55 protein-coding genes (2 of these 55 running past the window's edge) are annotated in these 57,671 nt (G+C 49.6%); 29 read left to right on the top strand and 26 right to left on the bottom strand.

The annotated features are described in order from the left end of the window. The 5 genes from ACFQRK_RS16080 to ACFQRK_RS16060 all read left to right on the top strand — a co-directional run. On the top strand, positions 1-2,342 hold the 3' portion of the coding sequence (locus ACFQRK_RS16080; protein ID WP_379008546.1) for a SusC/RagA family TonB-linked outer membrane protein. The gene continues 769 nt to the left of window position 1, outside the view; 2,342 of the gene's 3,111 nt are visible here — the last part of the coding sequence; the start codon falls outside the window, past its left edge; the stop codon is at positions 2,340-2,342. 12 nt (positions 2,343-2,354) lie between these two features. After that, positions 2,355-4,577: a RagB/SusD family nutrient uptake outer membrane protein gene (locus ACFQRK_RS16075; protein WP_379008544.1), complete on the top strand. Its 2,223-nt coding sequence runs from the start codon at positions 2,355-2,357 to the stop codon at positions 4,575-4,577. Between the two features lie 138 nt (positions 4,578-4,715). Further along, entirely contained in the window at positions 4,716-6,104 is a 1,389-nt protein-coding gene (locus tag ACFQRK_RS16070) for a discoidin domain-containing protein (protein WP_379008542.1), read from the top strand. A 126-nt stretch (positions 6,105-6,230) separates the two neighbouring features. Further along, positions 6,231-7,700, top strand: coding sequence for a CotH kinase family protein (locus tag ACFQRK_RS16065; protein WP_379008540.1), 1,470 nt, complete (start codon positions 6,231-6,233; stop codon positions 7,698-7,700). A 58-nt stretch (positions 7,701-7,758) separates the two neighbouring features. Beyond that, positions 7,759-9,288, top strand: coding sequence for a beta-galactosidase (locus tag ACFQRK_RS16060; protein ID WP_379008538.1), 1,530 nt, complete (start codon positions 7,759-7,761; stop codon positions 9,286-9,288). 7 nt (positions 9,289-9,295) lie between these two features. On the opposite strand, the gene ACFQRK_RS16055 is transcribed toward ACFQRK_RS16060, so the two are convergent. From ACFQRK_RS16055 to ACFQRK_RS16025, 7 genes are all read right to left on the bottom strand, one after another. Then, entirely contained in the window at positions 9,296-10,546 is a 1,251-nt protein-coding gene (locus tag ACFQRK_RS16055) for a metallophosphoesterase (RefSeq protein ID WP_379008537.1), read from the bottom strand. Positions 10,547-10,598: 52 nt separating this feature from the next. Then, entirely contained in the window at positions 10,599-11,627 is a 1,029-nt protein-coding gene (gene hemH, locus ACFQRK_RS16050) for a ferrochelatase (protein ID WP_379008536.1), read from the bottom strand. A gap of 89 nt (positions 11,628-11,716) precedes the next feature. Then, positions 11,717-12,565 carry a 4-hydroxy-3-methylbut-2-enyl diphosphate reductase gene (locus tag ACFQRK_RS16045; protein WP_379008640.1) on the bottom strand — a complete coding sequence of 283 codons (849 nt, stop codon included), beginning with the start codon at positions 12,563-12,565 and terminating at the stop codon, positions 11,717-11,719. Between the two features lie 140 nt (positions 12,566-12,705). Then, the gene (locus ACFQRK_RS16040; protein WP_379008534.1) at positions 12,706-14,616 is read right to left on the bottom strand and encodes a RagB/SusD family nutrient uptake outer membrane protein; all 1,911 of its coding nucleotides are present in this window, start codon (positions 14,614-14,616) and stop codon (positions 12,706-12,708) included. Between the two features lie 18 nt (positions 14,617-14,634). Beyond that, positions 14,635-17,805 carry a SusC/RagA family TonB-linked outer membrane protein gene (locus tag ACFQRK_RS16035; protein ID WP_379008532.1) on the bottom strand — a complete coding sequence of 1,057 codons (3,171 nt, stop codon included), beginning with the start codon at positions 17,803-17,805 and terminating at the stop codon, positions 14,635-14,637. Between the two features lie 376 nt (positions 17,806-18,181). Then, entirely contained in the window at positions 18,182-19,603 is a 1,422-nt protein-coding gene (locus ACFQRK_RS16030; protein ID WP_379008530.1) for a Gfo/Idh/MocA family protein, read from the bottom strand. A gap of 19 nt (positions 19,604-19,622) precedes the next feature. Next, positions 19,623-20,474, bottom strand: coding sequence for a ThuA domain-containing protein (locus ACFQRK_RS16025; protein ID WP_379008528.1), 852 nt, complete (start codon positions 20,472-20,474; stop codon positions 19,623-19,625). 78 nt (positions 20,475-20,552) lie between these two features. On the opposite strand from ACFQRK_RS16025, the gene ACFQRK_RS16020 reads away from it, so the two are divergent. Next, the gene (locus ACFQRK_RS16020; RefSeq protein WP_379008526.1) at positions 20,553-21,560 is read left to right on the top strand and encodes a LacI family DNA-binding transcriptional regulator; all 1,008 of its coding nucleotides are present in this window, start codon (positions 20,553-20,555) and stop codon (positions 21,558-21,560) included. Positions 21,561-21,572: 12 nt separating this feature from the next. Here ACFQRK_RS16020 and ACFQRK_RS16015 read toward each other — a convergent pair whose 3' ends face one another. Together ACFQRK_RS16015 and ACFQRK_RS16010 are read right to left on the bottom strand one after the other, a co-directional pair. Beyond that, positions 21,573-22,814, bottom strand: a complete 1,242-nt coding sequence (locus tag ACFQRK_RS16015) for a PmoA family protein (RefSeq protein ID WP_379008525.1) — start codon at positions 22,812-22,814, stop codon at positions 21,573-21,575. A 179-nt stretch (positions 22,815-22,993) separates the two neighbouring features. Continuing rightward, on the bottom strand, positions 22,994-24,139 hold the full coding sequence (locus tag ACFQRK_RS16010; protein ID WP_379008523.1) for a serine hydrolase domain-containing protein: 1,146 nt from the start codon (positions 24,137-24,139) through the stop codon (positions 22,994-22,996). A 225-nt stretch (positions 24,140-24,364) separates the two neighbouring features. On the opposite strand from ACFQRK_RS16010, the gene ACFQRK_RS16005 reads away from it, so the two are divergent. Then, positions 24,365-24,787 (top strand): nucleoside-diphosphate kinase, encoded by a 423-nt coding sequence (locus tag ACFQRK_RS16005; RefSeq protein WP_379008522.1) that lies wholly within the window; start codon positions 24,365-24,367, stop codon positions 24,785-24,787. 48 nt (positions 24,788-24,835) lie between these two features. Here the strand turns inward: ACFQRK_RS16005 and ybeY are convergent, their stop codons facing one another. The 7 genes from ybeY to ACFQRK_RS15970 form a co-directional block, all read right to left on the bottom strand. Further along, positions 24,836-25,270, bottom strand: coding sequence for an rRNA maturation RNase YbeY (ybeY, locus tag ACFQRK_RS16000; protein ID WP_379008520.1), 435 nt, complete (start codon positions 25,268-25,270; stop codon positions 24,836-24,838). A gap of 33 nt (positions 25,271-25,303) precedes the next feature. Beyond that, on the bottom strand, positions 25,304-25,723 hold the full coding sequence (gene ruvX / locus ACFQRK_RS15995) for a Holliday junction resolvase RuvX (RefSeq protein ID WP_379008519.1): 420 nt from the start codon (positions 25,721-25,723) through the stop codon (positions 25,304-25,306). Between the two features lie 18 nt (positions 25,724-25,741). Then, positions 25,742-28,726, bottom strand: coding sequence for a collagen-like protein (locus tag ACFQRK_RS15990; RefSeq protein ID WP_379008517.1), 2,985 nt, complete (start codon positions 28,724-28,726; stop codon positions 25,742-25,744). Between the two features lie 23 nt (positions 28,727-28,749). Then, the gene (locus ACFQRK_RS15985; protein WP_379008515.1) at positions 28,750-29,193 is read right to left on the bottom strand and encodes a hypothetical protein; all 444 of its coding nucleotides are present in this window, start codon (positions 29,191-29,193) and stop codon (positions 28,750-28,752) included. Positions 29,194-29,222: 29 nt separating this feature from the next. Continuing rightward, positions 29,223-30,389 (bottom strand): type IX secretion system outer membrane channel protein PorV, encoded by a 1,167-nt coding sequence (porV, locus tag ACFQRK_RS15980; protein WP_379008514.1) that lies wholly within the window; start codon positions 30,387-30,389, stop codon positions 29,223-29,225. Between the two features lie 17 nt (positions 30,390-30,406). Continuing rightward, positions 30,407-30,901: a T9SS type A sorting domain-containing protein gene (locus ACFQRK_RS15975; RefSeq protein ID WP_379008512.1), complete on the bottom strand. Its 495-nt coding sequence runs from the start codon at positions 30,899-30,901 to the stop codon at positions 30,407-30,409. A gap of 287 nt (positions 30,902-31,188) precedes the next feature. Beyond that, complete coding sequence (locus ACFQRK_RS15970) at positions 31,189-31,389, bottom strand: hypothetical protein (protein WP_379008510.1); 201 nt, start codon at positions 31,387-31,389, stop codon at positions 31,189-31,191. Positions 31,390-31,514: 125 nt separating this feature from the next. On the opposite strand from ACFQRK_RS15970, the gene dnaN reads away from it, so the two are divergent. The 6 genes from dnaN (at position 31,515) to nadD (ending at position 36,030) form a co-directional block, all read left to right on the top strand. Then, positions 31,515-32,639: a DNA polymerase III subunit beta gene (gene dnaN, locus ACFQRK_RS15965; protein WP_379008507.1), complete on the top strand. Its 1,125-nt coding sequence runs from the start codon at positions 31,515-31,517 to the stop codon at positions 32,637-32,639. 4 nt (positions 32,640-32,643) lie between these two features. Further along, the gene (locus tag ACFQRK_RS15960; protein WP_379008504.1) at positions 32,644-33,297 is read left to right on the top strand and encodes a DedA family protein; all 654 of its coding nucleotides are present in this window, start codon (positions 32,644-32,646) and stop codon (positions 33,295-33,297) included. Positions 33,298-33,318: 21 nt separating this feature from the next. Beyond that, positions 33,319-33,897 (top strand): CAP domain-containing protein, encoded by a 579-nt coding sequence (locus ACFQRK_RS15955; protein WP_379008501.1) that lies wholly within the window; start codon positions 33,319-33,321, stop codon positions 33,895-33,897. Positions 33,898-33,984: 87 nt separating this feature from the next. Beyond that, positions 33,985-34,860 carry a YicC/YloC family endoribonuclease gene (locus ACFQRK_RS15950; RefSeq protein WP_379008499.1) on the top strand — a complete coding sequence of 292 codons (876 nt, stop codon included), beginning with the start codon at positions 33,985-33,987 and terminating at the stop codon, positions 34,858-34,860. A 3-nt stretch (positions 34,861-34,863) separates the two neighbouring features. Continuing rightward, positions 34,864-35,436, top strand: coding sequence for a guanylate kinase (gmk, locus tag ACFQRK_RS15945; protein WP_379008496.1), 573 nt, complete (start codon positions 34,864-34,866; stop codon positions 35,434-35,436). A 12-nt stretch (positions 35,437-35,448) separates the two neighbouring features. Continuing rightward, positions 35,449-36,030: a nicotinate (nicotinamide) nucleotide adenylyltransferase gene (gene nadD / locus ACFQRK_RS15940; protein WP_379008493.1), complete on the top strand. Its 582-nt coding sequence runs from the start codon at positions 35,449-35,451 to the stop codon at positions 36,028-36,030. A 40-nt stretch (positions 36,031-36,070) separates the two neighbouring features. Here nadD and ACFQRK_RS15935 read toward each other — a convergent pair whose 3' ends face one another. From ACFQRK_RS15935 to kduI, 3 genes are read right to left on the bottom strand one after another with little or no spacing between them, the layout of a single operon-like run. Then, positions 36,071-36,841 (bottom strand): SDR family oxidoreductase, encoded by a 771-nt coding sequence (locus ACFQRK_RS15935; RefSeq protein ID WP_379008491.1) that lies wholly within the window; start codon positions 36,839-36,841, stop codon positions 36,071-36,073. Positions 36,842-36,850: 9 nt separating this feature from the next. Then, positions 36,851-37,984, bottom strand: a complete 1,134-nt coding sequence (locus ACFQRK_RS15930; RefSeq protein ID WP_379008488.1) for a DUF4861 family protein — start codon at positions 37,982-37,984, stop codon at positions 36,851-36,853. A gap of 3 nt (positions 37,985-37,987) precedes the next feature. Next, a complete protein-coding gene (gene kduI / locus ACFQRK_RS15925; RefSeq protein ID WP_379008486.1) occupies positions 37,988-38,830 on the bottom strand; it encodes a 5-dehydro-4-deoxy-D-glucuronate isomerase in 843 nt (280 codons plus the stop codon). A gap of 128 nt (positions 38,831-38,958) precedes the next feature. Between kduI and ACFQRK_RS15920 the strand changes: the two genes are divergently transcribed. Continuing rightward, positions 38,959-39,753 carry a hypothetical protein gene (locus ACFQRK_RS15920; RefSeq protein WP_379008483.1) on the top strand — a complete coding sequence of 265 codons (795 nt, stop codon included), beginning with the start codon at positions 38,959-38,961 and terminating at the stop codon, positions 39,751-39,753. A 49-nt stretch (positions 39,754-39,802) separates the two neighbouring features. Here the strand turns inward: ACFQRK_RS15920 and ACFQRK_RS15915 are convergent, their stop codons facing one another. After that, positions 39,803-41,350: an aldehyde dehydrogenase family protein gene (locus ACFQRK_RS15915; protein WP_379008481.1), complete on the bottom strand. Its 1,548-nt coding sequence runs from the start codon at positions 41,348-41,350 to the stop codon at positions 39,803-39,805. A 382-nt stretch (positions 41,351-41,732) separates the two neighbouring features. Here ACFQRK_RS15915 and ACFQRK_RS15910 point away from each other — a divergent pair, with 382 nt between their 5' ends. From ACFQRK_RS15910 to gldD, 4 genes are all read left to right on the top strand, one after another. Next, positions 41,733-43,136, top strand: coding sequence for a tetratricopeptide repeat protein (locus ACFQRK_RS15910; protein WP_379008478.1), 1,404 nt, complete (start codon positions 41,733-41,735; stop codon positions 43,134-43,136). A gap of 91 nt (positions 43,137-43,227) precedes the next feature. Then, complete coding sequence (locus ACFQRK_RS15905) at positions 43,228-43,983, top strand: phosphosulfolactate synthase (RefSeq protein WP_379008475.1); 756 nt, start codon at positions 43,228-43,230, stop codon at positions 43,981-43,983. Positions 43,984-43,985: 2 nt separating this feature from the next. Further along, on the top strand, positions 43,986-44,738 hold the full coding sequence (locus tag ACFQRK_RS15900; protein WP_379008472.1) for a shikimate dehydrogenase family protein: 753 nt from the start codon (positions 43,986-43,988) through the stop codon (positions 44,736-44,738). Further along, positions 44,735-45,322, top strand: a complete 588-nt coding sequence (gene gldD, locus ACFQRK_RS15895; protein WP_379008470.1) for a gliding motility lipoprotein GldD — start codon at positions 44,735-44,737, stop codon at positions 45,320-45,322. The genes ACFQRK_RS15900 and gldD overlap by 4 nt, the downstream gene beginning before the upstream one ends. A 4-nt stretch (positions 45,323-45,326) precedes the next feature. On the opposite strand, the gene ACFQRK_RS15890 is transcribed toward gldD, so the two are convergent. Both ACFQRK_RS15890 and ACFQRK_RS15885 read right to left on the bottom strand, forming a co-directional pair. Next, positions 45,327-46,187 (bottom strand): phosphoenolpyruvate hydrolase family protein, encoded by an 861-nt coding sequence (locus tag ACFQRK_RS15890; protein ID WP_379008469.1) that lies wholly within the window; start codon positions 46,185-46,187, stop codon positions 45,327-45,329. Between the two features lie 36 nt (positions 46,188-46,223). Continuing rightward, on the bottom strand, positions 46,224-47,498 hold the full coding sequence (locus tag ACFQRK_RS15885) for a Tm-1-like ATP-binding domain-containing protein (protein WP_379008468.1): 1,275 nt from the start codon (positions 47,496-47,498) through the stop codon (positions 46,224-46,226). A gap of 149 nt (positions 47,499-47,647) precedes the next feature. Here ACFQRK_RS15885 and ACFQRK_RS15880 point away from each other — a divergent pair, with 149 nt between their 5' ends. Both ACFQRK_RS15880 and ACFQRK_RS15875 read left to right on the top strand, forming a co-directional pair. Then, positions 47,648-48,289: an MBL fold metallo-hydrolase gene (locus ACFQRK_RS15880; RefSeq protein WP_379008467.1), complete on the top strand. Its 642-nt coding sequence runs from the start codon at positions 47,648-47,650 to the stop codon at positions 48,287-48,289. A gap of 3 nt (positions 48,290-48,292) precedes the next feature. Then, a complete protein-coding gene (locus tag ACFQRK_RS15875) occupies positions 48,293-49,513 on the top strand; it encodes an FtsX-like permease family protein (RefSeq protein WP_379008465.1) in 1,221 nt (406 codons plus the stop codon). Here ACFQRK_RS15875 and ACFQRK_RS15870 read toward each other — a convergent pair. Together ACFQRK_RS15870 and ACFQRK_RS15865 are read right to left on the bottom strand one after the other, a co-directional pair. Then, positions 49,510-50,157 (bottom strand): hypothetical protein, encoded by a 648-nt coding sequence (locus ACFQRK_RS15870; protein ID WP_379008462.1) that lies wholly within the window; start codon positions 50,155-50,157, stop codon positions 49,510-49,512. The genes ACFQRK_RS15875 and ACFQRK_RS15870 overlap by 4 nt on opposite strands. Positions 50,158-50,211: 54 nt before the next feature. Next, the gene (locus ACFQRK_RS15865) at positions 50,212-50,490 is read right to left on the bottom strand and encodes a NifU family protein (RefSeq protein WP_379008460.1); all 279 of its coding nucleotides are present in this window, start codon (positions 50,488-50,490) and stop codon (positions 50,212-50,214) included. Positions 50,491-50,699: 209 nt separating this feature from the next. Here ACFQRK_RS15865 and ACFQRK_RS15860 point away from each other — a divergent pair, with 209 nt between their 5' ends. From ACFQRK_RS15860 to coaBC, 3 genes are read left to right on the top strand one after another with little or no spacing between them, the layout of a single operon-like run. Further along, positions 50,700-51,590, top strand: coding sequence for an outer membrane protein assembly factor BamD (locus ACFQRK_RS15860; protein ID WP_379008459.1), 891 nt, complete (start codon positions 50,700-50,702; stop codon positions 51,588-51,590). A gap of 15 nt (positions 51,591-51,605) precedes the next feature. Further along, positions 51,606-51,941 carry a DNA-directed RNA polymerase subunit omega gene (locus ACFQRK_RS15855; protein WP_379008457.1) on the top strand — a complete coding sequence of 112 codons (336 nt, stop codon included), beginning with the start codon at positions 51,606-51,608 and terminating at the stop codon, positions 51,939-51,941. Further along, positions 51,941-53,143 (top strand): bifunctional phosphopantothenoylcysteine decarboxylase/phosphopantothenate--cysteine ligase CoaBC, encoded by a 1,203-nt coding sequence (gene coaBC / locus ACFQRK_RS15850; protein WP_379008454.1) that lies wholly within the window; start codon positions 51,941-51,943, stop codon positions 53,141-53,143. The genes ACFQRK_RS15855 and coaBC overlap by 1 nt, the downstream gene beginning before the upstream one ends. Here coaBC and ACFQRK_RS15845 read toward each other — a convergent pair. Beyond that, positions 53,133-54,173: a LacI family DNA-binding transcriptional regulator gene (locus tag ACFQRK_RS15845; RefSeq protein ID WP_379008452.1), complete on the bottom strand. Its 1,041-nt coding sequence runs from the start codon at positions 54,171-54,173 to the stop codon at positions 53,133-53,135. The two genes, coaBC and ACFQRK_RS15845, sit on opposite strands and share 11 nt — an antisense overlap. Positions 54,174-54,270: 97 nt before the next feature. Between ACFQRK_RS15845 and ACFQRK_RS15840 the strand changes: the two genes are divergently transcribed. The 5 genes from ACFQRK_RS15840 (at position 54,271) to ACFQRK_RS15820 (ending at position 56,973) form a co-directional block, all read left to right on the top strand. Continuing rightward, positions 54,271-54,501, top strand: a complete 231-nt coding sequence (locus tag ACFQRK_RS15840) for a signal peptidase (protein WP_379008449.1) — start codon at positions 54,271-54,273, stop codon at positions 54,499-54,501. Further along, positions 54,491-54,859 carry a diacylglycerol kinase family protein gene (locus ACFQRK_RS15835; RefSeq protein WP_379008448.1) on the top strand — a complete coding sequence of 123 codons (369 nt, stop codon included), beginning with the start codon at positions 54,491-54,493 and terminating at the stop codon, positions 54,857-54,859. The genes ACFQRK_RS15840 and ACFQRK_RS15835 overlap by 11 nt, the downstream gene beginning before the upstream one ends. Position 54,860: 1 nt before the next feature. Beyond that, on the top strand, positions 54,861-55,586 hold the full coding sequence (recO, locus tag ACFQRK_RS15830; protein ID WP_379008446.1) for a DNA repair protein RecO: 726 nt from the start codon (positions 54,861-54,863) through the stop codon (positions 55,584-55,586). A 68-nt stretch (positions 55,587-55,654) separates the two neighbouring features. Continuing rightward, positions 55,655-55,906: a 4a-hydroxytetrahydrobiopterin dehydratase gene (locus tag ACFQRK_RS15825; RefSeq protein ID WP_379008444.1), complete on the top strand. Its 252-nt coding sequence runs from the start codon at positions 55,655-55,657 to the stop codon at positions 55,904-55,906. Then, positions 55,906-56,973, top strand: coding sequence for an AI-2E family transporter (locus tag ACFQRK_RS15820; RefSeq protein WP_379008442.1), 1,068 nt, complete (start codon positions 55,906-55,908; stop codon positions 56,971-56,973). The genes ACFQRK_RS15825 and ACFQRK_RS15820 overlap by 1 nt, the downstream gene beginning before the upstream one ends. Positions 56,974-57,120: 147 nt before the next feature. Here the strand turns inward: ACFQRK_RS15820 and ACFQRK_RS15815 are convergent, their stop codons facing one another. Further along, the gene (locus ACFQRK_RS15815; protein WP_379008441.1) at positions 57,121-57,312 is read right to left on the bottom strand and encodes a cold-shock protein; all 192 of its coding nucleotides are present in this window, start codon (positions 57,310-57,312) and stop codon (positions 57,121-57,123) included. Positions 57,313-57,554: 242 nt separating this feature from the next. Here ACFQRK_RS15815 and acnA point away from each other — a divergent pair, with 242 nt between their 5' ends. Continuing rightward, positions 57,555-57,671, top strand: the 5' portion of a protein-coding gene (gene acnA / locus ACFQRK_RS15810) for an aconitate hydratase AcnA (RefSeq protein WP_379008439.1). 2,607 nt of this gene lie beyond the right edge of the window; only the first 117 of its 2,724 coding nucleotides appear in the window; the start codon lies at positions 57,555-57,557; its stop codon lies beyond the right edge, outside the window.

Here is a 57,671-nt window from a genome sequence, read left to right as displayed (position 1 = left end):
CACATATCAGTTCGGCCGATTTCGTGCGGCTGCGTAATCAGGCAGGTTTTAACGACGGCAACGGGATGTATTCCTATTTCAGCAAAGTTGCTGAAGATGGATTCGTCGCCGATGAAGACCGGGCATACTTTCCCAACAATAACTGGCGGGCAATGAATGCCAGAGACATCACGCATATGAACCGGGTGAACCTGAATCTTACCGGCGGCGGGGACCATGCCGTTTTCTACACCAACGTGAATGTATTGCATCAGGATGGCATGTGGAAGGTAGACCCGACAACCACCGATTATAACCCCAACAACAGTTTTGTATGGGCGAACATCCGCTCAAACGTGGATGTCAACTTAACGAAATACTTCTCGATCGGGGTGAATCTCAGTGGAAATGTCAAGCGGGAAAGAACGCCGGGGGGGCACGCGGTGGAATTGACCTATGGGGGCAGCTGGGACGGGTTTGCGAAGCGCATATGGTATCGGTTTTTCACCTTACCGCCCTATAATTACGGGCCGACCACCCCGTTGGTACAGGATCCCGAAACCGGTGAGGTCACAGGCGGAGAGGTGGTCGTTACGGAAACCGAACCGATTACTTCATGGGCCGTCATCAACCGGCTCGGTTACGATCAGTACACCGTCACCAATATTTACGCACAGTTTGCGCCCAAACTCGACCTGAGCTTCGTGACGCCGGGATTGAGCCTGAGCGGTAACTATGGCTACCAGACCAACGCGGTCAAAGGTCTGTTCGTAAACCGTACCTATGAAGAATGGGTGCGTACCAAAGATTATTCGGAGTTGGAATTTGAAAAGATACGGACACAGGTCAATACCCCTTTGCAGTACCGAAGCAGCACCCAGTTCTATTACAACCTGAACTATAAAGGTGTCTTGAATTATCACCGGCGGTTCAACAATATACACGACGTAAGCGCGCTGGCCTACGGTTTTTACCAACACCTCAATAAAGCCGGCGGCGGATTGCCTTACAAGCGGGTAAACTCCGGCGTAGGTGTGACTTATGGGTTTGACGACCGGTATTTGGTCAAATTGGACCTGGGCTATTCAGGTTCGGAACAATACTCCAGCCAAAACCGCTTCACCGCCTTTCCTGCAATCTCCGCTGGGTGGGTGGCTTCCAACGAGTCGTTTTTAAAAGAAAACCCCATCCTAACCTACTTGAAATTCCGCGGTTCGTGGGGCAAAGCAGGCAACGACCGGGGAATAGGCAGGTACGTATACCTGGACAACGTAACGTTAACCGGTGGCGGGCTTGGATTCCTGGGCGGCCATAACGTGAACGAAGGCCAGGTTGCCAATCCCCTGCTCGATCCCGAAATCATTACCAAAAAGAACCTGGGCATCGATCTCTCCCTGCTGAACAATTTGACGGTATCGGTCGATGTGTATAACGAACGGACGGAAAACGGGGTCACCAGCGCCACATCAAGAACACCGGAATATCAGGGCGTTAATCTGGAAAACTATCCTAGGACAAACATTGGGGTCTTTGAAAACAAAGGGTATGAGATGACGCTCGATTTCACGAGAGATATCAATCGTAACCTGACGCTGTCCTTTGGCGGATGGTTCGCTTACAACAAAAATCGAGTCATTTTCTGGGACGAAAGCGAGCGGGCTGAAGACTTCGCCTACCGCCTCCGTCAAGAAGGATATCCAATCGGGCAGCAATGGGGCTACCGGGTCGATGACCATAACGGCAATGGATATTTCAATAGCCAGGAGGAGATTGACAACAGCGGCCTGATCTATGAAATCGGTACCCCCAGGCCGGGTTACCTGAAATACTATGACCTCAACGCCGACGGTAAGATCAATGACAAAGACAAAGTACCCATGGGACACGGAGCCTTACCTAACTTCTTCTACGCTTTCCACGGCGGATTTAAATACAAAAACTTTGATCTGAATTTTCTTTTCCAGGGAATAGCCGATTATTGGACAATCGACATGTCCAATAGCCGGGTAGAATACAACTTTGAAGGCATGTATTCCGAATGGCATAAAACCGCCTGGACGGCCGAACGCTTTGCCAATGGCGAGGACATCACGTATCCTGCATTGTCCGCTAAGAAGAATTCCAACCATGAAGCCAGCAACTTCTTTCTCGAAGACAAGTCCTATCTCCGGTTAAAAAACCTGGAATTGGGATATACCTTTAAGGCATACAACGGTATAAGACTTTACCTCAGCGGGCAAAACCTGCTGACTTGGGATAAACTGGATCATGACATTTATGGGCCGGAGGGACACTACGATGGGGGTATCGAAGGGATTCCCGTATATCGTTTGTACAACGTGGGATTAAGTATTAAATTCTAAAATTTGATGATCATGAAAAGATACAGTATCTTCTTGATAATTGCATTCGTGGCATGTTTTACTCCTTCCTGCAATAATTTGCTGGAACTCGAATATGACGGGCGTTCCTCGCTCGACGAACTATTCAAAACCAAAAACGGAGTAAGGGGATACCTGAATTCCTGCTACAATTCACGGATCTTTCCCGATATCAACCGTTCGGCACTTACCGACGAAGCACAAAGTTCAGAAAGGGTTTTCCAGGGATCCCTCCCGTCCTTATGGTATGCGGATGCGTTTTCTGCGGCCAATTACGGCAACGTGGACGGTCAGCCATGGAGTGCCATCTACCAATCCATCCGCAAGTGCAATATCTTTCTGAAAAGGATCGAAGGTGTTTCGGCCGAAGAGCTGGCCTCGCTCGAGGACGAGATTTCTTCCTGGAAAGCGCAGGCGCATACGCTCCGGGCGCTTTATTACCTGCAGTTGATCAAACGTTATGGTGCGGTTCCGTTGCTTACCGAATCGTACGAGATTGACCACGATTTCAGCCTAGATGGCCGCTCACCGGTTTCAACCATTGTTTCGCAAATACTGGCGGACTGTGATGCCGCGATGAGCGCACCGGAATCGTCGCTAGGTTTCTCTTGGACGGTGCGTGTCGGAGAAAACTGGATTATGAACCGGGCCGTGGTGCAGGCCATCCGTTCCGAAGCCATACTTTACGCCGCCAGCCCGCTGTTTGCCGATGGCACCTATTCTTGGAATAATGCCGCTGAAATTACCGGCAATGCACTGTCGAATCTTTTGGCAAATGGCTATCAACTCTGGACCGAGGTTCCTGGCGAGGGGGTTGCGCAAAACACCTATGAACTCTATTTCATTACGCAACACGACGAGCAACGCGCCCGCGATAAGGAAACCATTTACGGTGGACCGAAAGTGAATATCTGGGGAAATCACGGTATGCCTTCCACGCCCGGGCAAAGTTCGGCAGGAGCCAGCCCGACACAGGAGCTGGTCGATTGCTATGAAATGCAGGCTACCGGACTGCCCCCCATCACCGGTTATTCCGACCCCCAGCATCTGCAACCTATCATCAACACGGCATCGGGCTATGATCCGGAAAACCCCTATGCGGGAAGGGATCCCCGTTTCTACGCAACCGTTTATTTCAATGGAGCAATACGGGATTTGGGCGCTGCGGGCGGACCCGCGCGGGATGACCACTATCCGCTGGAAATGACCACCTCCGGAAACAATATCTCCGTCACGGAAGAAGACGGTGGTTTTCGCATCGAAACCCTCGGCGGCGATCCGTATGCACCCACCACTACCCTGGGTACCGACATTGACGCTGCTTCGGGCTCGATATTGCTTAAATTCAAGTACAAAAGCAACAAAGAGATCACCAATGCCCAGTTCTTTTTTCAGTCTCCCGGCGCCGCCGGAGGACAGTCAACCCCGGAAAATGTGGTCCTTCACCAATCGGACGAATGGATAGACTTCGAATTGGACCTTACCTCCTACAGAAGCGAGAGCTGGTGGAAATGGGGCGCTGCCGACCACTCTTTGCGGTTCGACGTCGGCGCGGATGCAGGAAGTATCGTTTACGTGAAAGATATGGAAATTAACGTACGGGTCGAAACGACTCCCGCCGACCCCGTTCAAAGCTATGTAGGTGGGAAAGACGCCATCTCTTCTACCGATCGGCGGGCTACCCATACCGGTTACTACCTGAGAAAGTACAACAACTGGAAATCGGGACGTGACAATGACGCCGACGGGGAAATCCGCATGTTCCGTCTGGCCGAAATGTACCTTAACTTCGCGGAAGCCGCTTATCAGTCGACCGGTAACCCGGATGCCGTCATCGACATTGGCAACGGAATGTCCATGAGCGCACGTGACGCGGTCAACGCCATCCGACGGAGGGTGGATATGCCCGACTTACCCGCTGGGCTATCGAAAGAAGAATTCGAGAAACGCTACCGCAACGAACGCCGGGTTGAACTTGCATATGAGGGCCATCGTTATTTTGATGTACGCCGCTGGAAAATTATGGAGAATGTGGAGCGTTACGTCTCGGGAATGCGAATTACGAGCGCGGGCGGTGATTCCTTTACCTACGAACGGATCGGATTCGAGCGCGAATCGTTTAAGGAAAAGCTCTATCTCTACCCCATCCCGCAGGGAGAAATCGATAAAATGCAAAGCCACACCGGTACCAACTGGCAAAATCCGGGTTGGAATTAATCGCATCAAAGGAAATGAGTGTACGAACCCGACATGATTAAAATAATGGTATTCACGCTCGCGCTTACTTTAAGAAGCGCTCCTATTTAATCATCAAAGGTTCGTAGTACTGACAACTGGAAAATAAAAAATAAACAGATGAAACGTATTGTAAAATTAGTGTTCAGCCTACTGTGCGGGATCCTCATACTTAATTCCTGTAGTGAACCTTACGCGGAATCAATCGAGCTGGAAAAGTTCATGTTCCTATCCTTGTCGGGAGCCGCAGACAGCCCAATCGAACAGACCATCAGCCTCGATGATCCGTTTACCTATCCGCTGTCGGTCTCTTACGGTGGCACGACCAATTACAACCAGGGTGAAATCACCGTGAATCTTGTGGTAGACAACACGTTGATAGATCGTTATAATACAGAGAACAATACCAGTTATTTGCCGCTACCCGATGGATCTTGGTCGCTCGACAAAAATTCGATTGCTATTCCAGATGGTAACCGGGTATCCGATGTCGCAACGGTAACCGTTCAGCCATCATTAGTGGACTTTGCACACGATTATCTCCTTCCAGTGACCATTCAATCCGCTACGGGAGAAAAAATTCCGGTCAACGAAGCGTTTAAAACCGTCTACCTCGTCATTAAAGGGGATGTGGAACTGCTTCCACTCGAAAACTTATGGACGGTCCATGGCTCGTCGTCCGTATGGCAGGAAGAGTTCAAGGTGGAAAGCGTGTACGACGGAAACCGGAGTTCCTATTGGCATAGCGCATTAACCGGAATGCCCCAATGGTTCGCGATTAACATGAACGGATACAAGCTCATCGAAGGATTCTCATGGATTAACCGGCAGGATCCCGATCAACAGGCGCTTCCGAAGCACGTAAAATTCGAAACCAGTATGGACGGTACCAACTGGACGGAAGTGCTTGATGTGCCGGAATTACCGGCTTCACGCACCCTGCAGGTGTTGGAATTGCCCCAAAAGGTCGTCGCCAAATACTTTCGGGTAAACGTACTGTCGAATTGGGCAGAAGCGCCGTATACATATGTGGCCGACGTATCCACTTGGGCCGGAGCGAAACCAACCGGCGAGTATGACTGGGAAAAGAGTACCTGGGAAGTGATCGACTATAAATCACAATGGAATGCGGATTGGGCCGTCAGTAAAATTTTTGACGGCGACAAAAGCACGACCTGGCACAGCGAACCTTTCGATGGCAGTAAAAACGGAATGCCGCAATGGTTTGTCGTCGATATGAAAAAGATGAGGCCGGCCATCAAGGGATTCCTGATATGGAACCGACAGGATGACCATGGGATGGAACCCAAGCACGTGATCTTTTCCGTCAGTGAAGATAACACGAACTGGACCCCGATCCTCGACCTCGCGGAAATGTCGAATGACTACTCGAAAGAACTGGATTACAAGACGACAAACCCGCAAGCGGGCCGATACCTGAAAGTAGAAGTCGCGTCTAACTGGGGAGGTGGGGCTTGGACGTACTTCGGCGAAATCACAACGTATTAATCATTGACAGAGGAAGGGTTTGTAGAGGTCAAACCCTTCCCTATAGATCCCGTTTGATTAAATCATTTTCCCATCATGCTAAGCGGCCGATAACCGGCGTATCTGGGCGTGGATTTTTTGACGGTTATGAAAAAAATACAACCTAACATACCCCTCTCACAGATAATACTTTGGGTGTTGGCATTCCTGTATGTTTCCTGCGAAAAGGAGAAGTTAGCACCTAAAATATTTACGGATACCGAACTCGCAAAACTACCCGATAAAACGGTTTTCAAACTCGGGGAGACTCCGGATTTCAGCGGTTTGGAGCTATCCGAAGTCTACACCGACAGTACACGGAAGCCGACCCCCCATTTCAAAACGGAGTGGACCGGGAATGTATTCAAAAAAGGAACATCGGATGTCACCGTCCGGGCGCGCGAACGCGAGGTGACGTTTCAGATCACGTTCAGCGATGAACTGATCGAAACCGGACTTCCCGTTCTTTACATCGAGACAGAAAATGAAAAATCGGTCGATTCGAAAGATGCGTATGTCAACGCCAACCTGACTATCAAAAAAGAAGGGAAAATAATTTCAGAGAACTCCCTGCGAATAAAGGGAAGGGGTAATGCGACATGGACCTATCCAAAGAAACCCTATAAACTGAAACTGGATAAAAAGGCCTCTATTCTGGGAATGGAAGAGGCAAAGGACTGGGTCCTGCTCGCCAACTACTGCGACAAGACGCTGCTTCGTACAAGCATTGCCTTTCAGCTGAGCCGGTTGATGCACTTCCCATGGACACCTGACGATCGATTTGTGGAAGTGGTGCTCAATGGCGAATACCTTGGAAATTACCAGCTCACCGAAGCGATTGAACAGGGAAGTAATCGTATCGATATCCCGAAGGAAGGCTTTATTTTCGAGCGCGATGGATATTATGATCAGGAACCGAAGTACTTTGTTTCGGCATTACGGGGGTACGGTTACTCGTTTAAGAATCCTGACCCGGAAGACGACCTGACCGAAGATCAATGGCACTACATTAAAAATTACATGGACGAGTTCGAGTCCGTGCTTGCCTCGGAAACATTTACCGATCCGGTGAACGGATATCGGCGCTACATCGATGAATTGAGCTTCACCCGGTGGTTTATCTTCCAGAATATTCTCGCCAACATGGATACAAATGTCTACCTGGTTAAACCAGATATGAATGGCTCGAAACTTTCCATGGGACCTGTTTGGGATTTTGAGTGGTCTATCGGAATCGGGTGGTACGATGGGGCAAGACCGAGACCTGCAGACTATTACGTCTGGCAATCAAACGCGTTTTATTACGACCGTATCCTGCAGGATCCTCAATTTCGAGCCAAAGTGAAAGCGTTATGGAACAGCATCGCGGTAACCGACGACATCCTTCAGCACATCGAAGAAACGACCCACCTCATCGCAAAATCACAGGAATTGAATTTCAAGCGATGGGATATCATGAATACGCGCGTGAGTGCCGGAGGAATTCCGATGGGATCGTACGAGAAAGAGGTAGCGTGCGACCGCCAGTTTTTCATCGATCACATGAACTGGTTGGCTGGCGAAATAGCCAACTATTGATCGGATTCTCTGGAACCGACTCTTATCAGTGTAGTTTACATCAATCGATTTATAAAACATGAACACCGACCGAAGGAGATTTTTCAAGACCGCTGGATTGGCGACGGCCGGATTGGCCACAGGACTTCACGCCGACCTATGGGGAATGCGCCCCGAAACTGGCCCCGCACGAACAACGGTTAAGCCTATGTTCACCCGGATAGCTGATTCGGGTACTACAGCGATTCATCATGCGAAACCTATCGACCACGGAGAGGCGCTCGTCAATCCCGGGATGGGATGGGTAACGTATTTCTATTCCAACCTGTATCAAAATTATGGATCCAAGCTTGCACCTTCCGACACCGTCCGTTATTTCCCCGGAATGAACACGGTGTTCCTCCGTCTCCCCTGGGCTTTTATTGAGCCGGAAGAGAACAATTTCGTCTGGGAAATACTTGATACGCCTGCCCAACGGTGGATCGACCAGGGCGGACAGGTAGCGCTTTGCATTACGGCTACCGAGAACTGGATGGAATCAGGGACCCCGCGCTGGGTTTTCGACGCAGGCGCGGAGCATTACGAAGTGGACGGTTATCTGGAACCGAATTATGACGACCCGATTTTCCTTGAAAAGGTGGAGAACTTTGTCCGGATACTTGCGGAAAGGTACGACAACAACCCGCATATTGCGTATGTATTTGTCGGCCATTACGGCATGTGGGGAGAAGGGCATACCGTACTCACTACACCGAAACACGGCCATTCATGGGGATATGAGACGCAGAAACAAATGATCGATCTCTACCGGCGTCATTTTAAAAACACCCTTCTTTGTATTTCTGACGATTACGTGGGACACGACCTCAGGGGCGAGCGGTTCCCGATAACTGACTACGCGTTTTCCCGTGGAGTATCTATCCACGATGACAGCATCCTCGTACAGCCGGAACCCAACCATTGGTACCACAGCGAAATGGCCCAACTGTTCTGGCCTACACTTCCCGTGGTACTGGAACATGAACATTTCGGAGGTTCGGTCGACCGGGGCGCGTGGGACGATGAGCTCCTGCTGCGTGCGGTAGAGGAATATCATGCCTCATTCCTCTCGATCCACTGGTGGCCGGATATATTCTACGAAAAGAACAAAGAACTAATTGCCCGGATAAACCGACGCATCGGGTACCGCCTGCAGGTGCCCGAAATTGCCTGGCCATCCGTCATCAGGAAAGGGGAGCCGTTTATCATCCAGAGTAAATGGGCGAATGCCGGGGTGGCGCCGTGCTATGGCGGCGGCTATCCCTGTTTCACACTCAAGGACGAAAAAGGTGGGATTGTTTCCGTACTGACCGATACTTCGTTTAACGTAAAAAACCTTCCGGTTTCCCCTCCCGACAAAAATGCGGAGCAAGCGTTGTCGTCAACTTTCGTTATCGCCCCTGCTCATCAGGACCGGAAAGGTATTTTCTCTCGTGCCTGCTTGCCCGGCACTTACGATCTGTACGTTTCAGTGGGGGAACGAGATGGCTCTCCCGTATACGAACTTCCCTATCCCGACCATGATGGCAAAAAACGCTATAAGATAGGCACGATGGTCTTACAGGATTAGGAACTTGTTACCCTTTTATAAGTTCGAAAATGGTTATTTCCGGTAAGATGCCTACTCTACCCGGATAGCCGAGAAAACCGAATCCCGTATTCACGTAGAGCTGCTGATGGCCTTCGCGGTATAATCCGGACCATTCCTTGTAGATGTATTGGGCCGGACTCCATTGGATGCTGCCCATACGCACGCCGAATTGCATGCCATGGGTATGACCGGCAAACATGACGTCCACATCGGGTCTGCCGAGCACCTGCGCACGCCAGTGGCTGGGATCGTGTGACAACAATAATTTTACCGGCAGATCATCCGTGCCCTGCAACGCGTCATCCAGCTTTGCAAACTTCGGAAACCGCTTTCCCGCACCCCAGTTTTCTACGCCAATAATGCCAATCTCTTCATTATCTACGGTTAGTTTTCGGTTTTCGTTGAGCAGTAAATCCCAGCCCATTATCCGGTGCGTGTCCTTGAGGTCCTGAAGGTTTTTTGCCTTCGCGGGCGAAGCGTCCGGACCGAAGTGGTAATCTCCGTAGTCGTGGTTACCCAGTGTGGAGTAAACACCCAACGGGGCTTTCACCTTGGCAAATATATCTTGGTATTCACGCATCTCATTAGCCACATTATTGACCAAATCCCCCGTGAAAAAAATAACGTCCGGCTTCTCCGCCAGCAGCATCTCCACGCCTCCGAGAACGGCCCTTCGGTTGTAAAAGCTACCGGAGTGAACATCCGACAACTGGCCGATTTTCATTCCGTGGAACGCCTGGGGAAGATTGGGCAGGTAAAGTTTTTGCCGACGGATGCGGTAATCATAGGCGCCCGAAATAACCCCCCATCCCATGGGGGCGATGGGCAACGAAGCGACGAGAACCCCCGCCTTGGTTAAAAATTCCGACCGGCTAATGCCCTTTTCTGGTCGCTCGGGCAAAGGCGCCGAATCGGCTTTCTCAGCTATTGCTCCCTTGGGAACAAATTGCCTTTTTAACCATACACCCCCCCGCCGGATATCATCCGCCAACAACACCAAAATGAACATAAATTTGCTCACAAAGGTCAGGAAAAAAGCTACCAGGATAATCGCACGGAACATCAACGGGATGCTGAAATAAACGCTTACGAAAACGCCACCAACCAACAACATGCTGTATCCCCACCACACTTTCGGAAAAATCGGAGAAGCCGCCCATTTCAACCGCGTGGACCGCAATGCCTTGTAGATATAAAAATCTATCAAGAGCAGGATAATTGTGTTAAAAATAATCATGAATGCATTCCTCGCTCACCGGGGCTGACATTTTGTCGCCCCAACATTGACTCTAGGTTGACGCAGTCGCCATTTGCTGCAATGCCTTGATCCACAGCGGATGCACATTTAAGCTTTCAACCAATTGCACGTGTTCGCCACCCAGATTCTTAAATTCTGTTGCATATTCTGTGCCAACTTCATAGATAGTTTCCAGGCAATCAGCGACAAAAGCGGGACAAAAAACGAGCAATCGCTTTTTCCCTTTTGCCGCCACCTCCTCGAGTACGTCACTTGTGTACGGCTGTATCCAGGGCGTTTTACCCAAACGGGATTGGAAGCACACGGTGTATCCGTCCCCCGCAAGCTGAAGCTTCTGGGCCAATAGGCGCGTGGTCGCATAACATTGCGCGAGATAACAATACCGGTTATGTGTCGAAATACGCCCCCGGCAACCCGCCTTTTCGCAATCATGGGTTCCGGAAGCCTCTACATCCGTCAACTGCCTTACCGGTAGCCCGTGATAACTGAATAAAACGTGGTCGTACGTGTCCGGCTGGTGTTTCAACGCGTTTTCCACAAAGACTTCAATCATCGCCTCATTTTCATAAAAATCATTGACGAAAGAAATCGCTGGAAAAACATGCCATTTCCGAATCAGTTCCATTACCTTGTCAATCACCGATCCGGTGCTGGCCGAAGCATACTGTGGAAACAATGGGATTACCCGGATACTTTCCAGATTCATCGGCTTGAGCTTGTCTAAAGCCGCGGCAATCGACGGATTCTGGTACCGCATCGCCAGTTCAACGTGATAATCAGTCCCCAACCGCTCCTGTAATAACCGCCGTTGAAGTTCACTGTAGTATAATAGCGGAGAACCTGTTTTTTTATCCCAAATGGCTCGGTATAGCTTGGCGGAGTTAGGTGCCCGAAATGGCGCGATAATTCCCCGAACCAACAAATTTCGACGCAACGCTGGAATATCAATGACCCGGCCATCCGTCAAAAACTCGACTAAATACCGCCTAACATCGGCTACAGAAGGACTATCAGGGGTGCCCAGATTGACTAATAAAATTCCCTTTCTCGGTTTACTCATCAAAGGCAAAGGTACGGATTTATATCCGCGGCTTAATAGCATCTAGGGCATTTTGATGTTCAGATGACGCGAAGGGACACAGCGATCCATCAATAGCTCTCCAATACCGTTTTCACTTGTTCCATCAGCCACATCGGGGTGGAAGTAGCGCCACATACACCTACGGTGTCGTTGGGTTGGAACAGTTCAGGTTTCAATTCAGAAGGATCGGATATAAAGTAGCTGTTGGGGTTGTGTTTCAGGCAGACCTCATACAACACCCGCCCATTGGAAGATTTTTTTCCCGAGACAAATACAACCTTATTGTACCTCCGGGCGAAATCACCGAGGTCTTCATACCGATTCGATACTTGCCTGCAAATCGTGTCATTGGCCTTTACGTCGTATCCCCGGCTGAGCAATTCATCCTTAATCGCATAAAACTTGTCGACACTCTTCGTAGTTTGGCTGTATAACGTAAAGCGATCCGGCAGCTCCATTCCGTCCAACTCAGCAATGTCCTGAAAAACAATCGCATCACCGTTGGTCTGTCCTTGCAGGCCAATGACCTCCGCATGGCCATGCTTGCCATAAATCAAAATTTTTTCCTGTTGGTCAAAGGAGGTCTTTACACGGTTCTGAAGTTTCAGTACAACGGGGCAGGAGGCATCAATCAGTGTGATGTTATTCTCCAAAGCAATGCGATATGTCTCGGGAGCTTCGCCATGGGCGCGGATCAATACTTTTTCGTTTTTTAATTCGGGCAGTTGTTCGTGGTTGATGATGCGTAAGCCTTTTGCCTCCAGTCGCGCGACCTCTTCATCGTTATGTACAATATCGCCAAGGCAATACAGATAGCCCTCTGATTCGAGTATCTCTTCAGCCATATCAATGGCATAGACCACCCCGAAACAAAATCCCGAATCTTTATCGATCGTTACCTGTAACTGATAAGCCATCCTGCCACAAAGGTACGGATAAATAACTATAATGCAATCCATATAACCTGCAACAACGCATGTATGTCACAAACAGAAAAATCGAGCGGCCGCATAGTAAATAAAAGCGTACCGCCCGATTAGGGTGCTAAATGCACCCGTTATTCACCAGCCTGTGGTCCCAAAACCGTTCCTTCTTCCGGTACCGGGAGCGGCTCCACATTCCGCTCCGCACCCGGATATCCGATATTCTGATTAATAACGCCCTTGATGTTCGTATTGATCGCATTGGCGGGTACCGGCCATAATATGTGATGTACACTCACCTTATATTCGGCCCATTTGTGTTTCACCCCTTTATTGTAGAAGTTACTCCGTGCCACGACGCGGTCGTACCAAAAATTAACGCCTTCTTGTTTAACGTTAGCCCCCGTTCCTCCCGGGCCGCTGAGGTTTTGCAGGGTATACGTACGGCCGCCAAAAATCTCACACGGCTTTCCGGTCTTAGCATAGATATAGGAGATTCTAACTAATTCAATATGGCGATTTTCTTCGTAATAAAGTTCCCGGGCCCGTTCATCCAGTATCTCGCCGATATTGACATCACCTGCGGTTAACGGTTCGGCACCCGCTCGCGTACGTACTTCATTCAATGCTTCTGCGGCGAGTGCAAATTGATCTTTCCAATAGTATGACTCCGCTAACAACAAGTATACCTCTGCCGATCGATAGATATACCACGGGGTTTCTCCGCCTTGCCATTGAGTCTGCAGGGGGTCGGGTACAAACAGCTTGTAATGCGGCCAAGAAAACCAGGTCCGTATGGTGTCTTCCACACTCATACTTGCGGGCTTTTCAAAGTTTTTTCCATACCACGGGCTTCCACTGGTCTTCAATCCGGGTGCGTTATACCTCAAATCCTCCATGCGCCTCCAGCTATCCCGGTTGCGAATACCACGCAGATCGTTCGCTTCCTTATCCGCACGCCAAATCTCGTTGGTAAAATACCAGGTTGGCCGCAGACGACCGATACCCCGGCCATAGGACTTATTCAAATCCATTTCAGGATCTGTTTCGCCTGCCGCCGGTGCGATACTTGTACCGGTCTGTCCGTCCGGTGTTTTGATATTTCCACTATTCCAAAAGGGAACGGCATTCCGCATCGTTTGAATACGATCTGACCCCTCCTCTTCGGGATAAGAGACCACATACATCAATCCCTCCGTATTGGACATATCCAATTTTGCTTCTACACTATGCAGGTCGAACATCAAATTGGTGTTCGGTTTCCCTTGATTCGGCGTAAAACGGTTCCTCATCAGTGGATGCTTCCCAACAATCTCTTTGCCAACCGCGATTGCACGATCAAAATCGCCAAGCACCATACAAACCTTCATAAGTAAAACACCACATGCGGCTTTAGAGGTTCTACCGCGATCTACTACTTGGGGCACCCACTGGTACGCAAACTCGAGATCCTTCTTCATCCGTTCCAAAATTCCCCACCTGTCGTATGAATAGAAATCGTATTTAGGTGCTTCGATTTCCCAATCCAGATAGGGTATATCACCGAACTGATGCGTTAGTTTGAAATAACGGTATGCACGATGGAAATAGGCTGATCCTAAAACCGCATTGCGTTCCCCCTCGCTTCCGAATTCAGCATTATCGATACGCGATATGATTGTGTTGGCGTATTTAACTCCTTTATAGCCCTCATACCAGTACCAACCTACCTTTGTGAAATCCGTATGATTCAATTGCGCATCCGGCAGCAATGCCACATCCATGTCCATTTGCGGACCCGCTTTGTCTGTGGTGCCTTCAACTGCGACTTCTGACTGAATAATCTCCGTTAAGATTGGTGCATTATCGCCAAAATATTCATGCCGCATATTCCGCTCTAACGTCGTAAGTGCGGAATACATTCCCTCCGCATTGGACAATGCGATTCCGGGTTCGTAAAATGACAGCGGCTTAGGAGTTAACCAGTCTTTACTGCAGCTGACAACGGTAAAGGCCGTGGTCACAAACACCCAGAGTGTTTTTTTATAGATCTTTCTGCTATTCATCTTTTTGCGTTTTTCAGGTTAAAGCGAAAAATTGATACTCATGTTGTAGGTCCTCGGAGTGGGCATACCTCCCAAATCCGCGTTATCATACGACTCCGGATCGCCGAACGTCCATTGAGGTGCCCAAAAAGCAACGTTACGTACGGTAGCCGATATCCGTAAATTCTGGATATTGATTGACTGAAGAAAGGAAGCCGGCACAGCGTAAGAAAGCGAGACATTATCCAGGCGGATAAACGATCGCGATACGTAATTGGATCCAATGTTCTTGGAACCGATTCGACCATAATCGTTTATCGGATTATCCGGTGTCCACCTTGGTTGTGCATAGTCCGTGGCTCTGTCGGCAAAATTTGCATTATTGGCGGCGCGGTTGTAGGTGTCGTAGTGCCCCCAATTGGAATAGACGAAAAATGAAAAATCAAAATTCCCATAACGGAAATCGTTGCGGAGTGACCACCTGAACCTCGGGGTTGTCCATTGCTGAAAGATGCGGTCTTCGTCAGTCATTACCCCATCCCCGTTTTGATCTTTGTATTTAAAATCGCCCGGTTGCAGTCCATAACGTTCCGCGGCATCCTCTTCGCCGACTTGCCACACGCCAATCCGTTCATAGGACCAAATTCGATCCGGATCCTGGCCGATAAACCAGCGGTTTTTTATATCGTCGGCCTCACGCTGGGCGATTACATTGCCATTAGCATCCAACACATCCACCATATCGCCATAAAGCTTTTTAATTTTCGTCCGATTGAGCATAAAGATGGCAGAGGCGTTCCAATTGAATTTTTCGCGCTCAATAATCCGGCTGTTCAATGCCACCTCAAATCCCTTATTTTCCAATTCACCCAGGTTAGCGGCCACACTGTTGAATCCGATAATTTCCGGAAGTGCGCGGTCTACCAGCAAATCCAACGTGGTAGAGGTATAGAAATCCAGCGCTGCACCGAGCTTATTGTTGAACAACGAGAAATCCAACCCGAGGTTATAGGATGACTTATTTTCCCACCGAAGCCCTAAATTGGCCATACGATTGACGTAGAGCTGGGAGTAAAGGTAGATGTTTCCATTTTGATCGATATAGGGATGCAGGCCGGACGTCATATCAGAGAGTGCCTCGTATTGCCCGATGTCCCGATTACCGTTACGCCCCCACGACAACCGAAGCTTTCCATAATCCAGCCAGCTGGACGTGCCGCCCATGAACTTTTCGTCAGAAAAATTCCACGCGAAAGCCAACGCCGGAAAAGTAGCGCGCGGATTTTGCGCGCCAAATGCCGAATACCCATCGCGGCGCACGGAGGCCGTCAGCATATAGCGGTCATGCAACGAATAAAACAACCGTGCCATCAGGGCATCACCCGTGCGGTAGGTATCGTCACTTTCGTTCAACGGTACCGCCCCGGCCTGCAGGCGATGCCACCCAAGGATATCACTGGGGCTATAGTTTGATGCGGTGGCCTTGGTCCGCCAAAACTGACCCTTTTCAGCATTCTGCAATAGGGTCACCTCGAAATTGTGGATGTCAAACCGCTTGTTCCACCTCAACACATTATCAATTTGCCAATTGTAGGTTTTCTCAAATGTGCGTTCGGAACGACCGCCGCTATTGGCCCACTCCGGATTTTGCGACGATTCGTGATTGTAGTATTCCCGCCATACGTACGAAGGGGTAAAGTTCGACTGAAACTCGATACCGAAAGGCAACGTTATCACACCAAACAGACTTGCATTCAAGGTATTGTATTGATCCACCCGGTCTCTATACAAGTTGTCAAAAAACGGATTCTGGGGCGTTGGATCACCTGTCGGCAGCCTTCGATAGGGACTGGCGGGATCGTCGATGTTATTTGATCCATACGGCGAGATCACCGCCGATTGTGCCCAATTCGCCTCTAAGAAACCTTCATTCCGTGTTGCAAAATTGGCATTGGCACCAACACGGAGGAAAGACGTGATCTTGGACTCCAAGTTTAGTCTGGAACGTAGGTTTTTGAACCGATTACCGACAATGATACCCTCACGGTCCACGTGATTTACTGACCAGTAATAATTGATGTTATCTGTTCTGTTCGATATACTGACCGAATAATCTTGCTGAACCCCTTGTTGGAAAACAAGATCCTGCCAATCGGTTAGGCGATTGGCCATATAGTTATCGATTTCAGGAGTCTTGAGTTCCAACCTCGACAGCCAAGCCCGTGTGAGCTGTTCGTCGGTTACGGATGCTACCGGATCATTTTGGTCGTAGTTGTACCAAGTCAACGGGTCTACTTGACTTAATTTCCGGGGGTCCACGAACATCTCGGGATATTGCTGGTGGTATTCCTCCGTCCGTCTTCCCATTTCATAGTCATACCGATAGGCCAAGAACTCTTCACCGGTCATGACGCGGGGCATTCCTGCGTTTTCCACTAAACCCAGATTTCCGTTAAACGAAATCTTTGGCTTTCCCACCTGACCCTTTTTCGTCGTGATCAATACCACACCATTTGCCGCCTTGGCACCATAAACCGCCGACGCACTGGCATCTTTTAGAATATCGATGGACTGTATGTCATTCGGGTTGATGTCCGATAAGGCACCATCGAATATCACACCGTCCACAACGTGCAAGGGGCTACTGCCGGCTTTCAAAGTCCCCTTGCCACGGATAAGCAGCGAGGCATCTCCTTTTGCTCGGTTACCCTGCCCGATAATCATCCCAGCAGCATTTGCTCGCAATAGGTCTTGTACCGACCGGGGTGCCTGGGTTTCGAGCTTTTCTGCCTGAACGGAAGCAACAGCGCCGGTTAAATCTTTCCGTTTTGCGGTCCCATAACCGATAACGACCACTTCATCGAGGTCTTGGATATCTGCCTGTAAGGTAACATCAATAACCGTACGCTGTTCTACTTGAATTTCCTGCGTACTATATCCCGTAGATGAAAAAACTAGCGTATTTCCTCCCTCAGGCAATGCGAGGCTAAAAGCCCCTTGGGCATCTGTTTGCGTGCCCGTCCCCGTGCCCTTTACTACGACCGTTACGCCTTCCAGGACAAATCCGGCATCGTTCTTTACGGTTCCCGAGACAACACGTTGAAAAAGATGATTTTTAATTAAAGAAAATTTACGATCGTGCGCTTCTAAATGCGGTACCCCAAAAAGCGGTAATATCACTAAAAAGAATCTAGTTAACTGCGTTTTCATTGGTTTGTTTTTTGGTTAAAATTTAGACGAAATCAATGGCGACTGACTTAAATAATCGCCTCTTCATAAAATCCAGCGGTACCTAGGTTGGATACCTAACGGGACCACCAATCGTATTCCGGTTGAAGAATCCGTAAATGTGTGTCATGAAAAACCTCCTTGCTTAGTTATGTATTAATTGGTCATTTTTATCGTCGGACGGCCGTTTTGGAATTTGCATGCGCAAGGCGCCTGCTCTTGATAACCGAAAAATTCAGGCATAGAAATCCCTGGCCGACGGAATTTGCTTTTTCCGTAGCCGGCAAATGTTATTGCAAGACCTCAGCCCCCTTGATCAAATGACCAACGGGGTGCTGATCGAATTGCCGTTTACTTGTTACCGTCCTTTGACATACTCCGTGCCGTATGGAAAGCGCTGGTCTCGCGCCAATAGGTTATTCGCCTCTTTGTCTTTTTTGTATTTCTCCTTCTTCGCGTTCCAATACAATTTCCTCCCCAGTTTCATGGCCGTATGGGCGATCAAGCATGCAGAGCCCGACCGGTGGGCAATTTCGGCGTGACTGATTGTTTGGTTACCATCCTTTATACATTCCAGCCAATTGGTATGCTGTTCAGGGCTTTTGTAAAGTTTGATTTCATTCGGGCCGATTTCAGATTGCAAGATCTTTGGGTCACTCGCTTTAAACGATTCATGTTCTTTACCTCCCGCAGCGGTTGGATCGGAAGCCGTTACACCGACATTTCCCCGCGAAACGAATATCCACCCCTCGGTGCCCTCGAACCGTACGCCGTTGGGATTAGCGCCACTGATCTGCATAACCACGTTATCAGGGTATAGCATCTCCACCTCAAAATCTCCATGCACATTCCACAGACCGGTGGTGGGAAATGTAGCGCGTCCTTCCGCTTCAAGCGGACCCGACAGCTCGGTACCCATGCCCCAATGGGCAATGTCTATGTGGTGAGACCCCCAACCGGTAATCATACCGGCTCCAAACTGCTCACAGCGCAACCAGCCCGGGCGGGAACCAATATCCGTCTGTGAATGCACTCTGTCTAATGTATAGGGTACCATCGGTGTGGAGCCGAGCCACATGTCGTAATTCAGGTTATCCGGTATCGGCATTTCAGCCGGATTACCGCCGGCGGGATCTCCGGGCAGCCCGACTATCACCCGTTTTAACGTGCCTATGCGGCCGTTACGAACCAATTCGCACGTACGGTGGAATTGAGGCCAGGGACTGACAGACCGTTGCTGGCTCCCTAATTGGAATTTAATACCTGTCTTCTTAACCGCGTCGGCCATCATTCGTCCTTCCTTAATCGTCAGGGCCGTGGGCTTCTGCAAGTATACGTGTTTACCGGCAATAGCAGCTTCCATGGCGGGTTGTGCATGCCAATGGTCTGGCGTGCTGATCACAATAGCATCGATATCGGTATTCGCCAACAGATCCTTATAATCGTTATAGGTCTTCACATCTATGGATGACTTTCCCCCCTTATCGGCATAATATTTTTCGATCCAGGCCTTTCCTTGTGCCAAACGCTTTGAATCCACATCAGCCACGCCGATCACCCGCACGTAATCATGCTTCATCACTTCAGGCAAATCGTGCGTCATAGCAATCCGACCAAAACCGATCTGTCCGATGTGTATGCGGTTGCTGGGTGCATTTTTCCCAAAGACCGACGACGGTACAATCGAAGGAAATGCCGCGGCTGCAAACAGGGCAGCAGAACCGGTCGCTGCCTGCTTGATGAATTTCCTTCTGTCTAGATGTTTGTTCTCACGATCCATAGTCTAAAATTTATAATGTTTAACGGTGTTTAACTTCGTCCTGTGGCGATGTGGCGTACGCCTTACTGTAATCGAGCTTCTTGCCCCTGCCGATCGCCCACTTGATGCCTCCCAGAATATGTTCCCTGAAATCGTCATCAAAATAGTATTCTTTATTATGTCCAAGCGACGTATACCAGGATCTTCCGCCGTCAAATTCATGACACCATACGGAAGGAAACACGTCCCCGAATGTATCCAGCCTCTTCGGGTTCTCCCCCGCTAATGTCGTTGCATCATTGACGGCTATCACATGCAGGTTAACGGCCATTTCTTTCAGGTAATAAAATTCATCCCCGCGGTTTCGCTGCCACCTGTTCTGAAGATGTGCCACCGACGGATGATTGTGGTCAATAATGTTCACGGTAAAGGGTTGGTTTTTATCATGCCAATAAAACTTGGCACCCAATAGCTGTTTAAACCATTTCCAATCGCGCTCGGTGCCGGATGCCGAATGAATGCCAACAAAACCACCCCCTGCTTGTATGTAGCGCATAAGCGCTACCCGCTGTGCATCTGTATCGAAAACCACATTATTTGTATTGGAAAAGACTAACACGTTATACTGCTTCAAGTTATCGTCCGTAAATACAGCCGGGTCTTCACTGGCATCTACTTCGAACCCATACTGCTTGCCTAATTCTTTGATCGCAACGATGGAGTTGGGTATATTATCGTGTACAAAACCTTTTCCATTCTTGGTATAAACCAACACTTTTATCTTTGACCATTTTACCTTTTGCGCGTTCGTTTCTTGAACAGATAGCACGATGATGCCCGATAATAATATTGCCAGCCAAGAAGCCCGGGCGCAAAAACCGTGTTTTCTCATAAAATTATTGCCTTTTTTGTTGTTTGCCTTTTTTGTTCTTATCATACTATTTCTCTCCTTATTTGCTAATTTAGCTTGATGTTGAATAAACCCGTCACTATTAAAGATCTCGCTGCCCGGCTGCATTTGTCGGTTTCTACCGTTTCAAAAGCATTGAGCGATTATCCGAAAATCGCAGTCAGCACCAAACAGCGCGTAAAAAAACTAGCGAAGGAACTGAACTACATCCCTAACCGTGCCGCCATTTATTTTAAACAACGCAAATCGTTTACCCTTGGCATCATTGTTCCCAGCTTGATGGATCATTTTTATACCATAGCACTTGACGGATTTGAAAAAGTAGTTGCTTCCCAGGGATATCATGTGATTGTTGGTCAAAGCCATGAAAGCTTTACCCGTGAAGTCGAGCTCATGTCCGTGATGCAATCCAGTTCCATTGACGGCCTGCTTATATCCATTTCTAAGGAAACCAAAGAGTTCCAGCATGTGAAAAACCTCGAACTTGCCGGTATACCCGTTGTGTATTTTGCCAGAAAGCCGGTGATTGCCTGTCACAGTGTAGTAAGCGACGTTTACGAAGCTACGATAGAAGCGGTATCCCTATTTGTCGCCCGAGGCAACCGACGCATTGCTTACCTAAACGGTCCAACCTCTTGGTCAACCAGCAAAGGGCGTTTCTTGGGCTATCGCGACGGCTTATTGCGCAATAACATCCCATTTGACCCATCATTGGTTGAAGAAACCAACTTCAATGCATCGGAAACACATGCGGCCGTCAGAAAGCTGCTCCTGCAAGACCATCCGCCAACGGCCATCCTCTGCTTTAAAGACTACATCATGCTCGACGTGATCAAGTGCCTCCGCCAACAATTCCCCGAGAAAATCCATTCGGTAGACCTCATCGGGTTTGGGGCATTGCCTTTCTTTGACTACGTGAACCATCCACCCTTGGGCTCCATACAGGAACAGCCCTACGTGATCGGCGAAAAAGCCGCGAAAATGCTGCTTGACCTTATAAAATATCCTGACAAAGAACGCACGGCACAGCAACTTTCATTGCCCTGCTCATTAAAGCTTTTTGAATAGCCTTGCAAGGAGCTATATCTTTTGCACCTTTATTTCCGGCGGATGCGCGAATGATTGCCATGCAGACTCCGCTTCATCTGCCGACAGCCTCCCATCGAAAACCAGCAACCTGTATTTCAGCGTATAGGTATGCCCCGCTTTCAGCACCCAATCTTTGTTTTTAGTCGGAGAAAAATTAAAAAACTGATCCCCCCTTCCGCCATTTCCGTCAAAAGGCCATACCCGGATCGGCTCCGGAAAATTGTAATTTTCCGGAAAAGACATGAACAGGATGCCTCCCGGGGCACCGCCAAGATCGCCTGACACGATTGCCCATCGTTCGAGCGACCCATCGGCATCCTTCCAGGTCTTACCGCTGGATGTGCGTACTTCGCTGTTCTGATTGGTCCACTGTTCGGTTGCCCGGAAGCCCAATCCCGCATAGCGGTATTCTTTCAGAATCACATCCAGTTTTTCCGTCGGTTTAAGCTCGGATGTGATATCACAGGTATACCTGCTCTCATCCATGGGAAATACTTGAATTTTCCAATTTTCACGAATAATACGTTCCTCCTGCCCTTCGTTAAAAATCACGTGATCGTGAACGGCATCAAAACCTGCGAACACCGCCCCTTGTACTATCCGGTCAAATTTGACAAAACGTACGGTTCCCTTATTGTCTTTCAGGTTCCATAAATCGTATTCTTTGCCATCGTAACTGATCTTCGTCCACGGGTTCCAGATACCGTAATGATGATAATGATCGGGAGGCTGAATCCGGGTAAGCACCTTTCCGGAAGGCGTATACAGCGGATGAATATAACCACCGCGGCCGTACAGAGGGTCTACCCCCTTGGGTGGTGCTTTTACGGTGTAACGATACGTTAACAAGGGTTGTTTATCCTGCCGCTTCAACACCAGGTCGTCCAGCTGTTTATCGGCCAATGTAGACGGCACCTCGGTCGGCGTCCCCTTCTCAAATTCAAAGATTCGAACCGATCCCGCAGGGGTTACGCCATCCAACTTCCAATATATGTGTGTTTCTGTATTGTTAATCACCTGAAATGGCTTTTCCACCCGTCTGCCCTCAGCAATTTCCACCAAACGGATTTTCTTGACCGAGGAGATTCCAAGCTCAGCGAGGGATACGTTAACCGGCAAATTCGTATGGGCCACTGATCCCGCTGAAACTTCGATCCTTATAATCGGCTTCCTTCCCATACCATATAATACCGGAACAAACAATAGTAAAGCGATACTGAGAACTTTTAACATAATTATATAATCGGTTTATGAAACAGCCCATAGCTTACATTTTTCCTAGGGGATTTGTTTCAGGTTTTAAAATTACGAAATAGAGAAGATCAGCGAGATAGAGATTGCATATCTCGTGTTCGAAAAGGCCGAAATGCCTCTTAGCAGGCGGTTCAACCGTTATAATTGCATCGTACCGTTTACTGAATGAAATTCCGGTACAGGCAGTCGTACAACTCCATCAGAAAATCGTTGATGACATCCCCATGCGTAAAGCCGGTGTTGCATCCGTTCGTAATCACCACAATACCGAATTGCTCCCGGGGTTGAAAGTACATTGCACTGTACAAACCATAGGCAACACCTTCGTGGCCCGTCATGGCTTTTCCCGGTATAAGGTCGGCGATGGTCCGTAGCGACATTCCATAGCCCGATTCCGGAGTCAAGACCGTCTGCATCGCGCGGCTACTCGCTTCCGATAGGATGCGCCTCCCGTTTGCCTTGCCGTAGTGCATGTGCATCGTCATCACCTTCGCAAGATCTTCTGCAGACATTTTCATACCTCCCGTCGGCGAAAAAACCGGCGTGCTATAACCTTGCCGATAGTTCTTTAACGCCTCGGCGCGCGAGCGGTAAGCTTCGGGCGAGGCAAAGAAACGTTTAGCTTCTCCATCATAAGCATACAGGGTAACAAATCGATTGCTATCCAGGTCGTCTACATTATAGCCTCCGTACACGCCCAGCGGTTTCAGGACATGTCGATAAATGTACCGGTCAAAGCGTTCGCCCGCGTATTTTTCCAGAATCGCGCCGGCGAGGTTAAAATTCAGATTACAATACTGATAGCCTCCATTGGGAGCATACGCGTTGTATGCCTTGGTCCAATTCGGGTCTTTGTCCGGGTTGAGGGCGTCCAATGTAAAATAACCATTTTTATCACTGATGCTCGAACGATGGGAAAGGATCAGTCGCAAGGTAATCACCGAATCCGGAAAATTGGGATTGCGTACGCGGAAACCGATCAGATCGCTTACGTCATCGTCCAATGACAGTTTTCCGGCTTCGACGAGCTGCATGATTCCGGTAGTCACAAACGACTTGGAAATGGAAGCAATACGGAAAACATCGCCGTTTTCCAAGGGTTCTCCGGTCTCGACATTCTTCAAGCCAAACGAATGGTTGTAGATAAGGTCTTGTCCCTTAACGACAGCCACGGCAGCGCCGATGGCTTGGTAGCGGGCCATGATGGCTGCTATTTCTGTTTCCACAGATTGTTGGGCATTGGCCGCTGTTGTCACAAAAAGCAGGAGCGCTGAAAGCATTTGAGAAAAGTATCGTGTTTTCATCAGAAATAATTATTGATTTATTTGCCGTTTCAGCGGCATCAATGAGACCGCTTCACTAAGTATGTTTTTTACTGGCAATTCATGCAGGTTCATGAACGTAAATTTACCTAATTCCGCCGTAATGGGTGCAATATAAATCTTTTTATCCTTTCGTAAACCTTTGCAAAAGAAGTATTCGTGAATGCCATACAATTTTCTACTTTTGCAAAAATTTTTATAATTATAATGGCAACAACAAATAAGACATTCACCATGATTAAGCCCGATGCAGTGGGCAATGGCCACACCGGTGCCATCCTGAACGATATCATTGCGGGAGGGTTCAAAATTGTGGCGATGAAGTACATCCACCTTTCGAAGGAAACGGCCGGCGCATTTTATGCGGTACACAAAGAGCGTCCGTTTTACGGAGAGCTGGTCGGTTTCATGACGTCTGGTCCCATCGTGGCAGCGATCTTGGAAAAGGACAATGCGGTGGAAGATTTTCGCAAACTGATCGGTGCCACGGATCCAGCAAAAGCTGAAGCCGGCACCATCCGCAACAAATACGCAAAATCCATTGAGGCGAACGCCATTCATGGCTCCGATTCGGACGAAAATGCAGAAATCGAAGGCAACTTTTTCTTTTCGCAGTTCGAACGGTTTTAGTCGTTTCCGTGATGTGACACCTAACAAGCCAGCAGGCTTGTTAGGTATTCATACTTGCTTGAAAACCCTTCGTGCCAAATAGAAGTCTTCCTTTTCCGTCATTCGCATTTTATCTTCCTTCTTCTTATCCCCATAGCCGCATAAATGCAGCATACCGTGGATGATGACGCGGTGCAGCTCATCCGCTTCGGAGACACCAAACTTTGCTGCATTTTCGCGTACGCGTTCAATGCTGATGAAGATATCGCCAGCAATGATACCTACCGCGTCGCTGTTGTCGAAGGTCACGATGTCTGTATAGGTATCGTGCTGAAGGTATTGCCTATTGATTGTCAATAAATAGGCATCACTGCATAAAATGATATTGATTTCACCGGCCTTATAACCTTCCGTATCGAGGGTTTCTTTTATCCACGCCCGCAGTGCGGTCTTGTGCTTGGGTTTGTAATCCGTATCTTCCGAAAAAAAATGGATGTTGCGCATCTTTGGAATTTTGTGCCGGTAAAGGTAGGAAGTTTATCGCTGAAAGTCCCGTCTTTCGAGATACGACTGAAGGATAAGTACCGCTGAAACACTGTCGATAAGCGCCTTGTCCTGCCGTTTTTTCTTCGTCATCCCGCTATGGGCGATGCTAGCCGACGCCATTTTCGAGGTGAAGCGCTCGTCAACGGTCTCTACGGGAATGGCCGGAAACGTTCGACGAAGCGTGCGAATAAATCCTTTTACATGTGAAGCCGACTTGGATTCGCTGCCGTCTAACTGGCGGGGTTCACCCACTACAAACATGCTTACCGGTTCGCGCTCAAGGTAGGCTTTCACGTAGGCTAACACATCCTTAGCATGTACGGTATCCAACGCTGTGGCGATAAGCTGCAGCGGGTCGGTCACCGCGATGCCGACCCGCTTGGTGCCGTAATCAAAAGCTAAAATGCGCATCGTACCGGCAAAGGTACGTTATTTGACATTTACCAGCACCTTTATTTTGCCTATACCATTGTCGTCATATTCCTGCAGGGCCTTTCCGATCACCTGGCCAACCCGCACCTTATCGGGATCAGCCTTCATTGCCACACCAGGTTGTGAGGAAGTCACCAATAAATCTCCGCGCTTGATCGCTCCACCTTCCAAACATACCTTTGTCGGGATCACCCCGACCACACCCATGGGTACTTTGTCCGAAATGTCGGTATCGATCGTTTCTTCTGTGAGCAGCACGCCCGGTTTAGTGGCATACACCCCGACAACCAGCGCCGAGTAAGCTTCGCTCGATTTTTCCACGGTGCGGTCTTCATCCGTAGAGATAACCAACACATCGCCCGCTTCGTACGCCGCGAAATCGCCTGTTACGTCAAAGGCCTCAGCAAGGTCAGCACCGGTCACCGCCGTACCTCCATTGAAAAAGCCTCGGCCGGCCTTGTTGATCCGGGCAACGTTGACGCCACCGCTTTGGAATGTAGCTAGGTTACCAGACGCTCCGGTATGGTTCACCAAAAGGGTATTACCTGTGCCGTTTGAGTTGATCAGGACCGTCGGTTGTCCATTGCTGCTGTTAAAATTCGAGAATCGAGCAGCCCTGCCTGTGCCGAAATTAGGGGTCCAACCAAAAATGGCATTCCCGCCGCCATCTGCTGTTGCCTCGACGCCATCGCCGTTACCGCCGGCATTCGCGGTAACGCCATTTCCGCTACCTTCGGCGATTGCGATCAGTGCTGGGCCGTTACCGGCTGGATCAGAGGCATGGAAGAGCCCGGCATAACCGCCCGTCCCGGAAGAAACGCCGTAGATGCCGGCTGTACCGAAATTGGCAAACTGTGAATTGACCTCACCACGTACTGCTGGAGAGGTCCCTTGGATATTGTCTACCATGAAGTTCCCCGCTGTGCCATTCCCTACTGTCGTGACGGTAATCACGTCGCTCTCATTATCTTCATTGTAATTTTGGAAGCGGCCGGCCCGACCATTACTAAAAGTGGGCACCCATGCATAAAGGGCATTGCCGTTACCGTCGACATTGGTCTCTACACCATTACCGTCTTTGCCCGCATTCGCCGTAATCGCGTTGCCGTTGCCGTCTGTAAGCGCTATCAATGCCGCGCCGTTGCCATCAGGGTTGGAGGCATGGAAGAGGCCAGCTCTGCCGCCAGTGCCCGACGAAACACCAAAAATAGCCGCGGCACCGAAGTTACCGAAGATGGTATTCACCTCACCCCGCACAGCAGCGCCTACGCTATTAGTATTGTTTACAAAGAAGGACGCCGCATTACCTTGCGTATTGTCCGGAATATTTCCGTTGCCGTTGGTCTCAACTTCCAACGTATTGCCCGTGGTATTCGTTTGATTGAAATTCTCGAACCTGCCTGCGCGACCGGTACTGTTGTTCAAGCCGACCTGTCCCAGAACGCCGATAGCCGTACCTGTCGTATTCGTTGCAACAAACCCCCGCACACCATACCCTCCTCCGTCGTTCCGGCCCACGACCGCTCCAGCAATATCGCTGGTTGTACGACCTACCACCGCCTCTCCGCCGCCATTGTTGTCGCCGACGATACCAGCTGATGTCTGTGCGGTCGTAATGCCATGGATCCCAAAGCCATTGCCTGTTGATGCCCGTACGCCCGCTCCGTTGCCGCTCGTTGCCACATTGATCACCGTTCCATTGCCCACGGTGTTTGCTTGAAGTGCGACGTTATTATTAGCATTGTTGAAAATCGATATACTTGCTGGAATCCCGCTGTTACTGGTGGCCGTCAAACCCGTGCCGGTGTTGCTGTTGGCATACACACCGGTCCCATTGGCCGAGGCGTTGCCATACACGCCTAGACCATTCGGTGTAGACCCATATACCCCCCAACCGGACCCGCCCTGTGAGCCCCACACACCGATGCCCAATCCACCGGTGCCGTTATTGATACCCCGGACAGCCGCGGAAAATCCCCCCGGCGAAGCTGAGCTCACGATCCCCCTCAAGGCGGCTATATTGGACGTAGTGGTATTGTTGACCCCCTCTATGGAGACCCCATCACCGTCATTCGTTATGGAAAACAGCGTGGCTGCATTGTTTTCAAGTGTGGCATACGGAAGCACAAATCCCCCACCGCCCGATGCAGCGGGAGCCCATTCTGTACCATCAAATCGCAGCCATTGACCGGCCAAAGGCGCCGTATTGCTTACCGGCGTGCCTTGGATTTTAGCAACCATCGGGTCAGGATAAGTCCCTGAAAGATCACCTCCCGCCGCTACTCCGTTTATCGTGGCATCGCTGCCCGCGGGGCCCGGGGGGCCGGCCGGACCAACGGGACCGGCGGGACCTGTGGCTCCGTCTAACCCATCTGCTCCGGCTGGACCTTGTGGCCCCTGTGGACCGACTGGACCTACCGGACCCGCCGGGCCTGCTGGACCCGGATCACCGGTATCGCCCTTTGCCCCTTGGGGGCCAGCAGGACCGGCGGGACCAACGGGACCAACCGGTCCTGCATCACCCGTGTCGCCTTTCGCTCCCTGAGGACCCGCAGGACCCTGTGGCCCTGGATTGCCGGCAGCGGCATACAACGCAAACGGTACACTCATCAATTGTGTGGTTCCCAAATCGGTGAAGCTACCATTGTCAACCGCCAATTCAATTTTAACAAATTGATTGGCTTCGTTCCAAGGAATATCGGTGAATGCGCCAAATGATGCATCTCCTTTGCCGATCTGCAAAGTAAAAAGCCCCAGCGCGCTAGTTCGTACGCTGTGTTCCTCTCGGTATTGTACAGCCCCGGTGGGCGAACCACCAATAATGGATATACGTACCTCAACAGGCTTGTCAGCCATTACGGTTCCGTCAAGGTTACGGGCAACCGCTTGATAGTTGATGCCTGTAAGTCCAGTTTGGGCTTGTGCCGAAACACCCGCCAATATCAGTAAGGCAATCACGTAAACAGGAAAATGCCGTTTCATAGCTATATTTGGTTAGTTAAAGGTTATCGTTCCTCTTCTTTGGCGCTGCCTTGTGTCGGCGGTGTTTGAACCGGAGGCTGACTCGGTTTGTCCGGGCGGGTTTCTTCTGCCTCCGACTCCGAAGGTAGTTTATCTACACCTCCGTTATTGGACCGCTGCAGGGTTGCCGCACTCCTCAAAGCCGGCCCGTTAGTCCGGGGCGCCGTATAATTTTCGAAAATTAGGGCCCGTAATTCCTGAGGTGAATTCACTGACAACTCCCGTTGGGGACTAATTGAAAGCGTCTGTACCTTGGTTCTGGCGACCGGCCCGAACTGAATATTCGGATTTTCTGTGCCGTCTTTGGAGAGCAGTCTCCGGATTCTTTGTTCCGAAACCTTGCTTTCACCTGTTTGCGCATGCACATGCGTCACTAAAATTACCGCATATACAGCGATTAACATGGAATAGATAGTCTGTCTTTTCATATTTCTTACGTTTTTGCTGATTAAGTGTCTCACGGTTCATCCAAGAGGTTCGTAGGATGAAAACTAACTGTAAATTTCAATTCATTACGTACCGTATAGCGCCGGGCCATAGGTGCCAGGTAACCGATGTCGATCTGGAGAGATTGGACACGGAACCCGACGCCGGCCGCGAAATGCTGTCTGTTGCCTTTCTCGGGATGTTCGTAGAAGTAGCCCGAGCGGATAAAAAACCGCCGATAATAACAGTATTCGAATCCGCCGGAAACCGCTATTTCCGACAGTTCCTCCGAAAAACCTCCCGGAGCATCGAAAAAAGACGTAAACAGAGCGGAGGGCACACTTCGATCGGGATCTTTGCCTTTTTCTATTTCATTCGTTACGTTGCCCTGTTCATTCACCCGATACTTCGGCCGGGAAGGAACCAGAAGCTTAGTGGCGTCCAACAAGAGAGTCAGCCGATTGTCCGGATCATTGTTTAACCCGTACCCCAGACCCAGCCGCAGATACATCGGCAAAAAACTTTCTTTCGCATTGGTATAGTTGAGTTTGGTGCCAATGTTACTCAGATTGATGCCCCAGGCAAATCGCTTGCTGAATTGTTTGGAATTGACATAGCTCCTTTCTGAATACACCCCAATGTCCATTGCGAATGCATTTGCCCGGTCCATATCCAATCCGTTGAAAGACCCTGAACCCAAATTGCTATGGACATAGCGAGCAGTAAGCGCCATTGCAAAGTGATCACCGAGAAGACGCGAGTAACTGGCGTCAATGGAAACCTCTCCCGCATTGTACCGTTGTGACAGGTTTCCCATCTCGTCCCTGAAATTGATCTCACCCATATCCAAATACTTGAAAGAAACGCCAAGTACTTCGCGCCAGCTTAGCCGATGGAAAGCAGACAGATAACCCAAATGTTCATCTTTTACCAGTTGGCGCATCCAGGGAGTGTAGGAGAAACTTATTCCTTTATCGCCTGCGAAGTTTAGTTTCGCCGCATTGGTAAAAACCGAATTGGCATCCGGCAAAAGCCCCGTACTGGCTTCTGCTACCCCTGTCGTCCGGGCGTCCGGGCTCAACAAAAGAAAGGAAGCTCCGGTCGTAATTGTCCGGTTTCCAAGTTGGGCCGTTGCCACTACGGGAATTACCATGACTACCGTCGCGAGGTAGGCTAGGTGTAGAATCGGATTCTTCATGGCAGATTGCTTGAAGGTTATTGGATGATCAACTTTTCTGTGTAGGAGCGATAACCGGTACGGATCACGAGGTAATAAAGCCCGGAAGCGTAACTACTGAGAGGCAACGTATAGGTCAATCGCCCCGACAGCATTTGGGCGGTTTTTGAAAACACCACCTGCCCCGCATTGTTAACCAGCATGAACACCACGCGCCCATCCTGTAACAAATCGAACTCAAGATTAACCTGATCTGACGCGGGATTCGGGTAAACAATCAAATCGGAAACAAACGGAGATTCAGGCGGTTTTACAGGGCCCGCCACTTCCGGTTGCTGAAATCCCTGTGTAAGTAACAGGTGACCGACGCTCAGTGTGGTAACAAGTGGCTCACCGATGGTATATTGAAAGATCGTGTAGCCACCCGTGGCACTATGGCCCGTATTCGCGACTACCTGACGGGCAAGCTCTTGCGAACGTACGGAGATAACTGTACAGCACAAAAAGCCGCAAACGAGGTAAACGATTTTCATAGCAGTCTATTTTTAGACCAATGTCGAAAACGTGGAATGGAACGGCAATACACCAAAATGGGTATTTTCGCGAGGAGCTGCCGCCTCGTGGTTCAAATTGACCAGAACTTGCCGAACAAATTCTTGCGACCTGGCTTCAACGGCGGTGCTTTGAGAAATCGTTCTAATTTAACAAATAGGTTCCTGCTAAACCCTGGCAGCTGTAAACAAAATAGGATACAGGCCCTACCGGACTTGATTGAGTTCCGAACCCCTGAATTTGGGTTCTAACGCCGCCACAGGCACTATCAGAAAATATAAATCAGATAGATAATGGCTAATATGATCACGGCAATGATTACCGCCACCCAAATGGTGTTGCTTGCCGGCCGATCGTTCGGTTCTTTTATGGCCTCAGGCGAAGGTGCGGGATCTTCCTGATGAGCCGCATAGTTATTCTCAGCCTGAAGGTTGCCTGCTCCGTCTGTTCGATGACTATTCGTTTCCATAGCACAAAGTCGTTGGTTTCTTTGTATATCAACACGGAGAACCCCATTTTGTTTATCTTCAATTCGCATTCTCATTTCACGAATACAAATCTTTTCCTTATCATTGCACGGAAGATTATTCAGCCATGAGATTTATTGTTTCTACATCCATACTGTTAAAGCAATTGCAGGCCATCAGCGGCGCCTCAAGCAGTAGCACCGTGCTTCCTATCCTAGAAAATTTCCTGTTTGAAATCAAGGACAATATACTGACCATTTCAGCAACTGATCTACAGACCAGTATGGTCACTTCACTTCCCATTGAGGCCAAGGAAGAAGGCCGGGTAGCCATGCCTTCGAAGATCTTGATTGAGACACTTAAAACATTGCCCGATCAGCCGGTTGCATTTTCCGTGGATACGGCCACGCTGGCGGTGGAAATCAGTGCGGGAGATGGCAAGTATAAGCTCAGCGGCGAGAACGCGGATGATTTTCCGAAGATTCCGGTTGTAGACAACGCGTCATCGGTTACAATTCCCGCGTCGGTATTAGCCGAAGCCATCAATAAAACCATCTTTGCCGTAAGCAACGACGAACTGCGGCCGGCCATGTCTGGTGTATTGGTGCAGCTGGCCGAACAATCCACGACTTTTGTTGCAACGGATGCACATAAACTCGTCCGCTACCGCCGGAAAGATATCGGCACACAAAGGCCTACGTCGCTGATCTTACCCAAAAAAGCCCTATCGCTGCTAAAATCCTCCTTACCGTCTGAAGACGTCGTTGTTTCAGTGGAATATAACAGCACCAACGCCTTTTTCAAATTCGGTAGCATCCATCTGATTTGCCGATTGATTGACGAGCGGTATCCCGATTACGAAGCCGTAATCCCACAGGTCAACCCCAATCGCCTGACTCTTGACCGCCATACGTTTCTCAATTCGTTACGACGCGTGGTCATCTTCGCGAATAAAACAACCCATCAGGTCCGCCTTAAAATATCGGGGAGTGAGCTGAATATTTCAGCAGAAGACCTCGATTTTTCCAACGAAGCCCATGAACGGCTAAGCTGCCAGTTCGAAGGTGATGACATGGAAATCGGATTCAACGCCAAATTTTTGGTGGAAATGCTAACCAACCTGGATAGCGATGAAGTCGTGCTGGAAATGAGTACCCCTAATCGTGCCGGCCTGTTAGTCCCTGCTGTTTCGGAAGAGAACGAAGACATCCTCATGTTGGTGATGCCGGTAATGTTAAATAACATAGGTTAACGTATTGGATTTAATTTCATCCCTGATAGATTTTATCCTGCATATCGACCAGCATTTGGTCGAGATTGTCAACGATTACCAAACATGGACATACCTGATCCTGTTTCTGATTATTTTTATCGAGACCGGTGTCGTTGTCATGCCCTTTCTTCCGGGAGATTCGCTGCTTTTCGCCGCAGGGATGCTGGCGGCGCAACCCAACGAGCTGAATGTCGGGTTAATGATCGTCATCCTGTTAGTCGCCGCCATAACGGGCGATTCGCTGAACTATGCGATCGGCAAACGATTTGGCCTCCGGGTGACCAAATTCAAGCTCTTCGGCAGACAGATCGTAAAAGATGAACATATCGAAAAGACCCATGCTTTTTACGCAAAATATGGCAGTAAGACTATTGTAATCGCCCGCTTTGTCCCCATCGTCAGAACGCTAGCGCCTTTTGTCGGCGGTATAGGCAGGATGAATTACGGCACATTTCTTACGTATAACGTCGTGGGCGCCTTGCTCTGGGTCGTGGGCATTACGCTGGCTGGTTATTTTTTAGGAAATATCCCCATCGTGAGGGACAATTTCTCCAAAGTGGTGCTCTTGATTATCATTCTCTCCATCTTGCCGATTTTCATCGAAGTGGCGAGAGAAAAATTCAAGAAAACCGCGTAGTCGTTGCAAGTTTCCAAAAACATGATGCGATTTTCGATCCTTGCCGCTGCTTTTATCCTTATCACTGCTTTTTCACCACCAAGCCGACCTTCGGTAGACCGGCGTGAGGCCAGGTCCGCCTACATCCTTCTTAACCAGATCCGTCTGAACCCTGGGGCTTATCGGCGGAATCTTGGCCTTCCGCAGAGAGCTCCGGTAACCCGGCGCGCGCTCCGATGGAACGATACGCTCGCGCGAATTGCTGAAGCCCGTGCGTTGGACATGGCCAAACGCGATTACTTTGACCACACCGATCCGGACGGCCTTGGGCCTAATTACCACATCAATCGGGCCGGTTACTCGTTAAATCCGGACTGGCTGAAGCATAAAAATGCCAACAATTTTGAATCCATCGGAGCCAACCACCCCACTGCGGCGGCGGGTATTGAGGCAATGATTCGCGGTTCGGCAGCCACCCGATACGGTCACCGCAGGCATTTATTGGGACAAGACGAATGGAATGCCTCCCTACAGGACATCGGCATCGGTTTCGTGCGCGTTCCCTCCGGCAGCACCTACCAATCGTATTTATGCGTCATCATCGCCAAGCACGATTGGTAAGCATACGTCTGGTAGACGAACGAATAAAACTGCGTTTATGCCGACGGCGGGATCGATAAATTTGAACAAATTTATCTAAGTTTGCGCATGATTAAATCAATGACCGGCTATGGCATCGGCGCCAGGGATAACCAAAAGGTAAAATATACCGTCGAAATAAAATCCTTAAACTCCAAGTTTCTGGAATTAACCCTGCGTCTGCCCAAGGCGTTTTCAGACAAAGAACTGACGCTCCGCAGCGAATGCTCCCGGCTCATCGAGCGGGGCAAAGTAAACGTCACAGTTACCGTGGAATACGTCGATCAAACGTCTGCCGCCGCCACCATCAATACCGAATTGCTCAAAAACTACTTTCGGCAGCTGGAAGCCGTGGCCAACGAACTGAATACCGACCGGGGAAATCTCTTTGAGCTGGCCCTCAATATGCCCGAGGTCATCAGCCATAACGAAGAGGAGGCCGACGAAGAAGAGGCGACCCTGCTCTTGGGCGCTTTTCAGGAGGCGGTGACCGGACTCGATCGATTCCGGAAGGACGAGGGTGTCGTGCTTACTCAGGATCTGTCTACACGGACACAGGACATTCTCCGACTGCTCTCGGAAGTCGAGTCGGTTGAGACCGACCGCATACCGCTCATCCGCGACCGGATTAGCCAGTATATGGATGAAACGGTCGGAAAAGAAAATGTGGATATGAACCGGTTTGAACAGGAATTGATCTTCTATATTGACAAACTGGACATCACCGAGGAAAAGGTACGCCTGCGCAGTCACTGCAACTATTTCCTCCAAGCGCTGGATGCTGCAGACGCCAATGGTAAGAAGCTCGGCTTCATTTCACAGGAAATGGGCAGGGAAATCAACACCTTGGGTTCCAAAGCCAATCATGCCGGAATCCAACAGATTGTAGTGCGCATGAAAGAAGAGCTGGAAAAGATAAAGGAACAATTGCTAAATGTGCTGTAGCGTATGGAAGGAAAACTCATCATATTTTCGGCTCCTTCCGGTGCTGGAAAGACGACCATAGTCAGGCATCTGCTGTACAGACATTCCGACAAGATTTCGTTTTCGATCTCCGCCAGCACGCGCTTGCCGCGTGAAGGCGAAGTGGATAAAAAAGACTACTATTTTATCTCTAAAGAGGAGTTTCTTCACCGGATAGCTAAAAAAGAGTTCATTGAATTTGAGGAGGTCTATTCGGGAACGTTTTACGGCACGCTGCGTTCGGAAGTGGAACGCATATGGGCACTTGGTAAACACGTGATTTTCGATATCGATGTGGAGGGAGGCCTGCACCTCAAGCGTAAATTCGGGGACCGTGCGCTGGCTATATTTGTTCAACCCCCCTCGCTGGATGTCTTGGTGCAGCGTCTGCGCGGACGCGGAACCGATAGTGAGGAAAAGTTGGGCGAACGGATCGCCAAGGCGGAAAAAGAACTTGGCTACGCAGACCGCTTTGATGTGATTCTCAAAAATGATGACCTCAACTTGGCCTGTAGCGAAGCCGAGCAATTATTGCTTGCCTTCCTCGCTAGGGAATAATAGAAATTTGCTATGCGGAAAATAGGATTGTTTTTCGGATCGTTCAATCCGATACATACCGGGCATCTCATCATCGCCAATTACATGGCAAACTATACCGGCCTGGACGAAGTATGGCTGGTGGTATCACCCCACAATCCATTGAAGAAGAAAGACTCCCTGATCAATATGTACGATCGGCTGGAGATGGTGAACCTCGCCATCGAACGCGCCGAGAATATCCGGAGTAGCACCATTGAATTTTCGCTGCCCCAACCGTCCTACACGATTGATACCCTCGTGCATCTGCGGGAAAAACACCCAGCGACAGATTTCGTGCTCATCATGGGGTCGGACAATCTCCAATCGCTAAAAAAGTGGAAGAACTATGAAATCATCCTGCGTGACTACCACATCCAGGTTTATCCCAGGCCCGATTACCCCGCCGCATCAGAATGGGTTCAACACCCCTCCATTACCATTACCGATACGCCGTTGATGGAATTTTCGTCCACCTTCATCCGCAATGCGGTGAAAGGCGGTAAAAACATCCGGTATTTCGTGCCAGACAATGTGCTGGAGTTTATTGAAAGCAAAGGATTATATCGGGTTTGAACGACTCACTCGTTCGTGATTCACGGATTTACTTCACCGTTTACCTTCCCATCCAACCCCCATCCACGGTCAGAATCGTACCGTGTACGTAATGGGACGCATCGGAGGCTAAAAACACCGCTGGACCTTTGAAATCTTCCGGCTCGCCCCACCGCCCTGCGGGAATACGTTCCAGGATCGAACGGCTCCGGCCTGCGTCCGCACGCAGTGCTTCCGTATTGTCTGTCGAGATGTAACCCGGCGCGATGGCATTGACATTGACACCCTTGGAGGCCCACTCATTGGCAAACGCTTTCGTCAGCTGCCCCACAGCGCCCTTGGAGGCGGCGTAACCCGGCACATTGATTCCGCCCTGGAAGGTGAGCAACGAAGCCGTAAAAACAATTTTGCCGCCACCATTTGCCACCATGTCCTTTCCGATCTCGCGCGTGAGGATGAATTGGGAATTTTGGTTGATCTCGATCACCGCATCCCAGTAATCGTCGGGATGCTCGGCGGCGGGCTTACGCAGGATCGTCCCTGCATTATTAAACAGGATATCGATACGTGGATGTTCTGCACGGACTTGCTCAATAAACGCATACAGCGCCTTCCGGTCTCCGAAATCAGCCTGATAGGCATAAAATTTACGTCCGTACTGTTCGACCGATGCGGCAACCGCGCTGCCCTCGATTTCCAACGATGCGGACACGCCAATGATGTTGGCACCTGCCTCGGCCAAGGCCTCCGCGATTGCCTTTCCAATTCCCCTTTTACAACCGGTTACCAATGCGGTTTTGCCCGTTAAATCGAATAATTGTGATATTGCCATTATTGTTTATTAGTTAATTTTCACGATTAGCGGCGACGCTAACCGCTTTCTAAATGCCCGCAGGTATGCAAACCATGCTTCTGCGGATGTGTAATTCCCAGCTTTGTTCCATGCGCCGCCGACATAATAGGTCAGGGACGTGTCTTTTGTTGCCTCGGCAAAAGCCAGAAATTGGTTGGACAGCTCGCCGAATCCAGAAAAACCACCCTTTTCCAGAATGACTCCAACCCCCGTTATACCGTGATGACCGATTTCAGGCTCCCAATAGCCAAAAATTCCTTCCTTCTCTTCCTGTAGGAGTTCTCCGGGTTGCTTTCTGCGCGCCACACCAATGGCTACCGGTAATTTTCCATCTCCGTCTATCGAATACGTCACATCCACCCGGTTCAGCTGCGACCCGGCATCCAAGGTAAACTGCTTCGTGACCGACACGGTTTTCGTTCCTACCTGCCACGGTTCATACGTGAGTTTGAAGCTTGTCCGTAGCGGACCGTTGTCTACTATTTCATAGTGTCGATAGTGCTTTGAGAAAACAACGGTATCGTCCGCAAACGGAGCAATGTCACCCGCACCCAGTGTCATTCCAACCCAATAGTAATCCATCCCTTCTCCGTGGTCCGTATGGTAATCGCCTTGGGCGTACCACTTATCGACGACCAGATCGGTTGTCCTTTTTGACCAGATATCAAGCCCCTGTGCGTCGTCTGGCCGTCCTTCGAGTGCTTTACCGTACATCCGGAAAGCCACCACATCATTCTCCCAGGCAAAGTCGTCGTACCGTTCCGGTACATAGCGCGCATACGCACGTGCGGCGACCGGAGCCGGAGCAGACTGCTCCACAGCCAGCGTTATGCTTCCCGAGGCGGGGACGGTTACCGCTAGAAGGACCTGTTGCGTTTCAGCCATTCCCTGGGTTTCTAACTGATAGGGTATTTCATTGCCGCTTGCAACGTCCACGATTCTAACCATGGTGTCACGACCAAAAGATGCTAGCCATTCGGCATGCCGAATGGCTACCAGTTCCTGCCGCTCCTGGTCGGTCGGATTGCTGATCACGATCTGATGATCACGTTGGTTAAATCCACAGGATGCAAACAGGATACAGGCCAAAAGTAGATAGCCAAGATTCGTCGTCCGGTCCATAGTTTATTTCAACTCGTTGATTGCACGTCTGTCCATATCGTCATAGTCGAGGTTCTCACCCGCCATCCCCCAGATGAAGGTATAGTTGCTGGTACCCGCACCGGCATGAATGGACCAGGGCGGAGAAATCACCGCCTGTTCATTTTGCATCCAGATGTGCCGTGTTTCCTCCGGTTGTCCCATGTAGTGACTTACGGCTTGACCTTCGGGTACTTCGAAGTAAAAATAAACTTCCATACGACGGTCGTGCGTATGAGCGGGCATCGTATTCCATACACTGCCGGTTTTCAGCTCAGTCATTCCCATCTGCAATTGGCAAGTCTCGATCACACTGTTGACCAACAGCTTATTGATCGTCCGGTGGTTGGCTGTCTCCAGACTACCCAATTCTACGACATCCGCTTCGGCTTTGGTCACCTTCTGCGTTGGATAGGCATGGTGTGCCGGAGCCGAATTCAGGTAGAATTTAGCCGGGTTTTGGGCATCGTCACTGGAAAACACGACCTTCTCGTGACCCTTACCCACATACAGCGCCTCCTTAAACCCCAGATCATACACCTGGCCATCGACCGCAACCTTTCCTGCCCCACCTACGTTGATCATACCCAACTCGCGCCGCTCCAGAAAGTAGGTGGCTTTCAGTTCGTCGATCGTTTCAAGTGAAAGCGGTTTGTTTACGGGCTTCGCTCCGCCGGCAATATAACGGTCAAAATGGCTGTATACCAATTGAATGGAATCGTCTACAAAAACGTTCTCAATCAAAAAATTCGCCCGCAATGCGGCTGTATCCAGCGCTTTGGTTTCGTTGGGTCCTATCGCATAGCGCGATTCATAATTTACGCTCATTGTTCTGCTTTTTCGTATTTGTAATTGGAATTGGCGCTAAATTAAGGACATTATTCCAGCAATGCAAACGTTTACGCTTTGTGTCAAAAGGTTTTTTGGACGGCAATACTTATCTTTGTCTCGTAGCCATGCTAGAAAAAACTCCCCAAGAGCAATTTGCCGCAAATGCAAGCGCTATTTTAGCGCTGGATGACCAAGTGATCGGTTTGGCCGTAGGCGGATCCTGGTTAACGAATGATTTGGATGAATTCTCCGATCTGGACCTGGTGTTGGTGACGGAAACCCGAATTGCGGGCGATACAGACCTCATGATGGCCTATGCGGCCCGCTTAGGTAAGTTTTTATCCGGCTTTACCGGTGAACATGTGGGCGAGCCCCGGTTGTTAATCTGTCTCTATGACGAGCCTCTTCTGCACGTAGACATCAAATTTTTGACGCTGGAGGAGTTTTACAACCGCGTAGAGACTCCAACCCTCCTGCTCGACAAAGGTAAGCGGCTTTCAGCCGCTTTGGCCAATTCCGTTGCCCAATTCCCTTATCCCGACTTCCAGTGGATCGAAGACCGTTTTTGGACGTGGATACATTACGCCTTGCTAAAAATTGGGCGGGGTGAATACTTGGAAGCCTGCGACTTTTTAGGCTTCCTGAGAATGGTGGTGCTCGGCCCACTGCTGCATATGAAGAACGGCTCCCTGCCCCGCGGCGTCCGAAAAGTGGAAACCACGTTAGATCCAACGGATCTGAATCTGCTGAAGCAAACCATCGCAAGTTACGACCGGCAACAGTTGTTGAAGAGCTTAAGGCGTTCCGTAGCTCTATACAACCAGTTGAGAATTGCCCTTTATGGGCCGGCGGTCAAATTACAGGAAAGCACCGAACAAAAAGTGATGAGCTACTTTGATTTCATTGAGAAGAGGTCGTGACACGCCTTCTTTCTTTCCGAGCTATCCGGTTGACGCTTCCGATAGGATGTTATAGATCAAACTTGATTCCCTGCGCCAACGGCAGGCTATTCGAATAATTAATCGTGTTGGTCTGCCTGCGCATGTAGGCTTTCCACGCATCCGATCCCGATTCGCGCCCACCGCCGGTTTCCTTCTCGCCGCCGAATGCACCGCCAATCTCTGCTCCGGAAGTACCGATATTTACGTTGGCAATGCCACAATCCGATCCCGCGGCCGAGAGAAACTGTTCTGCCTCTTGCAGGTTAAGCGTCATAATCGCCGAGGAAAGCCCTTGTGGTACGTTATTGTGAATATGCAATGCCTCATCCAACGTCCTGTATCTCAGGAGATACAGAATGGGCGCAAACGTCTCTGCCTGTACGATGGCCATATCAGGCGAAACTTCAGCTATGCATGGGCGCACGTAGCATCCGGATTCATACCCCGGCCCGCTCAATACCTCCCCCTCCACCGCAAACCACCCGCCTTGTTCTTTACATTGAACGATTGCCTCCTCGTAACTTCTTACTGCATCCCGGTCAATCAGCGGACCGACATGGTTGTGCTCATCCAACGGATTTCCAATGCGCAACTGTCGGTACGCCCTCACCAATCGCTCTTTAAACGATTCGTACACCGATTCGTGAATGATCAGCCTACGGGTAGTTGTGCAACGCTGCCCCGCCGTCCCTACGGCGCCGAAGACAGCTGCCGGCAAGGCTACATCCAAGTCAGCGTGTTGCGAAATGATCATCCCGTTGTTTCCGCCTAATTCCAGGATACTCCTCCCTAAGCGCGCTGCCACAGCTGCAGCCACCGCCTTTCCCATATGGGTGGAACCGGTTGCCGAAATCAAGGCAATCCGGGAATCCCCCGCAAGCCGTTCGCCGACGGATTTGCCTCCCTGTATCAGGCACGACACCCCTTCGGGAACGTTATTGCGAGCCAGCACATCGGCCACAATCAACTGACAGGCCATTGCCGTAATCGGTGTCTTTTCCGAAGGTTTCCACACACATACGTTGCCGCACACCCACGCGATCGCCGCATTCCAACTCCATACTGCCACCGGAAAATTAAAAGCAGAAATTATCCCCACGATTCCCAATGGATGCCACTGCTCGTACATCCGGTGAGCCGGACGCTCCGACTGCATCGTGAGGCCATACAGCTGCCTGCTTAACCCAACCGCAAAGTCGCAGATATCGATCATCTCCTGGACTTCCCCCAGGCCTTCCTGCAGGCTTTTCCCCATCTCATAAGAAACCAATGTGCCCAGGTCCTGTTTGCGTTGCCGAAGCGCCTCACCGAACTGGCGTACGATCTCGCCGCGCCGCGGCGCCGGAATATTCCGCCAGTGAGCAAAAGCAGCCGCGGCCTCATCCAAAATGCTGGAATAATCCTCAGGGGAGACCGCACCTACCGACGCGATCGGCTTGCCATCAACCGGAGAAAAACTGGCTTGAACATCTTCCTCAACTGCTCCGCCCCAAGCCCTGCCCGTACTCCATGCCGGATTCACGCCTTTGATCGATAACCGTTTCAGCACGGCAGAAATGTCCATCTTATCTTTCATTTTATGTTCGACGTTCGGGATCAGCAGCCCGCCATCTGCGGGTAACGGTCAGGGTTCTCTGCCCGCGACAGGTGACCGCAGACAGCCGTTCGCTTACCAAAGATATCATTTTTCGTTCTGTTTTCCGTATATTTGCACCGTATTGGCACAGATATAGTGGGAAATGAGCAAACATGGGATTTAAGCCGCTTGAACTTATCCGGATTATCTACAACGGTCTTATTTGTAATCTACTGGTTTTCTTTGGCTTTTGAGCAAACTTATCAAATTGTTGAAAACTTATGTTGACAATATCGTCTCATAAGCCCTATTTTGTTATCATTAAACGTAGCTGTGAGTGAGGGTGAAAGCCAAGTGTTAGTTCTTAAAATTAGGAGTATAGATGGAAGACGATTTCGAATATGGGCCTGCCGAAGATCCTAAGTTTTCGGTAGCACGTTACGAAGAAATGATTCGCAATAAGGATCAGTATTTTTTTGATACACAGGCTTTTGAAGGGATTATTGACTACTATATGGATAAAAATGATCCAATCAAAGCCTTACAGGTAGTTGAATATGCCGTAAGTCAGCACCCGTTTGCCGCCGTTTTTTACCTCAAACAGGCCCAATTATTTGCGATAACCAACCAATTTGCGCAAGCACTTGAGTCGTTGGATAAAGCAGAAACGTTGGAGCCTTCCGAAGGAGATATATACCTCATCAAAGGGGGTATTCTGGGCAATTTAGAGCGCTATAACGAGGCGTTCCGCAGTTTGGAAAAAGCGTTGGAGTTTGCGGAAAATCCGGACGACATTTATTTGCAGATCGCGTTGCTGCATCAAAATAGGGGTGACTACGAAAAGGCTATCCATTACCTAAAACGCTGTCTGGAACAAAACATGGAAAACCAGGATGCGCTCTACGAACTTGCATTCTGTTACGACGTGTTGGACCGGCAGGAAGAAAGCATCGGGTTCTATAAGCAGTATATCGATAACGATCCATACTCGTATGCGGGCTGGTACAACCTTGGAAACGCCTACCATAAATTAAACCGGTACGAGGAAGCCATTGACGCATATGATTATGCCATTTTGATCAAGGATAACTTCGCCTCGGCCTACTTTAACAAAGGGAATGCCTTGGTCAATCTCGATAAGTATAACGAGGCCATAGAAGTATATAAACAGACCTTTGAATACGAACCCCCGGGGGCAGAAACCTACTGCGCCATCGGCGAGTGCTATGAAAAACTGGAGCAGATGGACGAGGCGAGGTCCTATTATAAAAAGGCTGTCAAAATTGATGCAAATCTTGCCGATGCCTGGTTTGGAATCGGTGTAACGCTGGATTACGAAGAACGGTATTTTGAATCGCTGCATTTCTACAAAAAGGCGCTCGATATCGAATCGGATAATCCCGATTACTGGTTTGCGATCGCAGACGCTCGCTATAAACTGAAACAACTGGATGAAGCGGAGTTGGCCTATGAAAAGGTCGTCGAACTCAACCCCATTGATCTGGAAGCGTGGCTGGATTATTCATCCATTCTATACGAACGCAATAAATTGGATCGCGCGATTGAAACCATAGCCGAGGCAATCAAGAACAATCCAGACGGTGCGGAATTGTATTACCGGATGGTGGCCTACTTAATTGCTGCAGGAAGGTATAACGAAGCCCTCAATTACCTGGAACTGGGTCTTGCCACCAATCCCCAAAAACATGCGGTCCTATTTGAGTACTTGCCGCAATTGCAGGATAACAAGGCTATCGCAGAGGTAATTAAGAAATACATGCCTTAATCTCCGACGCCGCAATGGGTTTTTCAGAGTTTTTTCAGGATTTTTCCCCTCCTTTGTCCGCAGAAGATCCCGCTAATAACTTTGTATGTACATGAATTTTCAATTGAATAATATTCCCCAAAGAACGGAAAAACCAAGGGAAAACGGACTGACCATGGTTATGGACAAAGGTTTGAGCGTGCGCCAGGCAGCCGATTTCATGGAAATCGGCGCGGCGTATACCGATTTCGTCAAACTGGGTTGGACCACCGCACTTATCGTCCCGAAACTGGAAGAAAAGCTAGCCGTTTACCGGGAAGCGGGCGTACATCCATACTTTGGTGGCACGTTGTTCGAAGCCTTTATCGTACGCGATCAATTCGACGATTTTCTCCGGGTAATCGAAAAATACCGGCTTGAATACGCCGAAATCTCGGATGGTTCCATCGCCCTGCCACACGAAGAAAAATGTGAGTACATCGCCAACTTGTCAAAATATGTCACCGTTATTTCGGAAGTGGGATCCAAAGACAACACCAAGATCATGGCTCCGTATAAATGGATCTCGTTGATGAAAGCCGAATTGGAGGCAGGGTCATGGCGGCTGATCGCAGAGTCCAGGGAAAGTGGAAATGTCGGATTATACCGCGAATCCGGCGAAGTACGGCAGGGTCTGGTTGATGAGATCCTCAATGAGATACCCAACGAAAAAATCATCTGGGAAGCTCCGCTCAAATCCCAACAGGTGTATTTCATCCACCTACTGGGCACAAACGTCAATTTAGGCAACATCAATCCCGCAGAAATCATCGCGCTCGAGACCACCCGCATGGGATTGCGGGGCGACACGTTTCATTATTTTATTTGACGATGAACAAATTTGGATTGATCGGCTTCCCGCTGACACATTCATTCTCGAAGAAGTACTACGATGCCAAGATGGAAAGGGAACAGATTACCGGGGTGGACTACCAGCTCTATCCAATCCCCGATATCCCTGCTTTTCCGCTTCTACTGGCGGATGAGCCCCAACTGATGGGGGTCAACGTGACCATCCCGTATAAAGTAGCGGTAATGGGTTATCTGAACCACTTGTCGCCGGAAGCTTCCGCGATCGGTGCCGTTAACTGCATCCGCATCGAACGGCCGGATGGAGGAACACCGATCCTTACCGGATATAATACGGACGTATACGGTTTCGTTGAGTCCCTGAAGCCTTTGCTTCGGGCTGAACACCAACGGGCGTTGGTGCTGGGCAACGGCGGGGCGGCTAAAGCCGTCATCTACGCCCTGAGTCAATTGGGGATCCATCACACGGTGGTTTCCCGGTCGCCCGCGCCAGGACAGTTTTCCTATGATCAATTGGATGCGGCTACCATGGCCAGCCACCTGCTCATCGTCAACACCACGCCCCTGGGCACCTATCCGGCAATCAGTGGATGCCCGAATATTCCTTACGAGCACATCGAAAAAGGGCACCTGTTGTACGACCTCGTTTACAATCCCGAGGAAACCGAGTTTCTTCGCCGGGGAAAAGCCAACGGAGCGTCCATTAAAAACGGGCTCGAAATGCTGGAACTCCAGGCTGAGCGGAATTGGGAGATTTGGACCTCCAATCTATGATAGGAAGATCTCTCATACGCTTATACGCCGTGTCGATCTTCGTTTTGGTGACAGGGGGATGTGCGCCGGAATACTCACCCAAACCCCGGGGATATTTCCGCATTGAGTTTCCCGAAAAAACATACCAAACGTTCGCTCCGAGCTGCCCATTTACCGCCCGCATCCCTACCTATGCGACGGTCGAACCCGACCATTCCCCCGATGCTGAACCCTGCTGGATGGACATCCGTTTTCCGCAGTTCAACGCCCGGATCCACCTCAGTTACCTACCGGTTACCAGCCCGAGCAATTTTCATGAGCTGGTGGAAGATGCGCGGACATTTGCCTTCAACCATACCGTAAAGGCGACCGCGATCGACCAGCAACGTATCAACCGACCGGAAGCAAACGTCTACGGTTTGACGTATGAAATCAAGGGAAACACCGCCTCAAACATTCAGTTTTTTGTCACCGACAGCACCAAACGCTACCTGCGCGGAGCCCTGTATTTTTACGAAAAACCCCGCCTAGATTCCATCCAACCCGTGTTGGATTTCATAAAAGCCGATATCGATACGCTTATCCGGTCCATACAGTGGAAGTGATCGTTTATTTCAAGGTAAGCGACTTGAATTCTCGGGTCAGATCCTCGAGCGATCGTTCCACACCCATCCGTTCCAATGACGAGGCTCCAACAAACCCTTGGGCGTCTGTACGGTCCAGTATCTGCCGGACATCTGCTGGTCCCATGATGGGGCCACCGTGCGCCAGGAAAAAGATCGCCGGGTTGACCTCGCGACCAGCCTCAATGATTTCCTGGGTACGGTCGACAGCCTCATCCATGCTGCAAGTTGCCCCTGTCACACCAATGGATCCCCCGATGGTGGTACCGACGTGCGAGATGATCGCATCAGCCCCCGCATAGGCCATCTGACGCGCTTCCTCGGCCGTCGCTACGTAAACGATCGAAAACAAATCCATCTTTGTAGCCAGTTCCACCATCTCCACTTCCTTGTGGAAACCCATGCCGGTCTCTTCCAATACCCGTCTAAAATGACCGTCGATGATGCTATGTGTCGGGAAGTTGTTCACCCCCGAAAAGCCCATATCCTTCACTTTAAGCAAGTGATGCCACATCCTGCGCCGCGGGTCCGAACCATGCACGCCACAGATTACCGGGATTTCGTCGACAACCGGCAGTACCTCATATTCACCTATGTCCAAAGCCTCCGCATTGGCATCACCATAGGCCATCAATCCGGCTGTGGAACCGTGGCCCGCCATCCGGAAGCGTCCCGAATTGTAGATGATAATCAGATCCGCACCACCGCGCTCGATGAACTTTGCACTGATGCCCGTACCTGCGCCCGCTGCAATGATTGCCTTCCCCTCGTCGATGGTCCTTTGCATGCGTTCCCGTACTTCCTGCTTTGTATAGGGGTTACCCCTGCCTGTCCATTTGTTTGCCATAGTTAACTTCGTTCCTTAATCGTTTTTCTTTTTTCGTTACACGTTCTTTCTCGCCTTACCGTGGGTCGTGGATTTCGCCAGCAGGCCTACTAACGTTTCCACTGCAACGGATGCAAATTCCGGGTCGTTGATGTGCCATGGGGTTTCTACCACTTCCGTCCGACCGGCAAGACCGTCCCGCACCGAATCAAATAATGCCGCATTTATTTCCGGAGAATGGAAAACCCCGCCGGGGGCATCCAGCTGCGACAACCCGGCCAGCGGAAACAGCACAACGGCCGCGTCCTCGGGGGCCATGCTCACTTTATCGGCCAACTGGGCCCCAAGTATACGGTTTTCCTCCACATTTGTGCGCATCAATGTGACATCAGGCGACCAACTGTACAACTGTCTGGCACGGTAATGCCACGGGATGCTATCTAACGCCCAGAAGTTTACCATATCCAGGCATCCCGGAATAACAACCTGCGGAATACCTGCGGTAGCCGCAGCCCCTAGCCGATCCGGACCCGCGCTGCATACACCGCCACAAAGTTCATCTGCTAATTCCGTGGTCGTGACGTCCAGAACCCCATCGAAATACCCGCCCGCAATAAGTGACTCCATGGTACGCCCCCCTGTGCCGTTAGCATGGAACGGAATCACCTCGTAGCCCAAATCCCGGAGCATTTTGCCACAGGCATCCACGCAGGCGGTTGTGTTGCCGAACATGCTGATCGCGATGCGTCCCCTGGAGTCAAGCTCGATAGCCTCCGTTGCGCGCCAACGGACCATGCCCGTGATGGCAGAAGCGGCATATCCGATCGTGACGCTGCTGATACTATTCACTCCGGCAACATCCACAACCGAAGGTATGAGCACGATATCGGAACTTCCAACCTGCCGCGAAAGGTCGTGGGTAGCCAGCGTGCTCAAGCATACCTTAGGTATGCCGAAGGGAACGGTTTGCATCGCCTTGAGCACAATGTGAGTCCCACCTCCGCCGCCCATACCGATGACTCCTGCCACCATACCGGTATCTACCAATTCCTTTAGTAAAACGGCTGCTCCAAGTCCCATCTTCTCCACGGCAACACCCCGGTCGCCTCCTGATCTGAGCTCGGAGAGGGAACAATCCGCCGCTGCCGCAATAGGCTCGGCATCAAGGTCTACCGGGAAAAACGCGGTGGAACCCCGCACTCCGACATTGACCGAATAAACGCGGTGCCCCTCGTTTAGGAGGAGATCCCGAAGATACGCAAAGTCTTCACCTTTCGTATCAAAACAGCCAAGCATAACGATGGCCTTGTTAGTTACGAGGTTATTTTTCACATTCGAAATCCCATTGGGTTAATGTTGTTTGATTAGCGCTCATATCCACGTAAATTTACTATAAAATGTTAAATCTGCCTGTATAATCTGCAATAATCCGTGCGACCCGTGTCATCCGGGTTCCATTAAAAACCGTTACCTTTGCACGTATGATCCAAATTAAGTCTTTCGTTTGCAACCCCTATCAGGAAAATACGTACGTATTGTACGATGACGAAGGCGCAGCCGCAATCATCGATCCAGGCATGTATGGGCCGGACGAAGAAGAGGCGGTAAAGACGTTTATCGACAAGTTAGGGCTTAAACCGCAGTTGCTGCTCAACACGCATTGCCATGTGGATCATGTCCTCGGCAATCGGTATGTTTTCGAACAATACGGGTTGCTCCCCCAATTCCATGAGGGCGAATTGCCTTTGCTCATGGAGGTTCAAAATTATGCCCCGCAAATGGGAATACGGTACGACATATCGCCCATTGGCGAAACCTTCCTGCCCGACACGGGTACGGTACGGTTTGGCGACAATGAGTTGTCAATCATTTTTGCCCCGGGACACTCGCCCGCTCACCTGTGCTTTTACCACCAGGAACAACGCTTCCTGATCGGTGGCGATGTCCTTTTTAGGAATAGCATCGGACGCACCGACCTCCCGGGAGGTAATCATCAGCAGCTATTGACCAGCATCAAACAGAAACTTTACACATTGCCCGACGAGACGATGGTATATCCGGGCCACGGTCCGCAAACCACCATCGGATACGAAAAACAAACCAACCCATTCATCCGGGAATAGCTCATGAACATCGCACTGTACTTTGCCAAACGCTACCTGCTCTCCAGAAAGACCATAAACGCCGTAAATATTATTTCCGGCATCAGCGTGGTAGGTGTGTTGGTAAGCAGTGCTTCCCTCATTGTAATTCTCTCCTTTTACAACGGTCTGGAGAATCTGATTTTTTCGATGTATAGCGCTTTTACCCCCGAACTTCGCATTGAGCCCCGGGAGGGTAAAGGCTTTGTCGCAGATGCTGCATTCGTTGATCGCGTCGGGAAACTTTCAACCGTTAGGGCATACCATGAAGTGCTTCAGGAACGCGTGCTGCTTCGCTACGGCGATGCCCAGTATATCGCCACGCTCAAGGGCACGACTTTTGACCCTGCAATGTCGAATTCCATGGATACGCTATTACAGGAGGGTCGATCCACCCTCCGTCAGGACAACGAAGATTACGCGATCATGGGTGCACGTGTGCAAGGCACATTGGGAATTTCCCTACAGGATGAATCACGCCGCATCGAAGTGTTTTCGCCACGGAAAGGGGTCAAACCCGGAATCAATCCGGCCGAGGAGTTTATCATGCGAACCATCCGTCCGGGGGGTATATTGGCATATCAGCAGGAGTTTGATGATTTACTGATTGTACCTATGCCATTTGCCCGCGAAGTACTCGGCGAATTTACCCAGGTATCGGCCATCGAGATTCACCTCCAGCCCGGCGCTAACGTCTCGGCCACGCAACGGGAATTATCGCAACAATTGGGTAACGACTTCCTGGTCAAAGACCGTGAGCAACAAAACCCGACCTTGTATAAGATCGTACGTACCGAAAAATGGGCGGTGTTTATCATCATTGCGTTCACGGGCATTATTGCCATTTTCAACATCGTAGGGTCACTCACCATGCTGGTTATTGACAAAAAGAAAGACATCTCCGTATTGATGGGATTGGGTGCCGGTAACGACCTCATCCGTCGGATTTTCTTTTTCGAAGGATTGCTTATTTCATTGATAGGGTGCGTGGCAGGGCTGATATTGGGCTTTCTGTTCTGCCTTTCGCAGCAGGTCTTCGGCTGGATTCGATTTGGAAATGCCGAAAACTTGGTCACTGATATTTATCCCGTGGATATCCGGATGTTTGATTTTGTGTTGGTCTTCCTAACCGTATTCGTTATTTCTGCCTTGATTTCCCTGGTTTCATCGCGGCTTAGCGTACGACAGACGGTGCGTTTGTCTTAATACGAGTTTCGGCTACGGCTCTTATTCCCTTCGGTAATCTGCCGGATCAGGTTACCCCAAGCAAAGGGGCTCAGGAGGGGGTTAGCCATGCGTTGGTTGACCGCCTTATTGGTCAACCCGATGTGGTTCTGCATAGCGCTGAAATTTTGAATTTCCTCTGCGCTTCGCGGCGTTACGGCTGCCAGTGCCGCCAATGACTCTGGAGATAGGTTTTTCTTGGCTACCACGATGTCATCATCCGCTATTTCAAGCGACATAAATGCCATGTTGAACTCGTCGATACTTGCCCAAGGGTAAGGCGTAACCACGGGAAGCTCTTTGATCTCCGCCGTCATGTTGACCATCGCCGTATATTTGTCTTCCGCGACCCGGGGAATCACCACCCGCGTGGATCGGTAGCCAACGGAACTAAAAAGCACCGTATCGCCTTCGTGTGCCACGAAAGAAAAATATCCTTGATGATTGGCTGTAAATGTCTGGCGGTTGTAGGATAGGTTGGTTACCGTCACATACGGGACAATAACGTTGGTATCCGCGTTGTGAATGACCCCGCTAAACTGAACGAGTTTCCGCTGCTGAGCGGAAGCAGAGAACGCTAGCCCGATGGCTAGACAGACAACCAGTATGTTGCGAATCGTTTTCATTCTCGTTGACAGCAAAACTAACCATTCACACGTTTTTCTACGCGTTAAATAATGTTAAATAACCGGCGAGGGCATCGTCGCATTTGGATCGTCCATATCCGTGATATTGACGGCCTCAACTGCGGTAATCTCCGGAACCGCCTTTTTTATGGCTTGCTCCAACCCCGCCTTGAAGGTCATAATGCTCATCGCACATGAAGCACAGGATCCCAATAACTTTAATCTTACCACTTTTTCAGCGGTAATCTCGTCTATCCGCACATTTCCCCCGTCTGTTTCGAGATAAGGCCGGATGGAATCCAAAGCCTGTTCTACTCTTTCCCGTAATTCCATACCTTTTGAATATTCAAAGCTGTAAAGGTACGGATAATTTCTAATTGTCACAATCTTACAAAGTCACGGTTTAGCAAAGTTGCCGTTTGGCCAAGGCAGCTGCCACCTGTTAAACTGTGTTAAACCACTTGGTGATTTGCCCATTTACGCGTACTTTGGCCCGTAAAATTTTAATTGACAGGTATTTTAAATTCACTTATCTTTGCAGGATGTTTATAAACAGGCAAATAGTAGCAGGAGCTGCTTTGGTTATTTTTGTGGCGTTGGTTGCCGGATGTAAAAGCAAGTTTGAAAAGTTACGCGCCAGCAACAACATTGCCCAGAAATATCAGGAAGCCGTCAAATATTACAACAACAAAAAATACAGTAAAGCCCTCATATTATTCGATGACCTGATGACCAAATACCGGGGTCAGACCGAGGCGGAGGATCTGTATTACTATACCGCGTACACAAACTATTATTTGCGCGACTATACATCGGCACGGTTTCATTTCAAGCAATTTACAGACACCTATCCCAACAGCACCCGCGCAGAGGAATGCCGCTACATGGGGGCGTATTGCTATTTCCTTGAATCGCCCAAAACAGGGTTGGACCAAGAATATACGTATCGGGCGATCGAAGCACTGCAGCTATTCATTAACTTATATCCCAACAGCGAGCGCGCAGCGGAAGCGTCGGACCTGATCCAACAGCTGCGGGATAAGTTGGAAACCAAAGCCTTTAACAATGCGAAACTCTATTTGGATATGGGGCTTTCGGATGACTATCGGGCCGCGGTCATTGCTTTTGACAATGTACTCCGGGAATTCCCGGATACGAAATATGCCGAGGAAATGGAGTTTCTCAGTATCAAAGCCCAATACCTCTATGCGAATCAAAGTTCGGCCAGAAGGCAGGAAGAACGTTTCGAGGAGGCGCTGGATATGTACAATAATTTCATTTCTGCTTACCCCGAAAGCAGGTTTCGAAAGGAAGCTGATCAGTTGAAACGCGATGCGGAAAGCGGCATCGAGCAGGCAAAGAAATACACAACGCAGCTTGCAGCGGCTTCCGAAAATAAAGCGGAAAAAGCTGCAAACACAACCCAGAATTAACACACCGAAAAAGATATGAGTACTCAAATAAACAAAGCTGTCCCAAATAGCACGGTAACCCGTGACCTGAGGGACCTGGACAAAAAAACCGATAACATTTACGAATCAATTGTCATCATCAGCAAGCGTGCCAATCAAATTGCTGTGGACATGAAAGAGGAGCTTAACGGCAAATTGGCTGAATTTGCCACCACCAACGATAACCTCGAAGAGGTTTTTGAAAATCGCGAACAAATTGAGATTTCCAAACACTACGAACGTTTGCCCAAACCGTCCTTGGTCGCGGTCGATGAGTTTTTGAACGACAAAGTCTACTTTAGAAACCCCGCAAGGGAAAAAGATGAAGAGTAGTGTCCGTCGGGGGAAGGCATATTCTGCTGGGCATATGCGGTAGTATCGCCGCTTATAAATCGGCTCATTTGACCCGTCTGTTGGTCAAAGCCGGCGCCCATGTTCAGGTCGTGATGACCCCCGATGCCACCCAATTCATTACTCCGCTTACCCTTGCTACGTTATCGGGTAATCCCGTACTGGTAGACTACTTCGCCGCCAAATCCGGTGAATGGAACAATCATGTACAGCTTGCCCTTGACGCCGATGCCATTTTAATTGCACCGGCAAGTGCAAACACGCTTGCCAAATTTGCCAATGGCCTCTGCGATAATCTGCTCTGCGCAGTATACCTCTCCGCCAAAAGCCCGGTTTTCCTCGCCCCGGCGATGGACTTGGATATGTGGGCTCACGACAGTACCCGCTCGAATATTTCCCGCCTCCAATCATATGGAAATCACATTATCCCTCCCGGAAATGGCGAATTGGCGAGTGGTCTGAGTGGAGAAGGCCGGCTTGCAGAGCCCGAGGAAATATTCGCAACGTTACAGGTTTATTTTGGAGAAGGCCTTCCGTTGGCCGGCAAAAAAGCGCTCGTTTCGGCAGGTCCCACCCACGAATCCATCGATCCCGTACGTTATATCGGTAATCATTCCACTGGTAAGATGGGATACGCAATTGCCAACCAGCTGCTCCGCCTCGGGGCCGATGTGACCTTGGTGAGCGGCCCCTCCGGCTTGACTCCTCCCGAAAGAGCAACGTTCATTCCGGTAACATCCGCAGCGGAAATGCTGGAAGCATGCCGCTCGCATTTTCCGATGGCCGACATCACGGTCATGAGTGCCGCCGTCGCGGACTATACGCCAAAAGTCACGGCCGACCAAAAAATCAAGAAAACCGAATCCCATCTGACCCTCGAACTGGTCAAAACCACGGATATTCTGGCAACACTTGGAAAAGCAAAGCGTAACGATCAGATCCTGGTTGGTTTTGCACTGGAAACGCAAGATGAAGTGGCAAACGCCGTGGATAAACTTCATCGGAAAAACCTCGATTTCATTGTGCTTAACTCCATGCGCGACGCTGGTGCCGGTTTTGCGAGTGATAGCAACAAGGTGACAATCATCGATAAAAACGACGACAAGGAGGTCTTTGAATTGAAGTCGAAAGGGGAGGTGGCCAAGGATATCTGTTCCCGCGTTATACGCTTACTTAACCGCTGAATCTCTGTCTGCTGGAACTCCGGATATCCAACCGTGCCGGCAATCTCACCGTCTCATATCCTTCGGGCACGCCCTTGCGGGTAATCAATCCGATCAGCTTCTCTGCGGCTAAGCGGCCTATTTCAAATGCGGGCTGGTGCAAGGTGGAAAGGGGAGGCGTAAGCACATCCGCCAATTCCGTATTGCTAAAGCCAATCAGCGCGATATCTTCGGGGATGCGCTTTCCCATTTCATGGAGCACGCTGAGACTCTGGGTAGAGAGCTGGTCCGTTGCCGTAAAAAGTGCATCCGGCGGTACCTCCAGACTAAAAAGGGATTGAATGCCTGCTTTTACACAGTCTTTTAGCGTTATGCCCGTTACCGGTCGGCACAGACGGATAAGCGTTTCGCCGTACATCAGGTGGTTTTTTCTCAAGGCGTCCAGATAACCAGCGCCCCGTTGTGACGCGAAATGGATATCCGGACCAATGTTCAGCATCGCAATGCGCCGGTATTTGTTGGCAATGAGGTGTTCCGTTGCCTGAAATGCTGCCTGGTAATTATCAATGCCCACCTGATCGGATTGGAATCGCTCACTTATGCGGTCAAACAATACAATGGGTATCCCTGCTTCCCGTAACGCCAACAAATGTTCAAAATCAACGGTTTCGGCAGAGGGCGATATCAGAATGCCTTCCACACCCCGCGCTTCCAATTGCTTAAGGCATGACTTTTCCTGCGTAAGCGATTCTTTGCTCTGCATGATGATGATCTCATACCCTGCTTCCGTACAAGCCCCGTCAATGCCGTCCAGCATCCGAGATACAAAACTGTTGTCGATCGAGCATACCACCACTCCTATAGAACCGCTCTTGCCTTCTTTCAGACTCTTGGCCATACGGTTAGGCAGATATTGGTTAGCCCGGGCATAGGCGATGACCCTTTCCTTGGTGTCCTTGCTGATTTCGTAACTGTCTCGCAATGCTTTGGAAACCGTCGAAACCGACAAACCCAATGCATTGGCAATATCCCGTAAAGTCATATGGGGCATGGTACCAAATAAATAAAGGATAAAGATAAGCATTCCACACGAATTACATCAATGGATAAAAGCCCTATCTTTGTCCTTTACGTCTTCATCAAAGCGCATGAATAAATATGTTCAAAGAGGATTTTTGGGTGCTTCACTGGGCGCGGCCCTGTGCGTACTGGGTACGTTTCTCATGAAGCAAGACTTCCCCATCTATAAATGGGTGCTGGTGCTCGGAGTAATCGTATTTGGCATCGGATTTTTGACGATTTTGTATGGCCTTATCCGTAAAATCGAACGCAGAAGCATCCTTGACGAACGAAAGGAGCGACAGCAGAATGATGAATAAGCCCAATCGGAATCCATTTACAAACGCACGGCGAGGGATTTTTGAGACCTTTCGCACGGAACGGAATTTTAAGATCCATACCGGTTGTGCTGTGTTGGCCATTGCATTGGGGATCATAACTCGTCTGTCTGTGTCGGACTGGCGGTGGATTGCACTTTGTATAACCTTGGTATTTGCCTTTGAACTCCTAAACACGGCTCTTGAGGCTATGGTTGACCTGGTGTCTCCTACTTACCATCGCGTGGCTAAAAAAGCCAAAGACGCCGCCGCAGGAGCGGTGTTGGTCGGCGCAATTTTTGCGCTGTTGGTCGGGGCGTCGATATTTTTGCCCAAATTAGGGGTTTATTTTTTCGATTGATATGCAGCATAAAACGCGCGGCATCGTCTTAAAAACCACCAAATATTCGGAAAGTAGCGTGGTGGTGCAGATATTCACGGAAAAATTTGGACTGCAATCCTATATCGTCAACGGTGCCCGAAAGCCTAAAGCAAAGATCGGAACCAACCTATTGCAACCGCTGCACCTCCTTGACATGGTGGTTTACCACCGCGAAAATGCGTCCCTACAGCGCATTTCGGATGCCCGTCAGATGCCTCCGTTGCAAAGCATACCTTACGATATTATTAAACGTACCATTGCGCTTTTCCTCAATGAAGTGCTTTATAAAAGTCTCCGTCAGCAGTCTCCCGATGTACCATTATTCGACTATCTCTTCCACGCAATCTCTTGGTGGGACGCCACGGAAAAGCCTGCGCTGAACTTCCATTTGTTTTTTTTGGTGAAACTTACCCGTTACCTGGGATTTAGCCCTACCTTACCCAAATCAAACGAACCCTTCTTTGATTTGAAGGACGGCGTTTTCTGCCACACGTTGCCCGCCCATAGATGGGTCCTGCAAAATCCGCAGACCCTTTTCTTTGCCCGCTTGCTTACCTGTTCGTTCGAAGAATTGGCGGTACTGCGAATCCCTTCGTCCGACCGCCGTATTTTGCTGGGTAAAATTCTTGATTTCTATCGATTGCACATTGACCACCTCGGTGAGATCCATTCTCACGACGTGCTCGAAGAGGTTTTCCGTGAGTAAATCCTTCCGCAATCTTTTTAAAACGGTGATTCAAACAAAAAACGGCCCGGTTTGTTTCAAGAATAAGAATGTTAACCAATCCGTATACCATGTGGAACGAAGAAGACAATACGCTCTATCAATCATTCACCTTCCGGGATTTTTCCGAAGCGTTCGCTTTTATGACACGGGTCGCCCTATTGGCCGAACAACACAATCACCACCCCACGTGGACCAACACCTGGAATAAAGTGGAAATTTGGTTGACCACGCACGATGCGGGCAATACAGTAACCGAGAAAGACCGCAAGCTCGCACAGGCGATAGATAACCTACGGTAATGCCCACAAAAAGTAACCCCATTGCGCGGTTTAACCAAGTATTGCTGTTCATAGTATTGGTGTTCGCCATACTCTATTTTGCTAAACCATTTCTCATTCCCATTGCGATCGGAGGAATGATGGCAATGCTGCTTGTTCCTGTATGCAAACGACTGGAGCAACGTAAAATTCCGAGGGGTCTTGCGGCGGTCCTGTGTGTCCTGCTTACGCTCTTACTGCTGCTCGCAGGCGGTTATCTGGTTTTCCGTCAATTGGTCGAACTTGGAAACGATCTGCCGATGATCGGCAGAAAATTAAATGGAATGCTGAATTCCGGCCACGATTTCATTTCCGAGCATTTTCAGTTGCCCGTCGCCAAGCAAAAAAAATATTTGCAAAGCCAAATTGCAGGGTTATCAGACCTAGCCGGACAATTTATCGGAGATATTTTCCGGTTTATTCTTTCCTTTCTGGTACATGTACTGATCATCACCGCATACTCCGTACTGTTGCTGATTTACCGGCGGAGGATCAAGAATTTTGTGCTTTCGCTGGTTTCCTACTATGCGGGAAAGGAGCGTGTTGCCGAAGCCAGGGACATCGTAGATAAGACCGCAGCGGTAGCCAGCGCTTACCTGGCGGGTGTATTCTCGGTAGCCCTTATATTTTCCGTCATCAATACAACCGGACTTGCGATCATCGGCGTAGAAAATCCACTGTTTTTCGGCGTGATGGTTGCCTTCATCAACATCATCCCGTATATCGGCTCGGTCGCCGGTAGTTCGGTCGTTGTGCTTTATACGCTTGTCACTAGCGACTCATTGCTTACACCCATTATCGTGGCGATATTTTTTATTGTCATGCAACAAATCGACAGCTACATACTTACCCCAAAAATTACAGGCAGCAAAATCCAACTTAACGCCCTGTTCACCATTATGGCCCTGTTGCTCGGCAGTCTGGTCTGGAATGTGGCTGGCATGATTTTATTTGTTCCGTTTCTCGGTGTGGCTAAAATAATTTTCGACCATGTGGATTCCCTGAAACCTTATGGTAACCTTATCGGCGACCGGGACGCACGGGGATGATTGCAGATCGGTAATAACTATAGCTGTATATCGGTATGGTTTATTGAAAAAGAGACGGAAGCGGATGCCGTAAAGACGTAGATGCCGTAAAAAAGCCGGCTATTTTTGATAGCCGGCGAAATACAATAAATATATACGAAAATAATACTAGATTATCTTAACATTTACCGCATTTAAACCTTTTCTGCCTTGTTCAACATCATACGAAACATTGTCGTTTTCGCGGATCTTGTCGATAAGGCCTGATGAGTGGACAAAAATCTCGCTCTCACCTGAATTGGGTACGATAAAACCAAAACCTTTGGTTTCATTGAAGAATTTAACTACTCCTTCTGCCATTGTATTGAAAATTAAAATAATAAAAACTCAAATGTATATAATTATTTGGAAACCAAGTAAAAATATTTACAATAGAATAGCATACATTTAGCAGCTAAGGACTTATCTATGATTTATTTTTGCTATTTTAGCACATCATGCTTATATGCAAACGTACCTGCAAAGGTACCCGTTTATGTAGGGATTTAGCCTCGGTTAAACGTACTGACTATCGCATTAATTAATAACGCTAACTAAACGTCATGAATTATCAAGTAGCCTCGCTGAGAAAGCTGGATGATGAAAATCAGAAAATTGGTAAACTTCCTTTTTCCATCCGTATATTACTCGAAAATGTCCTGCGAAATCATGATGGCTTT

This window comes from Parapedobacter sp. GCM10030251, assembly GCF_042666505.1.
GTDB lineage: Bacteria > Bacteroidota > Bacteroidia > Sphingobacteriales > Sphingobacteriaceae > Parapedobacter.
The sequence above is the reverse complement of the archived record's forward strand: the minus strand, read 5'-3'. Positions and strand labels throughout refer to the sequence as shown.

Excerpts from the sequence above, each read along its gene's own strand:
- ACFQRK_RS15985 (WP_379008515.1), bottom strand. The coding sequence starts at position 29,193 with ATGAAAAGACAGACTATCTATTCCATGTTAATCGCTGTATATGCGGTA.
- ACFQRK_RS15955 (WP_379008501.1), top strand. The coding sequence starts at position 33,319 with ATGATGCGATTTTCGATCCTTGCCGCTGCTTTTATCCTTATCACTGCT.
- ACFQRK_RS15825 (WP_379008444.1), top strand. The coding sequence starts at position 55,655 with ATGTTAACCAATCCGTATACCATGTGGAACGAAGAAGACAATACGCTC.
- recO (WP_379008446.1), top strand. The coding sequence starts at position 54,861 with ATGCAGCATAAAACGCGCGGCATCGTCTTAAAAACCACCAAATATTCG.
- porV (WP_379008514.1), bottom strand. The coding sequence starts at position 30,389 with ATGAAGAATCCGATTCTACACCTAGCCTACCTCGCGACGGTAGTCATG.
- ACFQRK_RS15915 (WP_379008481.1), bottom strand. The coding sequence starts at position 41,350 with ATGAAAGATAAGATGGACATTTCTGCCGTGCTGAAACGGTTATCGATC.
- ACFQRK_RS16010 (WP_379008523.1), bottom strand. The coding sequence starts at position 24,139 with ATGAAAACACGATACTTTTCTCAAATGCTTTCAGCGCTCCTGCTTTTT.
- ACFQRK_RS16040 (WP_379008534.1), bottom strand. The coding sequence starts at position 14,616 with ATGAATAGCAGAAAGATCTATAAAAAAACACTCTGGGTGTTTGTGACC.
- ACFQRK_RS16025 (WP_379008528.1), bottom strand. The coding sequence starts at position 20,474 with ATGAGAAAACACGGTTTTTGCGCCCGGGCTTCTTGGCTGGCAATATTA.
- ACFQRK_RS15835 (WP_379008448.1), top strand. The coding sequence starts at position 54,491 with ATGATGAATAAGCCCAATCGGAATCCATTTACAAACGCACGGCGAGGG.
- ACFQRK_RS15910 (WP_379008478.1), top strand. The coding sequence starts at position 41,733 with ATGGAAGACGATTTCGAATATGGGCCTGCCGAAGATCCTAAGTTTTCG.
- ACFQRK_RS15900 (WP_379008472.1), top strand. The coding sequence starts at position 43,986 with ATGAACAAATTTGGATTGATCGGCTTCCCGCTGACACATTCATTCTCG.
- ACFQRK_RS16030 (WP_379008530.1), bottom strand. The coding sequence starts at position 19,603 with ATGGATCGTGAGAACAAACATCTAGACAGAAGGAAATTCATCAAGCAG.
- ACFQRK_RS16045 (WP_379008640.1), bottom strand. The coding sequence starts at position 12,565 with ATGGCTTATCAGTTACAGGTAACGATCGATAAAGATTCGGGATTTTGT.
- nadD (WP_379008493.1), top strand. The coding sequence starts at position 35,449 with ATGCGGAAAATAGGATTGTTTTTCGGATCGTTCAATCCGATACATACC.
- ACFQRK_RS15930 (WP_379008488.1), bottom strand. The coding sequence starts at position 37,984 with ATGGACCGGACGACGAATCTTGGCTATCTACTTTTGGCCTGTATCCTG.
- ACFQRK_RS15890 (WP_379008469.1), bottom strand. The coding sequence starts at position 46,187 with ATGGCAAACAAATGGACAGGCAGGGGTAACCCCTATACAAAGCAGGAA.
- dnaN (WP_379008507.1), top strand. The coding sequence starts at position 31,515 with ATGAGATTTATTGTTTCTACATCCATACTGTTAAAGCAATTGCAGGCC.
- ACFQRK_RS15880 (WP_379008467.1), top strand. The coding sequence starts at position 47,648 with ATGATCCAAATTAAGTCTTTCGTTTGCAACCCCTATCAGGAAAATACG.
- ACFQRK_RS15950 (WP_379008499.1), top strand. The coding sequence starts at position 33,985 with ATGATTAAATCAATGACCGGCTATGGCATCGGCGCCAGGGATAACCAA.
- ACFQRK_RS16035 (WP_379008532.1), bottom strand. The coding sequence starts at position 17,805 with ATGAAAACGCAGTTAACTAGATTCTTTTTAGTGATATTACCGCTTTTT.
- ACFQRK_RS15845 (WP_379008452.1), bottom strand. The coding sequence starts at position 54,173 with ATGCCCCATATGACTTTACGGGATATTGCCAATGCATTGGGTTTGTCG.
- ACFQRK_RS15865 (WP_379008460.1), bottom strand. The coding sequence starts at position 50,490 with ATGGAATTACGGGAAAGAGTAGAACAGGCTTTGGATTCCATCCGGCCT.
- gldD (WP_379008470.1), top strand. The coding sequence starts at position 44,735 with ATGATAGGAAGATCTCTCATACGCTTATACGCCGTGTCGATCTTCGTT.
- ACFQRK_RS16075 (WP_379008544.1), top strand. The coding sequence starts at position 2,355 with ATGAAAAGATACAGTATCTTCTTGATAATTGCATTCGTGGCATGTTTT.
- ACFQRK_RS16005 (WP_379008522.1), top strand. The coding sequence starts at position 24,365 with ATGGCAACAACAAATAAGACATTCACCATGATTAAGCCCGATGCAGTG.
- ACFQRK_RS15815 (WP_379008441.1), bottom strand. The coding sequence starts at position 57,312 with ATGGCAGAAGGAGTAGTTAAATTCTTCAATGAAACCAAAGGTTTTGGT.
- ACFQRK_RS15970 (WP_379008510.1), bottom strand. The coding sequence starts at position 31,389 with ATGGAAACGAATAGTCATCGAACAGACGGAGCAGGCAACCTTCAGGCT.
- ACFQRK_RS15935 (WP_379008491.1), bottom strand. The coding sequence starts at position 36,841 with ATGGCAATATCACAATTATTCGATTTAACGGGCAAAACCGCATTGGTA.
- ybeY (WP_379008520.1), bottom strand. The coding sequence starts at position 25,270 with ATGCGCAACATCCATTTTTTTTCGGAAGATACGGATTACAAACCCAAG.
- gmk (WP_379008496.1), top strand. The coding sequence starts at position 34,864 with ATGGAAGGAAAACTCATCATATTTTCGGCTCCTTCCGGTGCTGGAAAG.
- ACFQRK_RS15840 (WP_379008449.1), top strand. The coding sequence starts at position 54,271 with ATGAATAAATATGTTCAAAGAGGATTTTTGGGTGCTTCACTGGGCGCG.
- ACFQRK_RS16070 (WP_379008542.1), top strand. The coding sequence starts at position 4,716 with ATGAAACGTATTGTAAAATTAGTGTTCAGCCTACTGTGCGGGATCCTC.
- ACFQRK_RS15875 (WP_379008465.1), top strand. The coding sequence starts at position 48,293 with ATGAACATCGCACTGTACTTTGCCAAACGCTACCTGCTCTCCAGAAAG.
- ACFQRK_RS15975 (WP_379008512.1), bottom strand. The coding sequence starts at position 30,901 with ATGAAAATCGTTTACCTCGTTTGCGGCTTTTTGTGCTGTACAGTTATC.
- ACFQRK_RS15870 (WP_379008462.1), bottom strand. The coding sequence starts at position 50,157 with ATGAAAACGATTCGCAACATACTGGTTGTCTGTCTAGCCATCGGGCTA.
- kduI (WP_379008486.1), bottom strand. The coding sequence starts at position 38,830 with ATGAGCGTAAATTATGAATCGCGCTATGCGATAGGACCCAACGAAACC.
- ACFQRK_RS15990 (WP_379008517.1), bottom strand. The coding sequence starts at position 28,726 with ATGAAACGGCATTTTCCTGTTTACGTGATTGCCTTACTGATATTGGCG.
- ACFQRK_RS16060 (WP_379008538.1), top strand. The coding sequence starts at position 7,759 with ATGAACACCGACCGAAGGAGATTTTTCAAGACCGCTGGATTGGCGACG.
- ACFQRK_RS15860 (WP_379008459.1), top strand. The coding sequence starts at position 50,700 with ATGTTTATAAACAGGCAAATAGTAGCAGGAGCTGCTTTGGTTATTTTT.
- ACFQRK_RS15820 (WP_379008442.1), top strand. The coding sequence starts at position 55,906 with ATGCCCACAAAAAGTAACCCCATTGCGCGGTTTAACCAAGTATTGCTG.
- ACFQRK_RS15920 (WP_379008483.1), top strand. The coding sequence starts at position 38,959 with ATGCTAGAAAAAACTCCCCAAGAGCAATTTGCCGCAAATGCAAGCGCT.
- ACFQRK_RS16015 (WP_379008525.1), bottom strand. The coding sequence starts at position 22,814 with ATGTTAAAAGTTCTCAGTATCGCTTTACTATTGTTTGTTCCGGTATTA.
- ACFQRK_RS16055 (WP_379008537.1), bottom strand. The coding sequence starts at position 10,546 with ATGATTATTTTTAACACAATTATCCTGCTCTTGATAGATTTTTATATC.
- ruvX (WP_379008519.1), bottom strand. The coding sequence starts at position 25,723 with ATGCGCATTTTAGCTTTTGATTACGGCACCAAGCGGGTCGGCATCGCG.
- ACFQRK_RS16020 (WP_379008526.1), top strand. The coding sequence starts at position 20,553 with ATGTTGAATAAACCCGTCACTATTAAAGATCTCGCTGCCCGGCTGCAT.
- ACFQRK_RS15855 (WP_379008457.1), top strand. The coding sequence starts at position 51,606 with ATGAGTACTCAAATAAACAAAGCTGTCCCAAATAGCACGGTAACCCGT.
- hemH (WP_379008536.1), bottom strand. The coding sequence starts at position 11,627 with ATGAGTAAACCGAGAAAGGGAATTTTATTAGTCAATCTGGGCACCCCT.
- ACFQRK_RS15905 (WP_379008475.1), top strand. The coding sequence starts at position 43,228 with ATGAATTTTCAATTGAATAATATTCCCCAAAGAACGGAAAAACCAAGG.
- ACFQRK_RS16065 (WP_379008540.1), top strand. The coding sequence starts at position 6,231 with ATGAAAAAAATACAACCTAACATACCCCTCTCACAGATAATACTTTGG.